Source organism: Rhizobium tibeticum (genome assembly GCF_900110205.1).
GTDB classification, from domain to species: domain Bacteria; phylum Pseudomonadota; class Alphaproteobacteria; order Rhizobiales; family Rhizobiaceae; genus Rhizobium; species Rhizobium tibeticum.
In genome coordinates this window covers 1-53,958 of the sequence record NZ_FOCV01000037.1, presented here as the reverse complement: position 1 = coordinate 53,958, position 53,958 = coordinate 1, and the positions used below count along the sequence as shown (strand labels likewise).

Annotated in this window: 46 protein-coding genes and 5 pseudogenes; 33 read left to right on the top strand and 18 right to left on the bottom strand. The window is 58.7% G+C overall.

Translation table 11 applies throughout. From position 1 onward, the window contains the following. From BSG20_RS28660 to BSG20_RS28650, 4 genes and pseudogenes are all read left to right on the top strand, one after another. A pseudogene (locus tag BSG20_RS28660) lies at positions 1-632 on the top strand (IS110 family RNA-guided transposase); the annotation flags it as partial. Beyond that, entirely contained in the window at positions 627-845 is a 219-nt protein-coding gene (locus BSG20_RS38975) for a zinc-binding dehydrogenase (RefSeq protein ID WP_420884131.1), read from the top strand. The pseudogene BSG20_RS28660 and the gene BSG20_RS38975, both read left to right, overlap by 6 nt. Positions 846-936: 91 nt before the next feature. After that, a pseudogene (locus tag BSG20_RS37070) lies at positions 937-1,089 on the top strand (transposase); the annotation flags it as partial. A 309-nt stretch (positions 1,090-1,398) separates the two neighbouring features. After that, positions 1,399-2,313 carry a hypothetical protein gene (locus BSG20_RS28650; protein WP_072380826.1) on the top strand — a complete coding sequence of 305 codons (915 nt, stop codon included), beginning with the start codon at positions 1,399-1,401 and terminating at the stop codon, positions 2,311-2,313. Positions 2,314-3,258: 945 nt separating this feature from the next. Here BSG20_RS28650 and BSG20_RS36690 read toward each other — a convergent pair. Next, positions 3,259-3,423, bottom strand: coding sequence for a hypothetical protein (locus BSG20_RS36690; RefSeq protein WP_167371614.1), 165 nt, complete (start codon positions 3,421-3,423; stop codon positions 3,259-3,261). Between the two features lie 247 nt (positions 3,424-3,670). Beyond that, positions 3,671-4,375 (bottom strand): transcriptional regulator NanR, encoded by a 705-nt coding sequence (locus BSG20_RS28645; RefSeq protein ID WP_072380825.1) that lies wholly within the window; start codon positions 4,373-4,375, stop codon positions 3,671-3,673. A gap of 177 nt (positions 4,376-4,552) precedes the next feature. On the opposite strand from BSG20_RS28645, the gene oiaX reads away from it, so the two are divergent. The 18 genes and pseudogenes from oiaX to BSG20_RS28555 all read left to right on the top strand — a co-directional run bounded on the left by oiaX (position 4,553) and on the right by BSG20_RS28555 (position 24,101). Further along, a complete protein-coding gene (gene oiaX, locus BSG20_RS28640; protein WP_072380840.1) occupies positions 4,553-5,809 on the top strand; it encodes a 3-oxo-isoapionate-4-phosphate decarboxylase OiaX in 1,257 nt (418 codons plus the stop codon). Positions 5,810-5,814: 5 nt separating this feature from the next. Continuing rightward, complete coding sequence (locus BSG20_RS28635) at positions 5,815-7,152, top strand: four-carbon acid sugar kinase family protein (RefSeq protein WP_072380823.1); 1,338 nt, start codon at positions 5,815-5,817, stop codon at positions 7,150-7,152. A gap of 1 nt (position 7,153) precedes the next feature. After that, on the top strand, positions 7,154-7,918 hold the full coding sequence (locus BSG20_RS28630; protein ID WP_072380821.1) for a triose-phosphate isomerase: 765 nt from the start codon (positions 7,154-7,156) through the stop codon (positions 7,916-7,918). A 35-nt stretch (positions 7,919-7,953) separates the two neighbouring features. Beyond that, the gene (derI, locus tag BSG20_RS28625; RefSeq protein ID WP_072380819.1) at positions 7,954-8,400 is read left to right on the top strand and encodes a D-erythrulose-4-phosphate isomerase; all 447 of its coding nucleotides are present in this window, start codon (positions 7,954-7,956) and stop codon (positions 8,398-8,400) included. Between the two features lie 76 nt (positions 8,401-8,476). After that, complete coding sequence (locus BSG20_RS28620) at positions 8,477-9,304, top strand: phosphogluconate dehydrogenase C-terminal domain-containing protein (RefSeq protein ID WP_072380817.1); 828 nt, start codon at positions 8,477-8,479, stop codon at positions 9,302-9,304. Between the two features lie 78 nt (positions 9,305-9,382). Further along, positions 9,383-10,324, top strand: coding sequence for a D-ribose ABC transporter substrate-binding protein (locus BSG20_RS28615; protein ID WP_072380815.1), 942 nt, complete (start codon positions 9,383-9,385; stop codon positions 10,322-10,324). 72 nt (positions 10,325-10,396) lie between these two features. Beyond that, positions 10,397-11,041 (top strand): DUF2291 family protein, encoded by a 645-nt coding sequence (locus BSG20_RS28610; RefSeq protein WP_072380813.1) that lies wholly within the window; start codon positions 10,397-10,399, stop codon positions 11,039-11,041. Beyond that, positions 11,038-12,588 (top strand): sugar ABC transporter ATP-binding protein, encoded by a 1,551-nt coding sequence (locus tag BSG20_RS28605; RefSeq protein ID WP_072380811.1) that lies wholly within the window; start codon positions 11,038-11,040, stop codon positions 12,586-12,588. Before BSG20_RS28610 ends, BSG20_RS28605 begins: the two co-directional genes overlap by 4 nt. Beyond that, a complete protein-coding gene (locus tag BSG20_RS28600) occupies positions 12,585-13,649 on the top strand; it encodes an ABC transporter permease (RefSeq protein WP_072380809.1) in 1,065 nt (354 codons plus the stop codon). The genes BSG20_RS28605 and BSG20_RS28600 overlap by 4 nt, the downstream gene beginning before the upstream one ends. Before the next feature lies 1 nt (position 13,650). After that, positions 13,651-14,685, top strand: coding sequence for a Gfo/Idh/MocA family protein (locus BSG20_RS28595; RefSeq protein WP_072380807.1), 1,035 nt, complete (start codon positions 13,651-13,653; stop codon positions 14,683-14,685). Then, positions 14,682-16,553 carry a D-apionate lactonase gene (gene apnL / locus BSG20_RS28590; RefSeq protein ID WP_072380805.1) on the top strand — a complete coding sequence of 624 codons (1,872 nt, stop codon included), beginning with the start codon at positions 14,682-14,684 and terminating at the stop codon, positions 16,551-16,553. Before BSG20_RS28595 ends, apnL begins: the two co-directional genes overlap by 4 nt. A gap of 53 nt (positions 16,554-16,606) precedes the next feature. Beyond that, positions 16,607-17,611: a dihydroxyacetone kinase subunit DhaK gene (locus BSG20_RS28585; protein WP_072380803.1), complete on the top strand. Its 1,005-nt coding sequence runs from the start codon at positions 16,607-16,609 to the stop codon at positions 17,609-17,611. 3 nt (positions 17,612-17,614) lie between these two features. Then, on the top strand, positions 17,615-18,262 hold the full coding sequence (dhaL, locus tag BSG20_RS28580) for a dihydroxyacetone kinase subunit DhaL (protein WP_072380801.1): 648 nt from the start codon (positions 17,615-17,617) through the stop codon (positions 18,260-18,262). 71 nt (positions 18,263-18,333) lie between these two features. After that, positions 18,334-19,587 (top strand): ABC transporter substrate-binding protein, encoded by a 1,254-nt coding sequence (locus BSG20_RS28575; RefSeq protein ID WP_072380799.1) that lies wholly within the window; start codon positions 18,334-18,336, stop codon positions 19,585-19,587. Between the two features lie 90 nt (positions 19,588-19,677). Continuing rightward, complete coding sequence (locus BSG20_RS28570; protein WP_072380798.1) at positions 19,678-20,577, top strand: carbohydrate ABC transporter permease; 900 nt, start codon at positions 19,678-19,680, stop codon at positions 20,575-20,577. Continuing rightward, the gene (locus tag BSG20_RS28565; protein ID WP_177309904.1) at positions 20,574-21,458 is read left to right on the top strand and encodes a carbohydrate ABC transporter permease; all 885 of its coding nucleotides are present in this window, start codon (positions 20,574-20,576) and stop codon (positions 21,456-21,458) included. The genes BSG20_RS28570 and BSG20_RS28565 overlap by 4 nt, the downstream gene beginning before the upstream one ends. A gap of 32 nt (positions 21,459-21,490) precedes the next feature. Then, complete coding sequence (locus tag BSG20_RS28560; protein WP_072380794.1) at positions 21,491-23,011, top strand: DUF5060 domain-containing protein; 1,521 nt, start codon at positions 21,491-21,493, stop codon at positions 23,009-23,011. 20 nt (positions 23,012-23,031) lie between these two features. Continuing rightward, positions 23,032-24,101, top strand: a pseudogene (locus tag BSG20_RS28555) (ABC transporter ATP-binding protein). A gap of 854 nt (positions 24,102-24,955) precedes the next feature. Here BSG20_RS28555 and BSG20_RS28550 read toward each other — a convergent pair. Next, complete coding sequence (locus tag BSG20_RS28550) at positions 24,956-26,065, bottom strand: AI-2E family transporter (protein ID WP_072380792.1); 1,110 nt, start codon at positions 26,063-26,065, stop codon at positions 24,956-24,958. Between the two features lie 282 nt (positions 26,066-26,347). On the opposite strand from BSG20_RS28550, the pseudogene BSG20_RS38970 reads away from it, so the two are divergent. Further along, positions 26,348-26,506, top strand: a pseudogene (locus tag BSG20_RS38970) (IS21 family transposase); the annotation flags it as partial. Positions 26,507-27,096: 590 nt separating this feature from the next. Here BSG20_RS38970 and iolE read toward each other — a convergent pair. From iolE to BSG20_RS28500, 9 genes and pseudogenes are all read right to left on the bottom strand, one after another. Then, positions 27,097-28,008, bottom strand: coding sequence for a myo-inosose-2 dehydratase (gene iolE, locus BSG20_RS28540; protein WP_072380788.1), 912 nt, complete (start codon positions 28,006-28,008; stop codon positions 27,097-27,099). A 5-nt stretch (positions 28,009-28,013) separates the two neighbouring features. Then, positions 28,014-28,349: pseudogene (locus BSG20_RS28535) on the bottom strand (5-deoxy-glucuronate isomerase); the annotation flags it as partial. 10 nt (positions 28,350-28,359) lie between these two features. Beyond that, positions 28,360-30,201: a 3D-(3,5/4)-trihydroxycyclohexane-1,2-dione acylhydrolase (decyclizing) gene (gene iolD / locus BSG20_RS28530; protein ID WP_072380786.1), complete on the bottom strand. Its 1,842-nt coding sequence runs from the start codon at positions 30,199-30,201 to the stop codon at positions 28,360-28,362. Between the two features lies 1 nt (position 30,202). Further along, complete coding sequence (locus tag BSG20_RS28525; RefSeq protein WP_072380784.1) at positions 30,203-32,110, bottom strand: bifunctional 5-dehydro-2-deoxygluconokinase/5-dehydro-2-deoxyphosphogluconate aldolase; 1,908 nt, start codon at positions 32,108-32,110, stop codon at positions 30,203-30,205. A 71-nt stretch (positions 32,111-32,181) separates the two neighbouring features. After that, positions 32,182-33,201 carry a Gfo/Idh/MocA family oxidoreductase gene (locus BSG20_RS28520; protein WP_072380782.1) on the bottom strand — a complete coding sequence of 340 codons (1,020 nt, stop codon included), beginning with the start codon at positions 33,199-33,201 and terminating at the stop codon, positions 32,182-32,184. 22 nt (positions 33,202-33,223) lie between these two features. Next, positions 33,224-34,018: a TIM barrel protein gene (locus tag BSG20_RS28515; protein ID WP_072380780.1), complete on the bottom strand. Its 795-nt coding sequence runs from the start codon at positions 34,016-34,018 to the stop codon at positions 33,224-33,226. A gap of 83 nt (positions 34,019-34,101) precedes the next feature. Further along, a complete protein-coding gene (locus tag BSG20_RS28510) occupies positions 34,102-34,890 on the bottom strand; it encodes an ATP-binding cassette domain-containing protein (protein ID WP_072380778.1) in 789 nt (262 codons plus the stop codon). Continuing rightward, positions 34,890-36,011, bottom strand: coding sequence for an ABC transporter permease (locus BSG20_RS28505; RefSeq protein WP_072380777.1), 1,122 nt, complete (start codon positions 36,009-36,011; stop codon positions 34,890-34,892). Before BSG20_RS28505 ends, BSG20_RS28510 begins: the two co-directional genes overlap by 1 nt. Before the next feature lie 123 nt (positions 36,012-36,134). Beyond that, the gene (locus BSG20_RS28500) at positions 36,135-37,088 is read right to left on the bottom strand and encodes a sugar ABC transporter substrate-binding protein (RefSeq protein WP_072380775.1); all 954 of its coding nucleotides are present in this window, start codon (positions 37,086-37,088) and stop codon (positions 36,135-36,137) included. 207 nt (positions 37,089-37,295) lie between these two features. Between BSG20_RS28500 and BSG20_RS28495 the strand changes: the two genes are divergently transcribed. Then, complete coding sequence (locus tag BSG20_RS28495; RefSeq protein ID WP_072380773.1) at positions 37,296-38,291, top strand: LacI family DNA-binding transcriptional regulator; 996 nt, start codon at positions 37,296-37,298, stop codon at positions 38,289-38,291. A gap of 349 nt (positions 38,292-38,640) precedes the next feature. On the opposite strand, the gene BSG20_RS28490 is transcribed toward BSG20_RS28495, so the two are convergent. Then, entirely contained in the window at positions 38,641-38,985 is a 345-nt protein-coding gene (locus BSG20_RS28490) for a HEPN domain-containing protein (protein WP_143147542.1), read from the bottom strand. 1,434 nt (positions 38,986-40,419) lie between these two features. Then, positions 40,420-40,623, bottom strand: coding sequence for a CsbD family protein (locus BSG20_RS28475; protein ID WP_072380765.1), 204 nt, complete (start codon positions 40,621-40,623; stop codon positions 40,420-40,422). Between the two features lie 441 nt (positions 40,624-41,064). Between BSG20_RS28475 and BSG20_RS28470 the strand changes: the two genes are divergently transcribed. Further along, the gene (locus BSG20_RS28470) at positions 41,065-41,439 is read left to right on the top strand and encodes a hypothetical protein (RefSeq protein WP_072380838.1); all 375 of its coding nucleotides are present in this window, start codon (positions 41,065-41,067) and stop codon (positions 41,437-41,439) included. Positions 41,440-41,572: 133 nt separating this feature from the next. Here BSG20_RS28470 and BSG20_RS28465 read toward each other — a convergent pair whose 3' ends face one another. Continuing rightward, the gene (locus BSG20_RS28465; protein WP_072380836.1) at positions 41,573-42,664 is read right to left on the bottom strand and encodes an extracellular catalytic domain type 1 short-chain-length polyhydroxyalkanoate depolymerase; all 1,092 of its coding nucleotides are present in this window, start codon (positions 42,662-42,664) and stop codon (positions 41,573-41,575) included. A 490-nt stretch (positions 42,665-43,154) separates the two neighbouring features. Between BSG20_RS28465 and BSG20_RS28460 the strand changes: the two genes are divergently transcribed. From BSG20_RS28460 to BSG20_RS38965, 3 genes are all read left to right on the top strand, one after another. Then, on the top strand, positions 43,155-43,472 hold the full coding sequence (locus BSG20_RS28460; protein ID WP_072380763.1) for a PepSY domain-containing protein: 318 nt from the start codon (positions 43,155-43,157) through the stop codon (positions 43,470-43,472). Between the two features lie 16 nt (positions 43,473-43,488). After that, positions 43,489-44,088: a general stress protein gene (locus BSG20_RS28455; protein WP_072380761.1), complete on the top strand. Its 600-nt coding sequence runs from the start codon at positions 43,489-43,491 to the stop codon at positions 44,086-44,088. A gap of 449 nt (positions 44,089-44,537) precedes the next feature. Beyond that, positions 44,538-44,792 carry a DUF982 domain-containing protein gene (locus BSG20_RS38965; RefSeq protein WP_083540017.1) on the top strand — a complete coding sequence of 85 codons (255 nt, stop codon included), beginning with the start codon at positions 44,538-44,540 and terminating at the stop codon, positions 44,790-44,792. A 602-nt stretch (positions 44,793-45,394) separates the two neighbouring features. Here the strand turns inward: BSG20_RS38965 and kdgD are convergent. The 3 genes from kdgD to BSG20_RS28435 form a co-directional block, all read right to left on the bottom strand. After that, entirely contained in the window at positions 45,395-46,324 is a 930-nt protein-coding gene (gene kdgD / locus BSG20_RS28445) for a 5-dehydro-4-deoxyglucarate dehydratase (RefSeq protein ID WP_072380759.1), read from the bottom strand. Between the two features lie 46 nt (positions 46,325-46,370). Next, complete coding sequence (locus tag BSG20_RS28440; RefSeq protein WP_072380757.1) at positions 46,371-47,351, bottom strand: mannonate dehydratase; 981 nt, start codon at positions 47,349-47,351, stop codon at positions 46,371-46,373. A 66-nt stretch (positions 47,352-47,417) separates the two neighbouring features. After that, the gene (locus tag BSG20_RS28435) at positions 47,418-48,128 is read right to left on the bottom strand and encodes a FadR/GntR family transcriptional regulator (protein ID WP_072380755.1); all 711 of its coding nucleotides are present in this window, start codon (positions 48,126-48,128) and stop codon (positions 47,418-47,420) included. A 132-nt stretch (positions 48,129-48,260) separates the two neighbouring features. Between BSG20_RS28435 and BSG20_RS28430 the strand changes: the two genes are divergently transcribed. Genes BSG20_RS28430 through BSG20_RS28410 form a run of 5 tightly spaced genes read left to right on the top strand, consistent with a single transcriptional unit; the run spans position 48,261 to position 53,365 of the window. Beyond that, positions 48,261-49,856 carry an ABC transporter substrate-binding protein gene (locus BSG20_RS28430; protein WP_072380753.1) on the top strand — a complete coding sequence of 532 codons (1,596 nt, stop codon included), beginning with the start codon at positions 48,261-48,263 and terminating at the stop codon, positions 49,854-49,856. Positions 49,857-49,871: 15 nt separating this feature from the next. After that, positions 49,872-50,900 carry an ABC transporter permease gene (locus BSG20_RS28425; RefSeq protein WP_072380751.1) on the top strand — a complete coding sequence of 343 codons (1,029 nt, stop codon included), beginning with the start codon at positions 49,872-49,874 and terminating at the stop codon, positions 50,898-50,900. Further along, positions 50,897-51,799 (top strand): ABC transporter permease, encoded by a 903-nt coding sequence (locus BSG20_RS28420; RefSeq protein WP_072380749.1) that lies wholly within the window; start codon positions 50,897-50,899, stop codon positions 51,797-51,799. The genes BSG20_RS28425 and BSG20_RS28420 overlap by 4 nt, the downstream gene beginning before the upstream one ends. Further along, positions 51,786-52,628, top strand: a complete 843-nt coding sequence (locus BSG20_RS28415) for an ABC transporter ATP-binding protein (RefSeq protein ID WP_072380832.1) — start codon at positions 51,786-51,788, stop codon at positions 52,626-52,628. Before BSG20_RS28420 ends, BSG20_RS28415 begins: the two co-directional genes overlap by 14 nt. Next, entirely contained in the window at positions 52,628-53,365 is a 738-nt protein-coding gene (locus BSG20_RS28410) for an ABC transporter ATP-binding protein (protein ID WP_072380830.1), read from the top strand. The genes BSG20_RS28415 and BSG20_RS28410 overlap by 1 nt, the downstream gene beginning before the upstream one ends. Positions 53,366-53,958: the final 593 nt, after the last annotated feature.

The window sequence follows — 53,958 nt, the reverse complement described above, 5'->3', positions numbered from 1 at the left end:
CTCTGCGCGCTGAGGGACTGCCTGCCATTTGCGTCGATGCTCGTCACGCCAAAGCGGCGCTCGACATGGCCGCCAACAAAACCGATGCCAATGACGCCGATGGGCTCGCGCATCTGGCGGAGGTCGGTTTCTTTCGCGAAGTCCGGGTAAAGGGCTTCGACAGCATGCTCTCTCGGACATTGGTCGCGACTCGAACGAAACTTATGCGCACGACACTGGACGTGGCAAATCAGATTCGAGGAGTGATGAAGACGTTTGGTCTTATTGTTCCATGCAGCATGGGTGGCAAATTTGAGATGCATGTTCGCTCCCTCCTGGCCGACAATGTCGGCCTTTCGCAGATAATTCTGCCGCTACTTGAAGCCTGGCGTAACCTGCGCCTCCAGGCGACAAGGTTGGGGCGACAGCTCCTCGCCGAAGCGCGTAGAAGCCAGCAATGTCAGTTGTTGATGTCGATCCCCGGCATTGGAGCGATCACAGCCACCGCCTATATAACCGCCGTCGAGGATCCAGCGAACTTCAAGCGATCGCGCTCGGTGGGCGCCTGGCTGGGGTTGACGACGCGGCGCTATCAGTCCGGCGAGGTAGACTATGATGGCCATATCTCCCGACGTGGAGACACCCATGTGCGTATCAGGAGAAAATCGAAACGCCGGGGGATCAACTACTCCTTCGTGTTCATGACGGCCAACGGTGGGCAGCTCGCTCGGATCACCGCCCTGATCGAGGCCAGTGTCATCCGACCGGTCGTGGACCGGATCTTCCCGTTCGAGCGGACCGACGAGGCGCTCAGCTATGTCGAGACGGGTCGTGCGAAGGGGAAGGTCGTCGTCGCTGTGAAGTGAATAAAAGCTGGCGGCATTTGCCACTCGCAGCCATATCGAGGGAAATTCAATTGCAGTGCAAGGAGGCACTGCAATTGCGTGATTTAATGCTGTGATCCCAAGCGCACACGCGCCGACTAAAAGACTTCCATTGTCCCGCGGCATTCCGCGAGTGGATGACCGTAAGATCATAAGTGGCACTGTCTTCGTCATTCGCAACGGATTGCGCTGGCGTGACGCGCCAATGGAATACGGTCCTCACAAGAACTCATGCACTGGCGTCGCATTCACACCCCGATGTGACCAATGCGCGCGCACCTTCTGCTCAAGCGCAAGCATCGCGGCAACCGTCATCTTCTGGCTCTGATGAGTAATCCTGAGCCAAGTCGCCGGTTTCCCTCTCTCCATTGTCCTTTCGGAACCATTACTTCCAAAATGCGTTCCATTTTCCACCGCAGATACGATTGTTCTAACTGGAGGTCTCGAAAATGGGTCGTGGCATTCTTCTCTGGCTCTTAGGCGTTCCGATTCCGATCATCATCCTTCTCGCTCTGTTCGTACGATAGGAGCCGACATGTCCCTGTCCGAAGTCCAGGTCAGCGAGTTAACTCCTGTCGAATCTTCAAGGTCCGCCATCTCGTGGGGGCCGATCATAGGAGGCGCCATCGCCGCCACCGGCGTGACTCTCATTCTCCTTCTGCTCGGTTCCGCCGTGGGCCTGACAATGGTCTCTCCTTGGTCGGCGCAGAGTAGCTCCGCCGCGACGGTCGGTGTGACTGCGGCTATCTGGCTTGTCCTCGTGCAATGGCTGTCCTCTGCGCTCGGCGGATATCTGACTGGTCGCCTTCGAACCAAATGGGCTGCGGTCCATACCGACGAAGTATTCTTCCGCGATACCGCTCATGGCTTCCTGAGTTGGGCATTGGCGACTATTTTCGTCGCTGGATTTTTAGCATCGTCACTAACCTCGCTGGCTGGGGCCGGTGCCAGCGCAGCCGGAACGGTTGCCACGGCAGCGAGCGCTGCGGGCACTGCGGCCGCCTCGTCGTCAACGATTGGTCCCGATCTTTCCACGTCCTACTTCGCTGATGCGCTTCTCCGTCCGGAGCAAATGAGCGAGCGCGCGCCAGACGATGCTGGCGCGGCAACGGCCGAGGTGTCGCGCATCCTTCTGCAAGGCGCTGTGAACGGTCAGGTGCCAGATGGAGACAAAGCTTACATTGCACGCATAGTGTCAGCCCGGACGGGTCTCTCGGATACGGATGCCCGCACACGGGTCGACACCGTTTTGAAGCAGGTCGACGACGCCAAAGTGGCTGCCCAACAGGTCGCAGACAAGGCTCGCAAAGCTGCCGCGACGACGGCCCTGATCGGATCGCTCTCTTTGCTGATCGGCGCCTTCATCGCCTCAACGGCAGCCGCGCTCGGTGGCAGGCAGCGTGACGAGGAAGAGGATCTTCTGGTCACCGGCCGTGGGCCACTTTTCTAACCGATCTGGGGCGCTCGGCAGGGGGCCCATTTCAGCATCATGGCGGTCACTTGAACGCCGACGCCCTGGTTTGCCCGATCGACGAAATCAAACGATGCCACCAAGGCCGACACCGTTGGACATTCCTCGCGAGTGAGGCGCAGATTTGAAGACGCAACCCGCGCAATCGGAGCTTGAGCGCGCCGGGGCCGAAACAGAGGGTGCAGTACCACAGCACAAGGGACCTCATAGTCAGCGGGACCCATGAGGCCCCCTTTGCTGCTCGAACCCTGGCTATCCCCTTCCAACCAAGGCTGATTGCCACCACAAGGGTGGATGGCAATTGGGTGAACTATAGCTTTCCCCGATAGCGCCCGCATCGGACTTTGGTCCCGCGACATGTGGTTATCGGACATCTGCCATCAGCGGACGTCACGGCGGCATGAGGCGCGTAAATTCGCCCCGTCCGCTCATGCATTTGCATGATCTTGACAACGAATGGGCATCTGAGGTCCAGGCTGCAACGTGCCCGACCTTTGCCGCGGCATACAACGCCGCCGCTGGTGCTCATTCGCTAGAGTTCGGTCCGACGAAGACGGTAGTCCGCCCACCCGGAAGCATTTGTACGCGAAGCCCTCCAGACAAAGACAGTGGTTTCCCTGCTCGTCCGCCCTTGCAATTGACGTCCGGTTTGCGCCAGCCGCCCGGACCCCTCCTAACTCGCAAGGCGCTTCATGAAGGGGTCACTGACACGCTATGGTGAGATCTCCGTTTCTCTCCTGGAACTGTGTCACCACATCTTCGTTCTTCGAATGGCCGTGCAAGCTTTCTTGCCATTCAGGCTTGCGCGAGTAGGCAGGGTTTAGAACGGCTCATCGGGCGAATACGATGAATGACGGTGAGATGGATCGGTTCAAGCATGGCCTGGCGTCATTTTTGATGAGGCGACCTGACCTTCGTCCATATTTATGCAAGGCCAACCGAATGCATGACCTGTTTGTGTCCTACAGTCAGGCTCTCCAACAACGGGATCGGCTTCGGCAGCGAACGTTCGCGAGCCTCGATTCGATCGTCGAAAGTGAGGAGTTTTGTCGGGGCCTTGAAGACGAGATAGCTTGCCTTCTTCCGCATTATTCTGGCCCGCGTATGATCCACTGACGGTCAGGAACGCATGGCGGCATCAACGGCTAGGCGTGCAAGATCAATTTGCGTCATCATCGCCTCCGGTGCCTTGGGTCGAAGGACGGAGACCTGCCTTCGGTACGCTTTCTGCCGTCTCTGACGAAACCCGCACCCAGTGTACACTTCGCGTTCCCGATGGACCGTTCGGTCAAATTCTTACCAAATCAGTAGCTTGCATCCGATGGGCACCGTGAGGTTACTTCGCGTATAGCGCTCGCGACCGCTCGAGATGTTTGAGAAGTGCCATCTCCGACCCATCCACATCATTCGCAGCCAAGCGGTCCACAATCTCCTCGTGTTCGGCCAACGTGAACTTTTCCTTACCGGTCCATATGAGCATCTCGGTATGGTATTCCTTCAGCCATGCGAGCATCGCTTCACTGACGGCGACGTAGATCGGATTGCCAGAAATCTGCGCGATGCGAGTGTGAAATTCCATATCCGCATCGATGAATTCTTCGGCTCGCCCAAGTGACATGCGCTGGCGCTCGATGATCTTCCTCAGATCATCGATATCATTTGCGGATGCGCGCTGGGCGGCCTCGCGCGCCATGCCGCGTTCGAAGAAGATGCGCGCACTTTTGAGATGCTCCAGCGAGTCGGCCGATTGTGACAACATGATCTTCGCGGTCAGATCGACCTGGCGAAAGATTGACTTCGCCGTCAACCTGAGAACCTTCGCCCGCTCACCGTGCGAAATACTGACAAGCCCTTTGTTCGCGAGAGACTGCATAGCCTCTCTGATGGCGGGCCGCCCAACGCCGAAGCGTTCCATGAGCACGCGCTCAGATGGCATTTCATCGCCTGGCTGAAGCTCGCCTGACGTGATCATTCGCTCGAGTCGATCAAACACTTCGTCGGACAGTTTCCGACGGACGATTTGTTCGAGGGGTTGGGTCATGACATCTCGCTGGCTCAAAATGTCTCCTCCTAGCATTTTCCATGTTGAGAACAAAGCTCGCGATGAAAATTCGCGCATCCAAACATTTTGCTTTTCATCAGTTGGAATACTCATTATACCAGATCACGAGTTGACGCCATGACAATCTTCCGTGGCGAGAGGAGCAACCTGCAATTCATGATGATTACCCTGACCTACCGCATCGAGACGCCTGGGAGCGTCGAGGCGATGGCGGACAAAATCGCAAGCGACCAATCGACCGGAACCTTCGTGCCCGTTCCTGGTGAGACTGAGGAATTGAAATCACGCGTCGCTGCTCGCGTGCTGGCGATCTGCCCGCTCGAAGGTACGAACTATCCGACTTGGCCGGAGGTCGCTTCCGGCACACCACTCCATCGCGCCGATGTTGACATCGCCTTTCCGCTGGACGCGATCGGTACCGATCTCTCCGCATTGATGACCATCGCGATCGGCGGCGTCTATTCCATCAAGGGCATGACCGGCATCCGCATCGTCGACATGAAGCTGCCTGACGCCTTCAAGGGCGCGCATCCGGGACCACAGTTCGGCATTCCCGGCAGCCGCCGTTTGACCGGCGTTGCGGGGCGCCCGATCATCGGGACGATCGTCAAGCCGGCCCTTGGGCTGCGGCCACACGAAACAGCAGAACTCGTCGGCGAGCTGATTCAGTCCGGCGTGGACTTCATCAAGGACGACGAGAAGCTGATGAGCCCGGCTTATTCGCCGCTCAAGGAGCGTGTTGCAGCGATCATGCCGCGCATCCTCGATCACGAGCAGAAGACCGGCAAGAAGGTGATGTATGCCTTCGGCATCTCGCATGCAGACCCCGACGAAATGATGCGCAACCACGACATTGTTACCAATGCTGGCGGCAACTGCGCTGTCGTCAACATCAACTCCATTGGGTTCGGCGGCATGAGCTTTGTTCGCAAGCGCTCCAATCTGGTGTTGCACGCGCACCGAAACGGTTGGGACGTGCTGACGCGCGATCCCGGCGCCGGCATGGACTTCAAGGTCTATCAGCAATTCTGGCGGCTGCTCGGGGTCGACCAGTTTCAGATCAACGGCATCAGGATCAAGTATTGGGAGCCGGACGAAAGCTTTGTCTCGTCCTTCAAGGCGCTCAGCGCGCCGCTATTTGATGCCTCCGATTGCCCGCTTCCAGTTGCCGGTTCCGGCCAGTGGGGAGGACAGGCCCCGGAGACCTATCGACGGACCGGCCGCACCACCGATCTTCTCTATCTGTGTGGCGGGGGCATTGTCAGCCACCCTGGTGGCCCGGCGGCCGGCGTTCGGGCCGTGCAGCAGGCCTGGCAGGCCGCAGTCGCAGACATCCCGTTGGAGATTTACGCGAAGGATCATCCGGAGCTCGCCGCCTCCATTGGAAAATTCGGCGACGGCAAAGGCGCGTGACGGTTATGGATCGACTTCTCGTCAGCTATTACGGGGATGACTTTACCGGATCCACCGATGTCATGGAGGCCTTGGCATCGAACGGCGTTGCGACGGTGCTCTTCCTCGACGTTCCCACGCCCGAAATGCTGGCGCGCTTCAAGGATTGTCGCGCAATCGGCATTGCGGGGACAAGCCGCAGCGAGACGCCCGCCTGGATGCAACAGCACCTGTCGCCTGCTTTCGAATGGCTGAAGTCGCTTGGTGCCGCCATCTGTCACTACAAGGTCTGCTCGACCTTCGATTCCGGCCCTGAGGTTGGCAGTATCGGCAAGGCGATCGAAATAGGCCGCGCGACCTTCGGGCAATCGATCGTGCCCGTCATCGTCGGGGCGCCGCAATTGAAGCGCTACACGGCATTCGGCACTCTCTTTGCCGCCTACCAGGGCCGTATCTTTCGCATCGATCGTCATCCTGTGATGAGCCGCCATCCGGTGACACCGATGGACGAGGCCGATCTTTCAATCCACCTGGCGAGACAGACTAGCGTTCCCATTATGGTCGCGGATCTCGTCGCGATCACCTCGACCGACGCCGATGCCAGGATCGACGCACTGGCATTGAATGCATCCGGAATTCTGCTCATCGATGTCAATTCTGAGGCGACGCAGGAGGCTGCAGGCCGACAATTACTCCGCCTCACCAGCAGATCCGGGAGCTTCGTTGCTGGTTCATCGGGGGTCGAATATGCCCTCCTTCGTGCATGGCGCCATAACCGCCTCATCAGCGAAAGCAGCGTCGAGTTTCCGGACGTGGGCCGCGTCGAGCGCCTTGCCGTCGTGTCAGGCAGCGTATCGCCGACGACCGAGCGGCAAATCCGAAGTGCAGTCGATGACGGCTTCGAGAGCGTCGCTCTCGATCCGCTAGCACTGGTTTCGGAGGATGGCGAACGCTGCGTGGATGGAGCGGTACAAGCTGGCATCCACAAGCTTAAGAAAGGCAAGAGCGTCATCATCCACACCGCCCTCGGGTCATCTGCCGACATCGGGGCCGACATCGACAAGCTCCCGGGGGCGCGTCACACGCTCGGACGTTCACTCGGTACGGTCTTGCGCCGGCTGATCGAGAGCGAAGGGCTTTCTCGAGCGGTCATTGCCGGTGGCGACACGTCCAGTCACGCACTGAGGCAGTTGAAGATCGACGCATTGACGACCCTTCTTCCGCTTCCCCAGACGCCGGGGTCTCCGCTTTGCCTCGCGCACGGTGACTATCAGCCAACCAACGGCCTGCAGATCGCTCTTAAGGGCGGTCAGGTCGGAACAGACGGTTATTTCGCGCAGATACGCGACGGAAGGAAGGGCTGAGATGGTTTTCTGGGTCGGCACCAGCTTCAAGATGAACAAGACCGTTGAGGAAGCGCTCGCCTTCGCGCGCCGCCTCGCTGAGACAGACTACGAACGAGACGTTCGCGTACAGCGGTTCGTCATTCCATCGTTTACCGCTGTCGGCGAGGTCAAACGCGCGCTTGCTGATACTTCAGTGAAGGTCGGCGCTCAAAACATGCACTGGGAAGATGCTGGTGCCTGGACGGCAGAGATTTCTCCCCTGATGCTGAAGGACTGCAAGCTCGACATCGTCGAGTTGGGTCATTCCGAACGACGCGAGCATTTCGGAGAGACCGACGAAACCGTCGGCCTCAAGGTTTCGGCCGCTATCCGTCACGGTCTCACTCCCCTGATCTGCATCGGCGAGACGTTGCAGGAACGCCAGCAAGGCCAAGCCGATGCTGTCTTGCGGCGGCAGGTCGAGAAAGCTCTGGCGGGTGTGGGCGGCGCAGCCGACCGCGCTCCGATCCTGCTTGCTTACGAACCGGTCTGGGCGATCGGCGTCAATGGAATTCCGGCAACAGCCGACTATGCCTCGCAGCGACACGGAAAGATTGCCGAATTGGCCCGATCCATTCTCGGCCGTTCGGTGCCGGTCCTCTACGGCGGTAGCGTCAATCCGCAAAACTGCGAGGAACTGATCAGCCAGGCGCATATCGACGGGCTGTTCATCGGCCGCTCGGCTTGGTCCGTCGACGGTTACCTCGACATTCTTCGCCGCGTCAGCGCGGCGATCGAACGCTAGATTTCCATGCCTGAAGGCGCGTGAAGGAACCTGTTATGAAGATCGCAATTGGCGCAGATAGCGCCGGGAAACCACTCTTGGATGTCATTGCTGCTCATCTTGAAAGCAAGGCCGACCTAGAAGTCCATGATCTTAGCCAATCCGGCTTCTACGCCGACCTTTCCCAGCGTCTCGCGCAGACGATTGTCAACGGCGAACATCATCGCGGCATCCTGATTTGCGGCACCGGCATCGGCGTCTGTATTTCTGCAAACAAGGTGCCAGGCATTCGCGCTGCTCTCACGCACGATACCTATTCCGCAGAGCGTGCGGCAAAATCGAATAACGCACAAATCATTACGATGGGCGCCCGTGTCATCGGACCAGAACTGGCGAAGTCGATCGTCGATGTCTGGCTTGCTTCCGAATTCGACCCACAGGGTCCGTCGGCTGGAAACGTGCAGGCAATTGACCGGCTCGACGCTGAAAAGCCCGCATCATAACAATTTAATGGTGATATGGTGATTGACTCATCATACCAGTATATGATCCTATCCAAAACTCAAAAGGTGAGGAAACATGACTAAGATTGCCCTCTTCGGCGCTGGCGGGAAAATGGGATACCGGCTTGCGAAAAACCTCAAGGGTTCGCGTTTCGACGTGCGCCACGTTGAGGTTAGCGACGCAGGTAAGGCCCGTTTGAAGAATGATCTTGGAGTCGATTGCCTACCGGTCGATGCTGCCCTCGATGGCGTGGAAGTGGTTATCCTTGCCGTGCCGGACACCGCGATCGGGAAAGTCGCCGCAAGCGTCGTCGACAAGCTGAAGCCCGGCACCATGGTTGTCGCGCTGGATGCTGCGGCCCCCTTTGCCGGTCACCTGCCGAAGCGCGACGATCTCACCTATTTCGTCACCCATCCCTGTCATCCGCCAATCTTCAACGACGAGACGGACATGCAGGCGAAGAAGGACCACTTCGGCGGCCTGTTCGCCAAACAGCACATTGTCTCGGCGCTGATGCAGGGACCAGAAAGCGCCTACGCGCTGGGTGAGGAAATCGCCAAGGTCATCTGGGCCCCGGTCATGCGCTCGCACCGGGTCACGGTCGACCAGCTTGCCATGCTCGAACCTGGGCTGTCGGAAACGGTGTGCGCATCGCTGCTCGTCGTCATGCGACAGGCCATGGATGAATGCGTTGCACGCGGCGTGCCTGAAGAAGCTGCCCGCGACTTCCTGCTCGGCCATATGAACGTGCTCGGCGCGGTCATCTTTAAGGAAGTCGACGGCGTGTTCTCAGATGCCTGCAACAAGGCGATCGAGTTCGGCATTCCAGCCCTGATGCGCGACGACTGGAAAAAGGTATTCGAACCACAGGAGATCGCCGAAAGCATCCGGCGCATCACCTGAACCGGCTTGGGGAAGGCCAGGCCTTCCCCTCAACCGCCCCAAGGGAGACGGGGCTTTGTTCACACTCGGGAGGAAAAAATGAGACTAACGCGTAGACTGACACTTGCAGCCTTTGCCGGCGCACTGGCGCTCGGAACGGCCATTCCGGCCTATTCGGCCGATCTCATCGCCATCATCACGCCGGCGCATGACAATCCCTTCTTTAAGGCCGAAGCCGTCGGCGCCGAAGCAAAGGCGAAGGAACTTGGCTACGAAGCCCTCGTCATGACGCATGACGATGACGCCAACAAGCAGTCCGAAATGATCGACACCGCGATCGGACGCGGCGCCAAGGCGATCATTCTCGACAATGCTGGAGCAGACGCGTCTGTCGCGGCCGTCAAGAAGGCAAAGGATGCGGGCATCCCCTCCTTCCTGATCGATCGCGAAATCAACGCAACGGGCGTGGCTGTCGCCCAGATCGTGTCTAACAACTACCAGGGCGCCCAGCTCGGCGCGCAGGAATTCGTCAAGCTGATGGGCGAGAAAGGCAACTACGTCGAGCTGGTAGGCAAGGAGTCTGACACCAATGCCGGCATCCGCTCGCAAGGCTATCACGACGTCATTGACGACTATCCGGACTTGAAGTCCGTCGCCAAGCAGTCGGCGAACTGGAGCCAGACGGAAGCCTACTCGAAGATGGAAACAATCCTGCAGGCAAATCCGAACATCAAGGGTGTCATCTCCGGCAACGACACCATGGCCATGGGCGCGATCGCAGCACTGCAGGCCGCCGGGCGCAAGGACGTGATCGTCGTCGGCTTCGACGGCTCCAACGACGTGCGCGACTCCATCAAGTCTGGCGGCATCAAGGCGACAGTTCTGCAGCCCGCCTATGCACAGGCGCAGTTGGCTGTCGAGCAGGCAGACGCCTACATCAAGAACAAGACCACGCCCAAGGAAGAGAAGCAGTTAATGGATTGCGTTCTCATCAACGCAGACAATGTTGAAAAGCTCGAGACCTTCGCTCTGACGAACTAATCAGCCGCGAATTGCAGAGGGGCAGCGCTGCGCCCTCTGCAATTCTTTTCGTATGACGTCGAGGTTCACTGCATGTTGAGAATGAAGGGCGCCCTACTCGCTGCTGTCGTGGCGGCGATCTTGCCCGGTTGCAAGATCATCAAGACGCCAACCGCAGAAGAAAAGGCGGCGGCAGCGGCCAAGACCGCCTTCGACCCGAACGCAAAGGTCGAGGCGATCTGGCAGTCCGAGGTCTTACCCTATTTCGAGCACCGCTCCGGCGAGCTCAAAGATGTCGTGCAACTGGCCACCTCCAGCCCCGATCAGGCGGGCGCGAAATGGGGCAATCCGCGCAAGCAGAGCAGCTCGCCGTGGACGTATGCGGTAAAAATCACCGGCAAGGTCATTGCTGCCGATACGGCCTCGCGCGCGGCAACGCTCGATGTCGACGCCGATGGCGATGGTAAGGCCGATGCGAAGGTACAGATCGGGCCGGCGCTGCGCGGTACGGCGCTGCGCGACACGCTGGACTTTGTCAATTTCAATGAATTCAAGAACCAGATCGAGTGGGCGCAGTTCGGTAAGGCGTTCAACGAAAAGGCCAATACCGCCTTCCTGTCCGCCGTCCCGCGCGAAGGCCTGGTCGGCAAGACAGTAACCGCGATTGGCGCCTTTCCGCTCCCCAACGGCGGCCAGCTTCCACTCGTCACTCCCTCCGAACTGACGGTGGGGTCATGACCGCAAACGAGACATCGACCAACGGCATCATTCTGCGACTCGACGATGTGTCGAAGGTCTATTCGGGTATCGTCGCGGTGAAACGCGCCCACCTCGAACTGCGCCAGGGCGCGGTAAACGTCCTGGTTGGCGAAAACGGCGCAGGCAAGTCGACCCTGATGAAGATCATCGCCGGCGTCGAGCGCCCAACGCACGGCCGCATCATCCTTGACGGCGAGCCGGTATCCTTCAACAGCCCGGCTGATGCGCAGGCGCACGGCATCGGCATGATCTTTCAGGAGCTCAATCTCTTCGCCAACATGTCGGTCGCAGAAAACATCTTCGTCACGCGCGAGATGACGCGCGGCCTCTTCGGTATCGATCACAAGGCGCAGGTCCAAAAAGCCAATGCATTTTTGAAGCGTCTGGATGCCGGAATTGACGGGGAGACGATGGTTGAGGATTTGCCTATCGGCCAGCAGCAGCTCGTCGAGATCGCCAAGGCGATGTCGTTGAATGCGCGTATCCTGATCATGGACGAGCCAACCTCTGCGCTGTCGGCCGCCGAAGTCGAAATCCTGTTTAAGGTGATTGCCGAACTCAAAGCCCAGGGCGTCGCGATCGTCTACATCTCGCACCGACTGGAAGAGCTGATGCGGATCGGTGACTACATCACGGTGCTACGCGACGGCCAGATCACCGGTCAGGCAATGGTCCGCGATATCGACACGCGCTGGATCGTGCGTTCCATGATCGGCTCGGACGCCAAGGATTTTGCAAAGTCCGTGGACCACGCCGTCGGCGGCGAGGTCTTTCGCGCCGAAAACATCAGCCTGCCGCGAGCCACGGGTGGGCTTGCGGTCAACAACGTCTCCTTATCGGTCAAGGCCGGCGAAATACTCGGCATTTATGGCCTCATGGGCGCGGGGCGCAGCGAGTTCTTCGAATGCGTGATCGGACGTCACATGCACTCGACCGGCAAGATCTTCATCGACGGCAGGGAAGTTCGCGCCCGCGACACCACGAGGCGTATCCGACGCGGGCTTGGCCTTATTCCGGAAGACCGGCAGCGGGAGGGTCTGGTCCAGGTCCTTTCCATCGCCTCCAACCTGACCCTTGCGAGCCTTGGTCGCTTCACTCGCCTCTTCCATATCAACAGCGGCGCCGAGAAGAACGCCATTCGCGACGCGATCCGCGATCTTTCAATCAAGGCGCCCAACCCGGATTTCGAAGTGACCTCGATGTCAGGCGGCAATCAGCAGAAGGTGGTCATCGGCAAGGCACTGATGACCAATCCAAAGGTGCTTTTGATGGACGAGCCAAGCCGTGGCATCGATGTGGGCGCCAAGGCCGATGTCTTTCGCACCATGCGGCGGCTGGCGGCAAACGGGCTCGCCATTTTGTTTTCGACGTCTGACCTCGAAGAGGTCATGGCGCTTTCAGATCGAATCGCGGTCTTGAGCAACGGCCAACTGGTCGCCGTCTTTGACCGGAGCGAGGCCACGGAAGAAGCCATTATCGCGGCTTCGGCCAAGGGACACGGACATCAAGGGAAACTCGCGTCATGATGGCGGCTACCTCATCCAATACTTCGCCGACGAGCGCGAACGGGTCTGTACTCCTGACCCTGATGAAGCTCAGGACTTTCATCGCGCTGTTCGCCGTTATCATCTTCTTTGCAATCTTCGCACCGAACTTCACCTCGACGGCAAACATGATCCTGATGTCGAAGCACGTCGCGCTCAACGCCTTTCTGGCGATGGGGATGACCTTCGTCATCATCACCGGCGGCATCGACCTGTCAGTCGGATCGATCGTCGGGCTTTGCGGCATGGTCGCCGGCGGTCTGATCCTTTACGGCATCGAACTACCAATCGGCTACACCATCTATTTCAACCTCTTCGAGATCGTACTCATCACGCTTTCGATCGGCCTCTTCATCGGCCTCATCAATGGTCTGCTGATTACCAAGCTCAACGTCGCACCCTTTATTGCGACGCTCGGCACCCTCTACATCGCACGCGGCCTGGCGCTGCTCTCGTCGGACGGCCAGACCTTTCCGAACCTTGTTGGCCGGCCCGAATATGCCACGACCGGCTTCGACTTCTTCGGCGCGGGGCGCATTCTCGGCCTGCCGGTATCGATCTGGATTCTGATCGTACTTGCGCTCCTGGCCGCCTATGTCGCGCGCTCGACGCCAATTGGCCGTCATATCTTTGCCGTCGGCGGCAACGAGCGCGCCGCACGAATGTCGGGTATCCGCGTCGACCTCGTGAAGATCTTCGTCTACATGTTCTCCGGCCTTTGCGCGGCGATCGTCGGTGTCATCATCTCGTCGGAGCTGATGGCCTCGCACCCGGCGACCGGTGAGAGCTTCGAGCTCAACGCGATCGCCGCGGCCGTTCTTGGCGGCACGTCGATGTCGGGCGGACGCGGGACGATCGGCGGCACGATCATCGGAGCATTCGTGATCGGCATTCTCTCGGATGGACTGGTGATGATGGGGGTCTCGTCCTTCTGGCAGATGGTCATCAAGGGATTGGTGATCATCATCGCCGTGGTTGTCGACCAGGCGCAGCGCCGCCTGCAACAACGCGTGACTCTCATGCAGATGGCAAAGGCAGGTTGAAATGACTGAACTGAAAGGCGCATTGATCGGTTGCGGCTTCTTTGCGATCAACCAGATGCACGCCTGGAACGATGTTGAAGGCGCCAGGATCACCGCGATCTGCGATCGCGATCCCGAGCGGCTGAAGGTCGTCGGTGATCAGTTCGGTATCGATCGTCGCTATAGCGATGCCGAGGCGTTGTTCGCCGACGGTGGTTTCGATTTCGTCGACATTGCCACGACAGCAGAGAGCCACCGCGCCCTGGTGGAAATGGCTGCCAGGAGCAACATACCGGTCATCTGCCAGAAGCCGTTCGCCAAGACGCTATCGGACGCAAAGGCGATGGTGATGGCCTGCCGCCATGCCGGTGTAGCGCTGATGGTCCACGAGAACTTCCGCTGGCAGACACCGATACAGGCGGTCAGGAAGGCATTGGATGCGGGCGCCATCGGTATACCCTTCTGGGGGCGTTTTTCGTTCCGTTCGGGTTACGATGTGTTCTCCGGACAGCCGTATCTGGCACAGGGCGAGCGGTTCATCATCGAAGACCTCGGCATCCATACGATCGATATCGCCCGCTATATCCTTGGCGATGTTCGATCGGTCACGGCTCGCACCAAACGGGTCAACCCCAAGATCAAGGGCGAGGACGTGGCGACCATACTCCTCGACCACGAAAACGGCGCCACGTCGGTCGTGGACGTCAGCTACGCGACGAAGCTCTCCAGGGAACCGTTCCCGGAGACATTGATCGAGCTTGATGGTTCCGAGGGCACCATCCGTCTGACGCAAGGCTACGGCCTCCAGGTAACCAACGCGCAGGGAACGACGACCACGGACGTATCGCCGAAGCTGCTGCCATGGGCCTCGCGGCCATGGCACAACATCCAAGAGAGCGTCCACGCCATCCAGCAGCATTGGGTCGATCAGTTGAAGCGCGGCGCTGAGCACTCGACATCCGGGGCCGACAATCTGAAGACGTTCGCCCTTGTAGAGGCCGCCTATGACAGTGCAGCCAAGGGGCAGACAATCGACGTCGGAGCGATGCTGCGATGACGATCGATCTGTTCCAGCTCTACGGCACCCATCTCGTCGAAACGCCACCGGTTCGACTCCGTGCCGGAAAACTGGTGGCCGATCTTGCCAATGGCAACCTGCGCACCATCCGTTACGACGGAACCGAGGTGCTACGAGCGATTTCTTACCTTGTTCGCGACCGGGATTGGGGCACCTATAGCCTTGAGATCGCCGATCTTGCGATCGAGCAGAATGAGGATCGTTTCGAGGTCACCTATCGGGCCTCTTGCTCTGGACCGAATGACACGACGCTCATCATTGACGTTCGCATCGTTGGAAGCCCGGACCGGCTTGACTTCGAGGCCGAAGCCGTGGCTGAGGCGGGCTTCGAGACCAACCGCTGCGGCTTCTGCATTCTGCATCCGATCGTCGGAGTGGCCGGTTCACCGGCTACGGTCGAGCACACCGAGGGCGCCGTCGTGGCGACACGGTTTCCGGATTTGATCGAGCCCTGGCAGCCGTTCAAGGACATGCGCGCGATCACCCACGACGTGATGCCGGACGTCAAGGCCGAATGCCGGATGGAGGGCGACGTCTTTGAAATGGAGGATCAGAGGAACTGGTCGGACGCATCCTACAAGACCTACGTCAGACCGCTCGCCCTTCCGTGGCCGTACCAGATTCCCGCCAACCAGCCCGTTCGGCAAAAAACGTCACTGATCATCACCGACAGCCGCAGCACGGTGCGACAGCCCCCTTCTGCTGGGCGCGCGGGTGAAGCTATCAAGCTCGAGCTCGGGGCACGAACCGGCACCATGCCGGCGATTGGCCTGATCGTTGCACCCGAAGAAGCTGATGCGACCCTGTCGGCAAAGTCCGTCCTGTCGGAGATCGCTGCCCAGGAACTTCTCTTCCATCTCGATCCTGGTGCCGGGCACGACGTCGAAGTGCTCAAGCGGTTCGCTGCAATCGCCGCCGCCCATCGCGGTCGTTCGACGCTGGAGATAGCACTTGCCTGCAAGCAGTCTGCGTCAAGCGAGGTGGGTGAGATTGCCCGCCAGATGCAGTTGGCAAAATTCAAGCCGGATGCGATCATGATCTCGCCTACCGTCGACCGGCAGTCGACGCCGCCCGGCAGCAAATGGCCCGATTGCCCGCCTCTCGAAGAGATCTACGCCGCAGCCCACTTGGCCTTTGCGGGCATTCGCATCGGTGGCGGCATGCTGAGCTATTTCACCGAGCTCAACAGAAAGCGCGTTCCCGATCGACAGCTTGACTTCATCAGCCACTGCACCAATCCGATCGTCCACGCAGCAGACGATCTCAGCGTCATGCAGACATTGGAAGCGTTGCCGTTCATAACCCGATCCGTTCGCGCGATCTACGACGGAAAGCCCTACCGGATCGGCCCGTCGACTATTCCGATGCGGCAGAACCCTTATGGCAGCCGCACGATGGACAATCCTTCGGGCGCACGCATACCGATGGTCAACCGCGACCCGCGCCATAACGGACGCTTCGCAGAGGCCTTCGCGCTGGCTTACGCGATACGGGTGCTGGATGCCGATCTCGAATGTCTGACACTCTCGGCATTGACCGGCCCGTTTGGTTTGATCGCCGGTCCGGCTGAACCGATTGAGGAAGGCGGGCGGCGCCCACTGTTTAACACCGTACGGGCACTGTCTGCTTTGGCCGGTGCATCCTGGCAGGAATGCGTCTCTTCCTCCCCCGCCGAGGTGCTCGCTTTCGTCGCAAGGGATGCCACCGGAGCAAGGCTTTGCATCGTCAATTTGACGAGCGAGGAACGAGCGGTCGACTGCGGTGCATGCATGCCAGCGCCAAAGGATGCGGGCACGAACCTGTTGCTCGCTCCACTGGCCAGCCTCGTCTTGCCACTGGCGGATTGACCTGCTCGCTACCAATTGCATCTATGCGAACGAAGCTCGTTGGGGAGGATTGCGTGAAGACCAAGAAGCTTATCAATTCCGGCGCAGACGCCGTCGATGAGATGCTGCAGGGGGTGCTTTCGGCTCATCCGAACCATCTTTACGCGGTAGAGGATATGCCACGCGCGATCATTGCCAAAAACGGGCCGCGCAGGGGCAAGGTTGGGCTGGTGATTGGTGGCGGGTCTGGCCACGAACCAACGTTTCTGGGGTTTGTTGGCAAGGGGCTCGCAGACGCTGCCGCGATAGGCAATGTATTCGCCTCCCCGCCCCCCGATCCCATTATCGCGTGCGCCAAGGCTGTCGATGGCGGTGCCGGCGTTCTGTTCATGTATGGCAATTATGCCGGCGACGTCATGAACTTCGACATGGCCGCTGAAATGCTCGCCCTGGACGAAATTGAAGCGCGAACTGTCCTGACGACGGACGACGTCGCCTCCGCGCCTCCCGATCAGAGGCACAGGCGACGCGGCGTGGCGGGCAACGTTTTCATCTTCAAGGCCGCTGGAGCGGCCTGTGATCTGCTGTATTCTTTCGACGACGTGGAGCGCGCCGCCCGCCATGCCAATTTTCGAACCTACACGATGGGTGTTGCGCTCTCGCCGTGTTCGCTGCCCCAGACCCTCAAACCGAACTTCCTGATTGGCGAAGACGAGATGGAGATCGGAATGGGAATCCATGGAGAACCCGGGATGGCTCGCGAGCCGCTGAAAACGGCAAACGAGGTGACCGACGAACTGATGGACAGTATTCTTCGCGAGATGAAGGCAAGTCGCGGCGATCGTGTCGCAGTGCTCGTCAACTCGCTCGGTTCGACGCCGATGATGGAACTCTACATCATGATGCGACGCGTGAAGTCCCGGCTTGATGATGCCGGACTCGTCATCCATACGTCGCTCGTGGGAAATTACTGCACGTCGCTTGAAATGGCCGGTGCGTCGGTGACCGTCATGCATCTCGACGACGAACTACAGCGGTTGATCGACCACCCCTGCGATTGCGCCATGTTTACGAGGTGATCAATGACGATCACAACGAAAGACCTGCAGCACCTGTTTGCCCTGATTGCCGAGGATATAGCGAAGAATCGCGACCACCTGTGTGAGTTGGACGGTGTCATCGGCGACGGCGATCACGGACTTGCCATGGACGCAGGCTGCCAAGCGGCGGCAAAGGCCGTCGGCGAACTCGACGCCGCCCAGACTGCGCCAACGCCCGCATTCAACGTCGCAGCAAAGGCGTTTTTGAATGCAGTTGGCGCTTCATCTGGCCCATTATACGCCACAGCCTTCATGCGCGCGGGAGCCGCAGCCAGGGACAAGCAGGCATTGACCGATGACGATTTCCTACGCGCTTTCGCGGCAATGGCGCAGGGAATCCAAGAGCGCGGCAAGGCAGAGCTCGGGGAAAAAACAATGGTTGACGCCTGGAGACCGGCGGCTGACGCCGCGCTGGATTCCTGGCGGTCGGGATCATCCATGGCTGAGTGTTTCGACGCTGCCCTACAGGCTGCCCGCGATGGCTGTGAAGCAACAAGCGGCATGACAGCGGGCAAGGGACGAGCTTCGCGGTTGGGGCATCGCGCGATTGGTCACATCGATCCGGGCGCCGCGTCGGCCGTCATCATGATCGCCGCAATGGCAAAATTCGCACAACACCATGATGGTTAGCTCATCATACCAGTTGACATGTCAATGACTATCTGCGAAAAACGGGCCGGCTTTACAAGAGGAGGACGGTAATGCTGACCCTATCTACGAAGTTGAAGTCTGCGAGCATTGTTGCACTAGCCATCGCGTCCCTGTTTGCAACGCCGGTTCTTGCCGAAGATATCACGCTCTGGACGCTCAACTTCGACAACAATGCTGCCAATACCGCCCTGAAGAAGGTGGCAACGGACTTCGAAGCTGCAAACCCTGGGACGCATGTCGAGATTGTCCAGCGCGCCGTCGATGAGCACAAGACCGCTTTGCGCGTCGCTGCAGGCTCCGACAAAGGACCCGACATTTACTTCAGCTGGGCGGGCCTTGGCCTTGGCGGCGAGTACGTGAAAGCCGGTCTGTCGCTGCCGCTCGACAAGTACTACACCGAGTACAAATGGAACGACGAACTGCTGCCGTCTGCAGCGGCTTTCGCGGACCTGTATCCCGGCGGCAAGCATGGTGCTCCCTTCACGTTCAAGGGCGAAGCCGTCTACTACAACAAGAAGCTTTTTGAGCAGGCTGGCATCAAGGAAGAACCCAAGACCTACGACGAATTGCTTGCAGCGGCGGAGAAGCTAAAGGCCGCAGGAATTCCTGCCTTCACGTTCGGCGGAACGGTCAACTGGCACGTCATGCGTCTCATGGACGTTATCCTTGAAACAAAATGCGGCGCTGAAAAGCATGACGCCCTGAAAGCGATGACGCTGGACTGGACGAAGGAACCCTGCGCAACGGAAGCGTTCGGGGAGTTTGCGAAGTGGACGAAGGACTACACGCTGCAGCCCTTCATGGGCATCGACAACAAACAGTCCTACAGCCTCTTCACCGCAGGTCGTGCAGCGATGATGCTCGAAGGCGATTGGCTGGTCAGCCAGCTTAACGGCTCCGGTGCCAATCTCGACGACTACGGCATTTTCCCGTTCCCGACCAATACCGATCGTCTCTACGGCTTTGCTGAGTACAACTACATCAGCACCAAGAGCAAGAATCCGGATATAGCGGCGAAGTTTCTTGACTATTTCCTGTCCACCAAGGTGCAGCAGGATCTGCTCGGTCAACTCAGTTCGACCTCCGTCAACAAGAACGTCGCGTATACCAACCAGAAGCCGCTCGAGGCAGAATGGCTGGACATCTTCAAAAAGTACGGCAAGGTCTACATGAACGGCGATCAGGCTTTCCCGCTTGATGTCACGACGGAATACTTCCGCGTCATCAACGATGTCGCCTCCGGCAACGCTGAACCTGCTGACGCGGCCAAGCAGCTGCAGCGCTTCATCGCAAGCCGAACCTAATTCCTCCCAGGCGCCAGTCGATCGACCCTCGTGTCGATCGGCTGGCCCGTTTCATAAGCTGGCAGCGGCTCTCACTGCCAGGAGGAAAGCATGTCACTTCGACAATCGACACACGATCCGCGCGTACAAGCGCTCATCCTGCTTGTGCCGGCATTGGCAATCTATGCCGTGTTCGCCCTTTATCCGATGCTCAATGTCGTCATCCTGAGCTTCCAAAAATGGAACGGACTGGATCCGCATCGGCAATTCGTCGGGCTTGCAAACTATGCGGCGATTTTCACGAGAGATCCGGTTTTCTGGGTCGCCTTCCAAAACACTGTGATCTGGACGGTGATGAGCCTGATCTTCCCGCCAATGGTCGGACTACTGCTGGCCCTCAGTCTCAATCAGAAGATTTTTGGCCGCAATAGTCTCAGGGCCATCTTCTATCTGCCGGTCATCATCGCGCCGATCGCCGTCGCCACCATGTGGAAATGGATGTATGATCCGTTCTTCGGCCTTTTCAGTCAGTTGCTCACGTCGTGGGGCATGCAGGGCTGGATCAAGGACTGGTTGGGCAACAAGGATATCGCCCTTTACTCCGTCTTCCTGGCGTACCTCTGGCAGACGGTCGGCTTCTCGATGGTCCTGTTCCTGGCAGGCCTGCAGAATGTCTCCCAGACGCTTGTGGAGGCCGCGCGCATCGATGGCGCTGGTCGTTTTGCGGTGTTCAAGCATGTGACGTTGCCAGCATTGCGCCCGACGGTCACGATCGTTCTTGTTCTTTCCATTATCTCATCGTTGAAGGCCTTCGACATCGTCTACGGTCTGACGGGTGGCGGCCCGGCGCAATCCACCCAGATGCTGGCACTCTGGGCGTTCACACAGGCCATGCAGATCTTCGATTTTGGACGAGGCGCGGCAATTTCCGTCGTCCTGCTCCTGATCACCATGACCGTGATCATCCCCTATCTCAGATGGACCCAAAAGCACGAGGAGGTTGAATCGTGACGGCAGTCCCAACTCACTCGACCCTCTTGCGGCTCCAGGTCGAACCATCGTCAATGAAGCGGGATCCGATTTTGATCGGTCTCTGGATAACGCTGATCATGGTAGCGCTCATCTGGGTGGCGCCATTTGTCTTCATCGTGTTCACATCCTTGAAGACGCCAGCGGCGGTGACGAGCACGGGTGCGTTCGTGCCACCGACCGACTTCGCGTTCGAAAACTACAGTGCCGCATGGAGCCGCGGCAACTTCGCAAGCTCCTTCTTCAACAGCGCCATCATTACAGTCATCAAAGTGCCGCTTGGGCTCCTGCTTTCCGCGATGGCCGCATATGCCCTTGCCAAGATCAAGCTGAAGGTCAGCAAGGCCTTATTGCTTCTTGTCGTGTTCGGCACGATGATCCCCTTTCAGGTGATGCTTGCCCCCCTGTTTACCCTGGTAAACTCGTTCGGCCTCATCGACACCTACCCAGGGGTCATTCTCCCCTACATCGCCTTCGGCGTTCCGTATCAGGTTTTCATCCTGCACGGCTTCTTCAAGGGAATCCCCAAAGAGCTTTCTGAAGCGGCACTCATTGACGGTGCGAACCACTTCACCATCTTCAGACGGATATTTCTGCCGGTGTGCCTACCCGTCCTTGCCGCACTGCTCATTCTCGACTTCGTCTCCACCTGGAACGAATTCGCCATGGCGCTGGTGCTGCTCCAGGATCAGCACATGTGGACATTGCCGCTCGGTCTGATGTCGTTTCAGGGGCAGTTCTCAAGCAACTACGGCCAGCTCAATGCGGCCATCGTGATGACCGTCCTGCCGGCGACCATCGTCTATCTCATATTCCAACGCTACTTCGTGTCTGGCCTCACCTCCGGTGCTGTCAAAGGCTAGCGACAAAGAGTATTCCACGAGGAGAGAATTCTATGTCTGATGCAACAGTCGAAAAATGGGGCGTGTTCGAGGCCTCCTTTGATGGACCCTCCGACGGGAATCCCTATCTCGACGTGGCATTCGATGCCGTGTTCACCCACAAGAGCCGGGAGGTGCGGATCCCCGGTTTTTATGACGGCAACGGGACGTACCGTATGCGCTTCATGCCCGACGTGGAGGGCGAATGGTCGTTTGTAACGCGTTCCAGGACTGCTGCACTCGACGGAAAGACTGGCTCCTTGGTCGCAACGGCGCCATCGACAGGCAATCACGGCCCGGTCCGCGTGCGCAACAAATTCCACTTCGCCTATGCGGACGGGACCCCATTCCTGTCATTCGGTACGACCTGCTATGCTTGGACGCATCAGCCGCTCGAGATGCAAAAGCAAACTCTCGAGACGCTTGGGAAGACTCGTTTCAACAAGATCCGGATGGGCGTATTTCCCAAAGACTACCCCTACAACGTCAACGAGCCGCTACACGCCTGCTTCGAACGAGGAGCAGATGGCAAGGAAGACTTTGACCGACCGAATCCCGCCATGTTCCAGCATTTTGACAAACAGGTCGCAGCGCTCTGCGGACTAGGGATTGAAGCGGATATCATCATCTTCCACCCTTACGACCGGTGGGGTTATGCGGATATGTCGGCCGAACAGGATTTCCGCTATGTCGAATATCTGGCCGCGCGTCTGTCCGCCTACCGCAACGTCTGGTGGTCGCTTGCCAATGAATATGATTTCCTCATCGATACGAAGCCGATGGAGCAGTGGGATCGCTATTTCCACATCCTGGAAGAAAACGACCCTTACCAGCACCTGCGCTCCATCCACAATGGCGACGTGACTGCGAATTTCGATCATCGCAAGCCATGGGTCACGCACACCTGCATTCAAAACCCTGACGTCAAGCGGACCCAGGAGTGGCGCAACGCCTACGGCAAGCCTGTTGTCAACGACGAGCCGGAATATGAGGGCGACATCCTGCAGTCATGGGGAAATCTCAGTGCCCAGGAGCTGGTGCACCGCTTCTGGATCACGATGGCACGCGGCGGCTATGCCGGTCATGGCGAAACCTATTCCCATCCAGACGACCTGATCTGGTGGGCCAAGGGTGGAGAATTGCATGGCGAAGCATGGAAGCGCATCGGCTTCCTCAGGGACCTTCTGGAAGCCGATGTGAAGCACGGCCTCGAGCCACTCGGTCCCGTCGGCGAGTGGCCTTGGTCCCGCGTGTCTGGCGTGCGCGACGGCGACGGCCATTTTCGCCTGATCTATTTCGGCGAGCATCAACCGGTCATCTGGTCTTCGGGTCTTCCGGTCGACAGCGACGACTATGATGTCGATCTCATCGACACATGGGCGATGACGATCACACCGCTTCAGAAAGTGGAGGCCCCTGTTCCGCATCCCACACGCCATGGCGCGATTGTCCGGGGTGGCAAGCCGGACGCGGCCTTCGGCGTCAAGGTTCCGCGCAAGCCATATCAGGCCCTGCGCGTACGCAGGAAGCGCTAAAGGATATCACGAGGTCCAAAATGTCTGGCTTGAGCATCAAAAACGTCAAGAAGTCCTTCGGCGCCATGGACATAATTCATGGTGTCGACGTCGAGATCGCCGACGGCGAATTTACCATTCTCTCGGCCCCTCCGGCTGCGGCAAGTCGACATTGCTGCGCATGATCGCGGGGCTCGAGGAGATCACGGCTGGCCAAATTAGCATCGACGGTCGAGTGGTGAACAATCTGCAACCGAAGGATCGCGATATCGCGATGGTCTTCCAGAACTATGCATTGTATCCGCAAATGACGGTCGCCCAGAATATGGGATTTGCTCTTGAACTCGCGGGGGCCAAACGGCCCGAAATCGAGCAAAAGGTAGGTGAGGCCGCAGCAATTCTGGGACTGCAGCCCCTCCTCGATCGAAAGCCGGCGCAGTTGTCAGGCGGACAGCGACAGCGCGTCGCAATGGGTCGCGCTATCGTTCGAGATCCGAAAGTGTTTCTCTTTGACGAACCTCTCTCAAATCTGGACGCAAAACTGCGCGTGAAGATGAGAGCGGAGATCAAAGCTCTGCATCAACGCCTGAAGACTACAATCGTCTACGTGACCCACGACCAGATCGAAGCCATGACGATGGCTGACAAAATCGTCGTGCTCCACGGTGGTCGCGTCGAACAGATCGGCAGTCCGCTCGAACTCTACGACAGACCGCGCAACATCTTTGTTGCAGGTTTTTTGGGCTCTCCCGCAATGAACTTTCTTGAGGGAACACTGCAAGACGCCGGTGATCCGGCATTGTCGCTGCAGGGCGGTTCACGCCTGAAGCTGTCGCGGGCTCCTGCCAACTCTGCGAAGAGTCCAATGACGTTGGGTATTCGTCCGGAAGACATCGCCTTGGGCGGCGAGAACGGCGTGGATGCGGTGGTCAAGGTGGTCGAACCTACGGGGTCGGAAACCCATGTCGCTGTGGAGCTTGAAGGCAAAGAGCTGACATGGGTCGTGCGCGAACGTGTCGAACTGGTGCCGGAGCAACGGGTGAAGCTTTCTTTCGAAACGGCCAACGTTCATTTCTTCGACCAACGGACACAACAACGGCTGGACGCCTAACCTTGATTGGAGCGATCGTCGGTGGCACGCGCGCGAGATGTCACGCACGAGCTGATCGAGGAATTCGCGCCTCCGGATTGCCCTGTCGGCCCCTGATGAACGCACCCGAAATCCTCTTCGACAGAACTATTGGTTATGCCATGCGTTTACCGGATATCGTGTCAGGAAACGCTTTCTCTAACGCGACCTTTCAATCGACGGCCTGCGCCGCCGAGAGTACGAGGCGTGTTTTCTATACACACTACCGACGTGCTGTGGTGCTGGGAACACTATCCGCATAAAAGGAGAGGCGAAGTGAACCGCTAACCGGACGCAGAGCCTTCATCTATCGTTCTCGACTGACGCTGTGCTTTACGTCCAAGCTATCTTGAGGCGAGCACCATGGCTGATCCTGATCGCTATTCTGGGAAGCCGCCAAAGCGCGGTCTGGGTGTGTGGATACTCGTTGTGATGGCAGTGGCTCTAGCGCTGTTTGCGGGCTGGTTTTCAGGTTATTTGGGTTGAGGAAATCCGCTGTCGACTCTCCGGTCAGTATAGCGGTCGGATTGCTCAAGGCCGTGCTCAGCAGGGATCGGTATCCTTTGGGATGTCGGGGGTAATCTCGTCGTCGGCGTTATCGCAAAGAGATGTGGGCCCTATGAGGGCAAGCCCCTCTACCCTTGTATTGAGGATAAGAACACCGGTGAAACAACGGCGATGGTGTTTGGGGGGAGCACACGGACAAATAGCTCAACCGGCGACGGTTTGAATGAGCGGAGCGGATCGCCTTGAACCAAGACCGATCTCTGGAACGACATCCGCTCTGTCGCCGACAAACGCGGCCTTCGCCAAAGGCCGCACCACTGCGAGGGATATCATCTACTAGATCCCAAATGCTGGTCAGTAGCAGGTATAGGGGATGCAGATTGTATGCGGTCGCTAATTTGCGATGCAGCCCACTCGAGAAAAAGGTTATAGGCAACCGCCAACAAGGTCGGCCCGAGAAAAAGCCCGATCAGGCCGAAAGCCAAGACGCCGCCAAGAAGACCAAACAGGCCCAGCAGCACAGGTAGGTTGCTGTTTTGGTTAAGGAGGTACGGCCGAAGGAAATTGTCAATGCTGCTGACAAGAAGCAAGCCCCAGATCGCAATGAAGATGCCCCATCCTACAGATCCTTGCAGCATCAACCAAAGGGCAACCGGTCCCCACAAGAACGGTGGTCCGGCGGGCACGAACGAAAGTGCAAAGGTCAGGCAACCCAACAACAGCGATTGAGGTACACCGGCGATCCAGAAACCGATGCCGGCTAGCAGGCCTTGCGCAAGGGCCGTTCCGATCATTCCGTAGACCACACCCTTCACTGTCATGCCGATGATCGTGAGCAGCGTCTTGGCGCGAGGACCTGCAACGCGCTCACTGATCTGACGCATGAAACTGATCATGCGTCGACCGTGCAGGAACAAAAAGAAGGTGATGAATATGCTGAGCCCCAGTTCGAGGAGGCCGGCTCCGAAAGCTGCCCCGCCAGCGAGGGCAATATCGGTGACAGGACCGGTCAGCCTTTTGAGCTCGACGATAAATGCAGGAGCGTCATGAGTGAGGCTTTCCCAGTAGACAGAGACGCTCTCGCCAACAATCGGCAGGCCTCTCACCCAATTTGGTGGCGCTGAAGGACCCTGCTCGAGGACGCGCGTTATCCCCCCGGCTAGTGTTGTTATGTCGTCGGCGAGCGCCGTTACGAGGATAGCAAGCGGCGCGACGACAACAAAGACCACCAATATCGTCATGGCTAAGGCAGCCGGCGCTCGGTAGCCCCCGACAGCACGTTCGCATTGGCGGTAGATTGGCCAGGTCGAGAAGCAAATCACTGCGGCCCATAGGATTGCCGACACGAATGGCCAAAGCACAAGTGTGCAACCAACAATCAGTAACACAAGGGCGCCGATGCCTAGAGCTGGTTCAATCAGTCGGCTAGGTGGCACCATGGTCAATCCGCCTGTTCCTTTATGAAGCCGTTCCATCGGCAAACACGAGGCGTGATCTTGAGCGCGGTTAGCATAACGATGGCCACGGTGCGGCCAGCACGCCGGACGCAGATCATCTTGCTCCCTCGTTCAAGGTTGTCAATGTGGAGGTCACAAGTTCGAAGCCGCCCGCTGATTGGGCTGTTTGTCGGGGTGTCGGATGAGACGTTCGACCTTTCGGTTGCCTGAGAGGAGGGAGCGCGATACCAGCGCAGAGATTAAAGATGCGGGCGTTTCCGCGAGATTCTGAGATACGGATTAAGGAAGGCCTTGGCCACAAGTCGATTGCGGTGCGCGTTGGTGCGGCCCCCCTCGACCGTGCGCGAGACGTTGCACCCTTCGTGCCGGACTTCCTGGCCGTTGGGCGACGATGTCGGCGATGCGGTGTCGGAAGCGGCGATATTGTCGGTGCTCCATCCTTCAAGTCAAATCGTTGCAGGCCGTAATGCACTTGTCAGACATGAAGACACGCCTTGCCCCTGCGCAAGGTTTTGCCACTACCGACGCTGTTAGCGGGCCTTGAACAATTCGACCCTCCAAGCGTTATCAAAGCAGATGAACTTTTGGAGTAAAGTCCATGAAAAAACTGCTATTAGCGGTTGTCGCATGCGCGAGCCTAGTCCCCTTCTCGCCCGTGGCTGCTCAAGGTATATACTTTGAGTTCGGCGATAGACCGCGCTACTACGACGACGATTCACCAAGGCTCTACCGTGCGCCTCCTCGGTATTACCGCGATCGGTACTATCCGTCCCGGTATGAACGGCAGAGGTGCTGGAGGCAGCCATACCAGGTCCGCAGTCACAACCATGAGATAACGAGGTACAGGACCGTCTGCGCCGACTAGAATGCAGGCGCAACGCGCTCCTGCTGCTCCGGCAGCCGAAGCCCGGTGACGACGATGAATTGCTTCAACTCACTGATACTGGTGGGCTTCGCAGCAGCCATGATGATGCGCTCCTCATTGTCATCGCGCCACTTCGGCCATTTCCAAGCTAGGCGCGGAATTTAGCCTGGATGAATTCGAACGCCTTCGCCGTGTATTCCTTCGGCGCCGCAACGGCAGGATCCTGTTCCGCCTCGACAACCAGCCAACCGGCGTAGCCACTGTCCTTCACGAACCGCACAATCGGGTCGAAATCTACAACGCCGTCGCCGGGAACCGTGAACATGCCGCTCCGCACGCCGTCATTGAAACTCAGATCCTTTGACTGGACCTCGGCGCGGATTGCCTTGCGAACGTCCTTCAGATGGATATGAACGATGCGGTCGCCGAACCGCTCGATGAGCTTCGCGTAGTCGAATCCGGCTGCTGCGGCGTGTCCGGTGTCAAGAAGAAGCCCAGTTTCCGGCCCAGCCGCTCCAATGATGTCGGAGATCTCTTCGAAGGTCTCCACGACCATCATGAGGTGGTGGTGATAGGCAAGCCTAAGGCCGTATGTGTCGAAGAGCCGCTTTCCGAACTCAGTCAGGCGGGAGGAATATCCGATCCTCTGCGTAGACGGCATGAGAAGGCGGCGGGACATCGGCTCGTTGAGCGGCGAGCCGGGCGTCATCATCGCGACCTCGCCATACACGAGGACACTGCATCCCATGGCCTTCAGAAGTTCTGCGTGCGTAGCGACGGAAGCCATCTCCTCATCGACCGACTTCTCTGCCAGTTGACCAGAATGCCATCCCGAAGCGAGGGCAAGGCCGTTACTGTCAAGCAGCGGCTTCAGGACCGATGCTTCGCGCGGAAACTTCCTTCCCAGCTCGACGCCCGCATAACCGTTGGCCGATGCATCCCTCAAGCAGGTATAAAGGGAGATATCGGCACCGAGATCTTCGAGGACGTCATTCGCCCACGACAGCGGGCTCACGGCTAGTCGTGCCTTCGACGAAGGCAGGGTTGATTGCTGGCTCATTGAATTTTACCCGGCGCGGAGCAGACGGCAATCGTGCAGTCCGTCTCTGCATTAGCGCTCCAGTCGCGCCCATTCGGAACGTACAGGCAGTGCGGCGGCGTCTTCTCGAACACGTTCATCCGCTCGCCGAGAACACCCCAATCCTGCCCGGCGGCTGTGATAGAAGCCTTGCCCTCGACCATGACGAGGATGACTTCGTTCGTTCCCGTTTGAGCGGAGGCGTGCTCGCCTGCACGCAGCCTGTAGAGAGAGAAGCTGACATACCTCCAGCCCGCAGACTCCGGAGTGATTTCGTGTACCTTGCCATGACGGCCGAAAGGCTTGCGTAGAAGATCGCTCATTAGGGGCTCCTCAATTCACCAGGCTCTGCAGGCTGATACTCCGCAGATACTGCGAGCGAGCCGCTTCTGATTTCTCAGTGCGGCCAACTTCTGGCACAGCCACGTCCCACCAGAAGCCGCCGCCGGCTTCACCGGGGCCGGGCTTCGGATCCGTGTCGATGACGATTACCGTCGGACGGTCCCTGCCTCGTGCTTTCGCGATCTGCACTTCGAGATCTGCGATGTTCTTCGCCTTGACCGCATGGGCGCCCATGGAGGCGGCATGCGCTACGAAGTCGATCTCCGGCTGCGCCTCGATGTTGCAGTCCTTGTAGAGATTGTTGAATTCCTCGCCGCCGCAATGGATCTGCAGTCGATTGATGCAGCCGTAGCCCCTGTTGTCGGTCAGGACGACGGTGAACGGGATCCGTCGCATGACAGCCGTCGCCAGTTCGGAATTCGCCATCATGTAGCTGCCGTCGCCTACGAAGCAGACGATCTCTCGCTCCGGCATCGCCAGCTTGATTCCGAGTGCACCTGCAAGCTCGTACCCCATGCAGGAATAGCCGTACTCCATGTGATAGCCGCCCTGCGCTGGCTGCCAGAGGAGCTTCAGGGCACCGGGCATCGTTCCCGCGGCGCACATGGCAATCGTCTGATCGGTGGAGATCCGTTGCACCGCTCCAATCACCTGGGCATCGGTCGGCAGATAACCGTCGGGCTTGTTCTCCGGCGCGGCGCAGTGCGCATCCACCTTCGACAGCCAGGAGGTTCTCGATTGCGGATCGAAGGAAGAAGCCTTGTGGGATCCGAGGCGACTAGACAGCTCCTCCAACGCCACCCGGGCATCGGCGATCAGACCGACAGCACCGTGCTTCTCGGCGTCGTATGGCTGCGTGTTGATTGACACAAGTCTCCGGCCGGGTTTGCCGAACAGTGCCCAGGAGCCTGTGGTGAAGTCCTGGAACCGGGTGCCCACACCGATGACCAGATCTGCATTGGTGCAGAGTTCGTTCGCCGCTGCGGACCCATCCACGCCCGCCGCGCCGAAGTTCATCGGATGTGACTGAGCGAGAGCGGATTTACCAGCCTGCGTCTCGACGACCGGGATGCCGTGGCGTGTCGCGAAATCGGCAAGCGTATTCTCGGCCTCGGAATATATCACCCCGCCGCCACAAACGATGACCGGGCTGGTAGCACTGCGGATGAGCTGCACTACGTCCTTGAGGTCACGCCGATCCGGCTCGGGGCGACGAATCCGCCATACCTTCGGCTCAAAAAACTCAGCGGGGTAGTCGTGAGCCTCGGCCTGCACATCCTGGCAGAAAGCGAGCGTTACGGGACCGCAGTTTGCGCGATCCGTCATGACGCGCATTGCGCGCGGCAATGCCGTCAATAATTGCTCCGGGCGATGGATCCTGTCGAAGTACTTGCTGACGGGTCGCAGGCAGTCGTTCGCTGACAGGCTGCCATCCTCGAAATCCTCGACCTGCTGGAGAACCGGGTCGGGACGACGGTTTGCGAAGACATCGCCGGGGATGAACAAAACTGGAAGCCGATTGACGTGAGCCAGTGCGGCTGCCGTGACCAGGTTCGTCGCGCCGGGTCCGATCGACGATGTGACAGCATGGGCGCGTCGGCGCTTGCTCGCCTTAGCGTATGCTATCGCGGTATGGGCCATGGTCTGCTCGTTCTGGCCGCGCCACGTGGGAAGGGCATCGCCGATGCCTTCGAGAGCTTCACCAAGTCCCGCCACGTTGCCGTGACCGAAGATCGCCCATACACCCTCGATGAAGCGGTTGCCCTCCTCGGTCATCTGGACGGAGAGAAAGCGCACCGTGGCTTGTGCCGCGGTCAATCGAATGCTCGTCATGTCAGTTTCCTTTCGCGACGCTGCGCGCCTCGTCCCAGATGCCGCAGAGGCGTTCGAAACGAGACGCCATGTCGACGACCGCGGCTTCGTCGGACAGATCGCCCTTCATCCAGGCGCGTGCCACGTCACCGAAGATCGTCCGGCCAACGGCGAAGCCCTTCACCAGCTCGAAAGACGCGGCAACCTGGAACGACGCGGAGAGTTCCGCTTCGGGAGCATCGAGGCCTAGAACGACGATCCCGCGCGTGTTGTCGTCATTGCGCTCGATTGCCCGGATTGCGTTTTCCCAGCCTGCTCTTGTCTTCATCGGCTCGAGTTTCCACCAGTCGGGATAGACGCCGATGTCGTAGAACTGCTGGATAAGTGTGGCAGTGGTGTCCTCGTCGACAGCGGAAACCTTCGACGGGATGATCTCCAATAGAAATTCCAGGCTGTTGCGACGGGAGGCCTCGTAGAGCCTCTTGACCGTCTCCCCCTGATTGGCGCGCTGCTCTGCGCTGTCGGAGGGATGGCAGAAGCAAAGGACCTTGACGACATTGTCGCGAGCCCATTCCTCCAGGCCACCGCAATCCAGGCCCAGTTCTGGTTCAAGCGTCAGCGGACGCGATCCCGGCCATTCGCAGGGTCGTCCGACCCACAGCCCGGTGCCAGCGGCCGCATGAAGTGCGCGCCGACCGATCCGATTGTCGCACAGGATGCCATATCCGGCTCTGCCGTTCTGGACACGCTGTGCGGCCTGCAGGCAGAGAAGCTTGAAATCACCGCCGCGCTCCAGCGTGTAGCCCGGCATCTCTTCGAGCTGCATGCGGTGGTCGAAGGCGAAGACATGCATGCTCGGCCAGTCGCCGCTGCGGTTCGTCGACCAGTGAATCTGTTCCAGTTCCTGATCGTTACGGAGGTCCGGACGCTTCACGCCGCGTTTCAGAAAGAACCGCAGTTCCTTCAGGCTCGGATATGCAGGAGTGCAACCATGGCGACTGACGGCGAACGCGCCGCAGGCATTTGCGTATTCCAATGCCCGGGGCCAGCTTTCGCCGTCCAGCCATCCTTTCAACAGTCCAGCAAAAAAGCCGTCGCCGGCGCCAAGGACATTGAAAACTTCGATTGGGAAACCTGGTCCCTTCTGAGCGTCATCAAGCGTGTTTGGAACCCAGTCCTCGATCGCAACAGCGCCCAGAGCGCCACGCTTGCAGATGAGGGTGGCGTCCGAGACCTGCCTCACGGCCCGTAGTGCATCGACAGTGTTGGTTGACCCGCCAGCGATGTGAAACTCTTCCTCGGTGCCGACAATGAGGTCAAAAAGATGCAGGGTCGACCGAAGCTTCTCGGTGACCGCCCGGCTTTCCACGAACCTGCTCTCGCCATCGCCGTGCCCAGCGACACCCCACAGATTTGGTCGGTAGTCGATGTCGAGCGCAGTTTTCACGTCGTGCTTGCGAGCAAGCTGCAACGCCTTCATGACAGCGGCTTCGGTGCGAGGATTTGAGAGGTGCGTTCCGGTCACCACGAGCGACCTTGCAGTGCCGACGAACTCCCCATCGATATCCTCTTCGGAAAGGGCCATGTCGGCACAGTTCTCGCGGTAGAAGATCAGCGGGAACTGGTCTTCGTCACGTATTCCGAGAATAACGAGGGCGGTTAGCCGCTCGGGATCTGTCTTCACGCCATCGGTGTAGACGCCTTCACGCTCAAGTTGCTCGCGGATGAAGCGGCCCATGTGCTCGTCGCCGACACGCGTGATGACGGCGCTCTTAAGTCCCAGCCGGGCGGCGCCGCAAGCGATGTTTGTCGGACTGCCACCGATATACTTCCTGAACGACCCCATGTCCTCGAGTCGGCCGCCAACCTGGGCGCCATAGAGATCAACCGAGCTGCGGCCGATCGTGATTACATCCAGGGCTTTCTTCATGACCGTTCCAGTCTTTTGATGCGAGGGATCGCGACGGGGAGAACTGGCCGTCCGCCCCGTCGTGATAAGGATCAGCCCAGTCGCACAGGCTGCTTCTTCGAGACCGACTCGATCGCGGCCAGCGCGATTGCCAATGCGTTGCGAGCGTCGATGCCGGTTGGTTGATCGCCGATCTTCCTTTCCCGCACTGCGTTCACGAAGGAGGCGAGCTGCGCCGTATAGCCCTGCACGAAATGGTCGGTGTCGCAGCGCCAGGTGTCATTCGACACCCCGTCCTTGTCGAACAGCGTCATGCTGGAGCGACGGACATCACCCATCGTGACCATCCCGCCGGAGCCGAAGACTTCGCCGCGGATGTCGTAACCGTACATCGCGCAGAAGTTCGCCTCGGCGACGGCGATGGAACCATTGTCGAAACGAATGTTGACGACGGCCGTGTCGAGGAAGCCCTTTTCGCGAGCATCCGGGCGGACGAGAGCGTCAGCCATTGCGAATACTTCGACAGGGTTCGCGCCGGGGTTCAGCCACAGGAGGGTGTCGAAGTCGTGGATCAGCGTTTCGTAGAAGATGGTCCAGAGAGGAATCTTGTCAGGATCGGCGCCGAACGGACCCGGATCGCGCGTCAGAGAACGGATGAGCTGCGGAGCGCCGATCTTGCCTGCGTCGATAGCCGCACGGCCTTCTGAGAACGCCTGATCCCAACGACGGTTGAATCCGACCTGCAGAGGAACGCCCGCTGCCTTGGCAGCAGCAATGCCACGGTCTGCATCTTCGAGGGTCAGCGCCATCGGCTTTTCGCAGAAGATTGCCTTTCCGGCTTCCGCTGCTTGCACGAGAACATTGGTATGGAACCGAGCGGGCGTCGCGATGATAACGGCGTCCAGACCCGGCTGCGCGAGCATTGCGGCGACGTCGGTATAGGAAGCATCGACGCCGAGCTTGTCAGCAAGCTTCGCCGCCGCGCCCGGTGCGGGATCCGCGATTGCTACGAGTTCAGCATCCACGAGCCTCTTGGCTACGCTCTCGCCGTGGAAGGAGCCGATGCGTCCAGCACCGATGAGACCGACGTTTACAGTTTTGACCTTGGCCATGACTTATATCCTGTGTGGGAATTTAGAGAGTGAATGCTTCACGGAAGGCTGCGAGCGCGGCATCGGAATCTCCGGACGCCCAGGCTTCCATTCCGATCGGGCCGGAATAGCCCATGTTCTTCAAAGCCTTCGCGACGCCGTTCCAATTGACTTCGCCAGTGCCAGGCTCGCAGCGGCCGGGTACGTCGGCGACCTGGATCTCGCCGATCCATGGGAGTGACTTCCGGCACAGTTCGATCAGGTTCCCTTCGCCAATCTGCGCGTGATAGAGATCGAGATTCAGGCGCAGGCGGGAATGGTTGATGCTGGAAACAAGCGCGAGCGTGTCCTCCGCGCGCCCAAACGGAACGCCCGGATGGTCGACGGGCAGGTTCAGGTTCTCGAGCGTGAAGACCACGTTCTCTTCCTCGGCCATGTCGACGATGCGACGTAGCGTGTCCTGCGCCTTGAGCCACATCGCTCCTGTCACGACTTCGATCGGCTGAACCGGAAGGCCACGATCACCAAGACCTGTTCCATGGAGGTTGAGGCGCTGAACACCTAGACGCTTGCCCACCTGTGCGGTCTCACGCGCGGTCTTCAGCAATTCATCCGCACCTTCGTCATCGGTAAGACGGCCCGTAAGGTAGCCGTTCATGATGGTGAACGTCGCGCCCGTTGCTTCGAGCTTGGCAAGATCATGTTCCGGCCAGTTCCAAAGGCCTACTCCGAAACCGAGTTCCTTGAGACGCGACGCGCGCCATTCGATCGGCTTGTCCCGCCACAGCATCTCGGCGCAGGCGGCCAACGGAAACGTGGATTGTTTAGCATTGCTCATTGGGGTGCTTCCCTAGATTTTGGGTATGAGTGTCCGGGGCCCGGCACCTTCGCGCCGGACCAAATTCGTGCATGTGGAAGTGATCAGATCGTCCCGCCGAGTTCCGCAGAGATCGACTGAAGTTCCTTGCCACCAGCCATCAAGTTCTGAAGGCCATCAAGGTTGATCTCGTCCTTGGCGAACGTCCCGAGGGTCTTACCGCGGTTCAACGCTGTGAATCTGTTGCCCACGGCATAGGCATGGCGCACGTTGTGCGTGATGAAGATCACGCCCAGTCCCTTGTTTCGCACCTGGTCGATGTACTTCAGAACCATTGAGGTCTGTGCCACGCCGAGAGCGGATGTCGGCTCGTCGAGGATGAGAACCTTGGCACCGAAGTAGACCGCACGGGCGATTGCCACGCACTGGCGTTCGCCGCCTGAGAGAGTGCCGACAGCCTGGCCCGGCTCGCGAACGTCAATTCCAATCTTCTTCATTTCTTCGCTGGTGATACGATCAGCGAATTCCATGTCCATGTACTTGAACGGACCAAAGCCCTTGAGCGGCTCGCGGCCCATGAAGAAGTTGCGCGTCACGGACATCAGCGGGATCATCGCAAGATCCTGGTAGACGGTGGCGATCCCTGCATCAAGCGCACCACGGGGTCCGTTGAACGCGTGAGGCTTACCTTCGACCAGGAAGTCGCCCGACGTGGGCTTGAATACGCCGGACAGCGTGTTGATCAATGTCGACTTGCCCGCACCGTTGTCGCCAAGCAGGCAGAGCACCTCCCCTGCGTGGACACTCAGCGAAACGCCGTTGAGAGCGATGATCGATCCGAAATGCTTTACGAGATTCTTGACCTCGACGAGTGGCGTCTGAGTGTTGCTCATCAGCGTTCTCCCGTCACGCGCTTGCGAATGATGTTGTTGAAGATGACCGCGGTGAGCAGCATGCCGCCGAGGAAAACCAGATACCAATCCTGGTCGATGGAGGTGTAGGTCAGGCCGATCAGGACCATGCCGAAGACGATGGACCCGAAGAACGCGCCGATTGCCGAGCCATATCCTCCGGTCAGGAGACATCCGCCGATGACCGCTGCGATGATTGCTTCGAACTCCTTCTGGAAGCCGCGGCGTGCATCTGTGGAGCCAGCGTCGAGGACGGTCAGAATGGCTACGAGAGTGGCGGACATGGCGGTGCCAATGAACAGCGTAGTCTTCACGCGAGCAACGGGGACACCGGACTTGCGCGCGGCCTTCGGGTCGCCGCCAGAGGCGAAGATCCAGTTGCCGAACCGTGTGCGGAGGAGAATCCACGTTGCGAACAGCGCAATGAAGACGAACCAGAGGATTTCCACCGGAATGCCGGGGACCTTGGGCGCACCACTTGGGAAAGTCTCAATGATGCCGTTGCTTCCGAGCCAGGAAAACAGACCCGTGAAGGCGTCGCCGGAAAAGATCGGCGCAATCGGGCTGTCAGCGACAGCTTCCTTCATGCCGCGAAGCTGGGTTGCGCCGCCGCTCGCCCACTTCAGGCCCACGAGCGTCAGACCGCGGAGAATGAAGAGGAATGCAAGCGTGACGATGAACGACGGCAGGCCCGTCCGCATGGTGAGCTGAGCGTTGACGACACCAATGACCGCAGCGAATGCGAGCGCGATGAGGATAGCGACGCTCAGCGGCAGATGAAGGACAACCAAGGCGGTACCGAAGACGAGGCCAGCGAACGCGACCATGGATCCAATGGAGAGGTCAAACTCGCCGCCAATCATCAGCAGCGCCGCACCAATCGCAAGGATTCCAAGCTGGGCTGCGGGAGCCATGAAGTTGACCACGCCTGCGAGCGTGAACATGGCGGGGTTGGCAGTGAAGAAGAAGAAGATCGTTACGAGAACCAGTCCTGCCACGGCGCCGAGTTCCGGGCGACGTGCGAGCGCGGTCATGGTCGAGACCTTCTTCAGGCGCTCGTCGGATCGGGAAGCGGTCCCGTTCTGTTCGTTGGCCAGGGTCATGGTCGTACCTCAAAGATGAAGAGTTAGTCGTGCGCCACCTGTATCCGGTCAGACCGTATCGGGATCGGATGTCGGGCGATGATGGCGGCCCCGCAGGAGGGGCGGGAGCCGCCTCGGGTCCGCTTAGCGGATACCCTGGGAGGATTTCTCGATAACCGAGGCTGCTGCGTCCTTCTCGACAAAGCTCGGGCCGGAGGCGACGTTGCCAGCGGGGATCGTGCCATAGCGGGCATTGAGCGCAAGGAAAGTCACAGGCAGGTAGCCCTGCAGATAGGGCTGCTGGTCGACGGCGAAGAGCGCCTTGCCCTCAGACACAGCTTTCAGGAAGCCAGCCGACAAGTCGTAGGAAGCAACCTTAACCTTGTCGCCATTGCCCATCTTCTCAACGACGGCGACAGCACGCTCGCCGACGAGCGGAGCGGACAGACCGAGGACGACGTCGATGGACGGATCGGAGGTCAGGGCAGCCTGGATCTTGGATTCGATTTCGGCCGGATCGGCAGTGGTCGGCAGAACCGTGACCTTGCCGCCTTCGAAGCCCTTCTCGGTACCTGCGCAACGCTGGTCGAGTGCGGCGTTACCAACTTCCTGGTTGACGCACAGGACATGCTTCAGACCGAGCGACTTGAGCTTCGCACCAACCTTCACGCCCGCCGGAAGTTCATCCTGGCCGACATGGAGCTTGATGCCGAGCTTTTCCGCAGCAGCAATGCCCGAGTTCATGGAGATGACCGGGATGCCAGCGGCGACGGCTTTCTGAATGGCCGGGCCAAGCGCATCCGGATCAGGGTCGGAGATCACAATGCCCGCGGGATTCTGGTTGGCTGCTGCTTCGATGAGCTGGCCCATCGCGACCATGTCGAAGGTTTCCGGTGCGCGGTAGTCGACCTTGACGTTGCTGTCCTTGCCAGCCTGCATCATGCCGTTCTTCACGATCGACCAGAAGGGGTCGGATGCCTGGCCATGCGTCACGGCGATGATGCTCATCTGTTCTTCGGCTTTTACGCCAACTGACCACGAGGCGGCGATGCCAACTGCAACCGCGCACGATGCAAGCGTCTTGATAAATGCTTTCATTTTTCTCTCCTCCGATTCCGCCACTCCAAGGCGGTGAAAGCGCTACCGGGTGCATTGTTATTGCCACCGGGTGCAAACTCTCTTGCTACCGGGTGCAAAATAGTTTGCTACCGGGTGCAAGCAGGTGCATATTATGTAAGAATGAGTTAAAAGCAAGCATTCATTTCATCGAAATCGCAAAATGGAATATATGTTCCGGGAGGCGGCATGCGCAAAAGAGCAACGGCGAAGCAAGTGGCGGAGGCCGCAGGAGTATCGAAGTGGACAGTGATCCGCGCATTCACGCCCGGGGCCTCGATCACCGAAGAGAGCAAGCGCAAGGTGCTCGAAACCGCCGCAGCTCTCAATTACACTCCAAACCTACTCGCCAGGAGCCTTGCCACAAACACCACCGGACAGGTGGCGGTCTTCGTTGATGACTTCGCCAATCCCCAGAAGTTGCCATTCCTTGAGTCACTGACTGAAAAGCTGCAGGCCGCTGGGCTCGTTGTGATGCTCATCAACATCAACAACCACTTCGACCACGTGAACGCGCTGCTTCATGCGGACCAACGGCAGGTGGACGCCATCATCCTTTTCGGCACGGCCTTTCGCGATGAGACTCTTACTGACCTTCAACTCGGCAACGGAATGCCACCGATGTTCGTGCTTGCACGAGATAGTCAGATCGAGGGTGTTCCTGCTGTTGTCTGCGACGCGGAACTCGCACTAAGGGAAATCGTCGATCACCTTCATGCGAAGGGCTACAAGCGTCCGGGCTTCATGAGCGGTGCGGCAGCACTCTCAACCGCATTGAGGCGTCGCCAGCACTTCGCCGAGTTCTGGGCGGAGAAGGGAGTAACGGATATCGCGCTTCTTTCCGCCGAGAAATATAGCGCCCCGGCCGGGGCTGCATCGATCAGGCGTTACCTCTCCGAGACCGCGGCTCAAGATCGTGTCGATGTACTCATGTGTGAGAACGATATTCTGGCTATCGGCGCCATGGACGAGATTCGCGGAAAGTTCGGCCTCAGAGTGCCCGAGGACATCGCAATCGTTGGCTTTGACAACTACGAATTGGGTGGTTCGTTTGCATACGGTCTCACGACCTACGAGCAACCGCGCAACGAGATGGTCGATGTGGTCCTCAAGATGATCAAGGGAAAGATCGAGCCCGAAACGATAACGCTTCCTGGAAGGCTCATCGTGAGGCGATCCGCGTAAAGCGAGGACTATTGTTGCGCGGGAACGTAGATCAATGTCGCGAGGAGCGTTGAGAGGAGCGGTATTGCACGCCTGTCCCAACGCTCAATGCGCTTTCACGGCCGTCCGATACAAAATCGACCCGGTTGTCGTGATTTCCTGACATCTGGTACCGCGCAGCGGCCCAGTGATCAAGGGCTTTACCAATCAGAAGCGTGGCTCAGGCCGCATGTATGCATGTGGCGACGTCCTTCGGGACGCCGTGCTTGATCATATTTGCCGCTTTTTCAGCACTCATCATGCTTGGCATTGGTGTCGCCGCCCAGGAGCACCCGCATAATACGCTCTGTTGACAGCATCGCCTACACGATCATTTGGCGGCGACAGCTTTAAGGCGCTGCATGTTGACCGAGAAACTGACGATGTAGGCGCCGAACGCATGTGTCATGGTGCTGCCATTCTCGATCCAACCATTCAGATCCCAGCCCACATCGAGCAAATCGGATGCAGCGAATACGAACTCCAAGGTATCAGTGAGGAAAGCGAATTCCGTGAAATGCTCCTGGTAGTCGAAGGCAGCCTTGCTTCCATGGACATAGTGATTGCGGGCAAGAACAGCGTGATTGCAAGGCAGGTAAAGGTCAGGAAATCTATCGCCCGCCGCCGCCATGAGCTCGATGATAGACTTTGTCGCGAAGGCTGGCTGTGCCGACACGCCCGAGGGCGGAAAGAACTGATTGTTTGGCGAAGCTGTCTGGCAGCGCCGCAAACGTTTCGCGACATTTCTTCACCGCGTCCTTCAGAAGCTCATCAGGTTCCTTCTTTTTGGGCGCTCGGCTCTCTGGTAGCAGATCGAACATGTTGGCAGCGCCGACGATGCGATTGATCCCGTATGTCCCGAAAAAAGCCTGGCAAAACGTGCGCGAGGGTCAGCCATGATGTGTGCGCTGTCCATCCAACCCGCGGTTACCCTGGTGAACTCCTCAGGCCGTCGATCCGGAGCCAAAAGTACGTCCATGCGGGAAGTCTCGGAGTCCTCCTCGACCCGCTCATTGCAGAGGCTCCAATACAGTCGAGCCTTCTGGTGCAAATCGCGTTCGCCATTCTTCACGCTGTGTGTGAACTCCAGCTCGATCCACTGGTAGCGCTGTCGACTTTCGATGCTGAGCTCGAAAAGGCCGTGCAAGGTGTACAGTTCGTGGACGGCAGCGCTGAGTGTCTTGGGCATCGATGCCGGCTACGGAGCGCCCGCAGTTCGGGCGATCCTGAGAATTCAAGCTGACAGCCGGGTCCGGCGATGGTCTCTGCAAAACCCAGCGAAACCGGGTCGGCGCGCTCGCTTTCGCTACCTATACCGAGGATCGCAAGCATCTTAGGCTATCGCAGCAGCCACCAAAACAGCGTTCCGAATCCGCCGATAAATATAACTATGAAACCGATGATCCGGAGAAGGCCTTCGTTGACGTTGCCTTTGCCGACGATCATTGTGAACCAATCTTCCGGCATTTGTCTCTCGCTTGATCCGAGGGTATTTGAGACCGACGATAGCTCGCATTAGCGCGACGCACAACATGCTGCTGGACCGTAACAACTGCCCCCCAAATCTTCAGTTCTCTTCACGTCATGGTAGGTGCGCGTACCGCTAAAGGCGTACGTGCGAGCCGTGCTCGGTTGTGCTCTTATGGCGGCGGCCGAGAGACGGCCAGTTTCCCTGTGAAAGTGCTGAGGGTCCGCTATCACCCCTGCGGACCTCTCACTTTTCAAAGCCTTCCTCACCAAATTTGCTAACGCCACCTATGCGAACGGATGCATCCTTTTTCCGGGTGCAAAACGGTATCCTAAAGGCGCCTCAGAACCCTCTGTGAGCAGGGCTAACACATAAGGCCGTCGAACCCCTGTCTGGCTTTGTGTGCCTCTGTCTGCAGCCAGGTCGCCGCTCCGGCGGCGGCCTCGGAATCCTCCATGATTATCACTGTGCGGATCGCGGCCTTTGTATCGAGGTGGCACTCTCGATCGCGCCGTCGAGCAAAATCATGATGTTCGAAGATCGTGAGACAGAGCCGCGCGAGATCACGATTCTTTTTCGTTTCGCGTGCCTATCACGGCCAAAAAAGAGCCCGGAAGAAGAATCCGGGCTGATCGAGGGTTACTACCAGGGCTGATTGCCATACCAATCGTCGATGTCACGGCGAGCGCGATCGCGCTCGATACCGTAGCGTTCCTGGATCTTGCCTTCCAACTGGTCGCGTTTGCCGGCGATCTGATCGAGATCATCGTCAGTGAGCTTGCCCCACTGTTCCTTGATCTTGCCTTTCATCTGCTTCCAGTTTCCTTCGACACGATTCCAATCCATTTCGCTTCTCCTTGATACTGTGGCTGTGAAGGTAACGATGCAGCAACAACAGTGTTACGTGGGGCTCGAGCGCCTTGAGCTCACGGAACATGAAGAAGTGCAGACACGGCTCTGGCGCGAGCACTGGCATTCGTGCAGCACCCCGAAGCTTCGAGGAATCGATGACGCCTGCCCTGCATATCCCGCGAGATCCATCGCCCACGGATCATCAACGCTCGTGTCGCACTGAAAACCTCGGCTATATCCCTTTGTTCCCTGACGATGTTTTGTTTTCGGTGGACGAAATTCTCGTGGGCGCGGTCTCGTATTTATTGCTCGCGAAGAATTGACACGCTCCTCGAGCGCGTTGCGAAAGAGCGTAACGTGCAAGCTGTCTTTGCGTGCTGGTGGAACTTCCTCGTCCTGCAGAGCTTAACCTCGCAGCCACTTGGAGTAAAAAAGATGACAGAATTTCAGGATATCAGAATCGTTGAATTAAATGATGCAGCGTCTGGTCTGTCCAACGAAGGACCGTTGACGAGTATGGTCTTACGTCTCTCGGCAGATGCACCAGATCCCTGGTCCACCACGTTCAACGAGGCGTGGCAGTCGCACGGCGGGATGATGAAGCGAAAGGCTATGGCGACTCGAGATTCCATCACTTCCCTGTGCATGCCCTACGAGCTGCAGGGGCAGATCCTCGAACTGAACAAGGTCATTGACGAGACAAACACGTCTTATCGCTCCATGCTGTCTCAAGCGGCGTCGCAGAGCTACGGTGTGGTGGATGCGAGACGCGAACTGAACGACCTGAAAAACTCGCTGACCTACGAGTGATCCTCGTCCTTTCCCGTGGACGGCTCTGCCCGTAAGGTCATCCCCCGAACGGCATCGTGGCGGGACAGTTTCTCCTTTGGGTTACTTCTCGGGCTCTTCCTTTGCGCTTCAATGTTCGCCGTAGAACCGGCAATCACCGCATGAGACCAGCCGAACGTAGAGCATCTTCGATAACCTTCTGAACTCCACTCACTGGCTGAGTCTCGTTCGGAATTGGCGGCATTGGCCGAAAGTCGCCCGCGCGGGCCTCGATTGGTTCGGCCTGCCTTTCAAAGGAAGCGATCAGACCCCACGCGCCGGCGATTATCTCAGTGGACGAGACCCGGCGGTCGAGCATGAACGGCGCCGGATGCCCATAGCCGCTGGCCGCGTCGATCGGCGTGCCGTGTGCCATGCCCTGTATGGTGTAGGATTTAATCGCCGGTCGTCCCTCACCATCCGTCCAGGTCTGGAGCGAGTAGCCCTTTCCATCCTCGAGTATTGAATGCCGGCTGTCTAGCTTGTGGACAGCCATCCATTGCTGCGCGATCGCTCGCGCATTTGAGTGGACGACCGTTGTATCGGAGGTTCCATGCCAGATGGAGATGGACGGCCATCGTCCCTGATGAGACGATGCGGAACGCAGGAGCGATTGCAAATGCGCGGCCTTGGGAATTCCATGTCCTCGCATGCGGTCGAACGCTTGTGGCACGGAAGCGGCCGTCCCGTACGGAAGTCCGGCGATGATGGCGCCACCGGCGAAAACTTCCGGATAGGTGGCCAGCATGACGTTCGCCATCGCGCCGCCCGCCGACAGCCCGGTGACGAAGATCCTCTGCTCGTCGACTCGGTATCGCTCGACGACGTAATGGATCATTTGACGGATGGAGTGTGCCTCGCCATGGCCACGGGTGATGTCGCCGGGGTGAAACCAGTTAAAACACAGATTAGCGTTATTGGCGTGACGCTGTTGCGGGAAGAGGGCCACAAAGCCGTGTTCGTCGGCAAGTCGCGTCCAGCCTGAGCCGGCGTCGTAGCCCACGGCTGTCTGCGTGCAACCATGCAGGACCACGACCAGAGCCGGCTTCGACTTTAAAGAGAGCGGGACATGTACCTTCCCGTCGAGCGCGCCGGGGTTGGATCCGAAGTCGGCGACAGAGGCGAAAACGCCACCGTCCGGCTCCGGAGTCGCCACGCCTGCGCGCAGCTTGGACAGTCTTCTAATGGTGTCGGAAATAGACCTCAAGGCAGCCTCCTGGTGTCGGCAGCCGGGATGGCTGAGCAGGTGAAACGTGCCTAGGGGGGATTGGTTGCTGCACTGCACAAATATTTCTGCACCGCGCTCTATGGGGAAGGAGGCGCCCGCGTCCAAAAACAATGTCGTGAGCATCATGGACGCCCTGCCTTCAGCACCCTCGCCTTCGTCCATTTACCTACTACCCCCAACGGTTGAGCGCAACACAACTTTAGGAGTTCAAAATCGGACCTCGGCCTGACTCCGGAAGGTTTCTGTGAGTTAACCGGTCAATCGCCTGGTTGCGCGCGCGCTTCCATATCCGCGATCATTGCCGCACCACCGAGGAAAAACAGCCAGGCGCCTCGTTGTGCTCTCACGATGCAATATATCTAAAAAAAATCAATTCCATACTTCCTCGTTGCGGCGGGAACAAAGATCTTCTCTGTCGGTTTGCAGCCCATGGATCCGAAACGCGATCCCAAAGTGGAGGAAGTGCATAATGAGGAAGATCATCTTCTTGGCGGCAATTCTGGGGACGTCTGCCGTTGGCGCCTTTGCCCAGACAACGCCGGCTCCATCGGCCGACGGAAATACACCCGCGGTTGCAACCCCAGACACAAAAAATCCGACTGCGCCCGTGGAAGGTGCCAACAGCTTTACGGAAGCCCAGGCAAAAGATCGGATCTCGGAAGCGGGATACACTGAGGTCAAAGATCTCAAGCTTGATGACAAGGGAATCTGGATTGCGTCCGGGATGAAGGACGGAAAAGCCGTCTCCATCGCCCTCGACTATCAAGGCAACATTGTTGCCAAGTAACCCAAGGAGAAACATGATGAGAACCGCAACAGGACTTTTCGACGACTATTCGGACGCACGTTCCGCCGTTAACAAATTGGAAGTCGCGGGCATTCCCTCAGACGACATCAGTATCGTCTCCAACAAGGGTGGCCACATTGATAGCGACTCTGACGCTGGTGAGGGTGCCGCGACCGGCGCTGGTATCGGCGCTGCCGTCGGAGGCGCTGGGGGCTTACTCACCGGACTTGGTCTGGTGGCCATCCCTGGTGTCGGACCGGTGGTTGCTGCAGGCTGGCTTGCTGCCACGGCGGCTGGAGCTGTTGCGGGTGCCGTCGCCGGTGGTGCTGCTGGTGGCCTTATCGGGGCACTCACCGACTCCGGGGTCTCGGAAGATGATGCTCATCTCTATGCCGAAGGCGTCCGCCGCGGAGGTACCCTTGTCACCGCCAAGGTTGAGGACGCCCGCGCCTCGGAGGCAGAGGCCATTCTCCAGGGTTCCAACTGGGTGGATACTGTCGAACGTCGCCGGGCTTACAACGAGCAAGGTTGGACGCGCTTTGACGCGACGCTCGACCCGTACGCGCCTGAACAAATCGAGCAAGAGCGGAATAGATATCGTCCACCGGTGATCTGATGAGGTCGTGCCGCAGCGCAAACCTCCTCGCTTGTTGCGAGGAGGATGCGCTCGTTCCGTGCGAACCTGATCCTAGCTATAGCTGGAGATTCGTCGTAGGAGTCGCGAGAAGCCTTCGGAAACTCTGGATGCGCTCGCTGCACAACCCAGTGCTGAATGAGGCTTCTGAGCGTTTACGAGAATTCGTGGCACCTTCCACGGTGTGGATTAAACGGCTTTGAGGCGGAAAGTGAAATGCGCCGGTGCTGGAACGGCTGTTGTGATTGATCTACTCAGCCGCGACCGTTCTCGTCCTTCGGAGGAATTGCAGAAGGCTGTCCCTGAAATCCCGGCAAACAAGGATGGGAACCTTCTCGCTGATACGATGTTTAAGCGTCACGCCAGCCGGGAAGCCATGCTGTCGTAATTAGACGCCGGTTTTACTTGGTGGAGGCGCTGTTTCATAAGCTGTGGAAGGCGCGCGTCGTGTGGGAATCAACCGTGACGATCCGACTGGGCGGCGTTCCCATACCATCAAATCGTCGCGACAGGCGTTCGAACTCCTAACCAAGCGCTGGCCCACCTCTGACGGAAGTGCCTACATCTCCGCCTTAGAAGCTTGCCAAGGCGTTGAGGTCGGAACCGTAGTGGAAAACGACGCTCTAGGTGTATTTTTGCTCGCGCTCAGAGAGGCCAACATCCGGTTCACCCTGTCTACCGGATAAGCGCCGCGCTTTCCGGAACCAAACCCGATGCACGGCGTTTGCCTTCTATCTCTCCTGGAATTGCCCCCGCAAAAAATGCGGGGGTTTTTTTGAGCGGAACCATTGCGGAACGACCGCGTGTGGATGTCGCCTCGACTTCCATCTGAAAATGACCGAGGCTCTGCGCGCCACCGCAGCGCCACATTTTTTCATGCAGAGACTATGCATGACGCCGTCCGCGTGAATATTCGCTACAAACGGAAGCATGACGGATAGCAGCGCGATCTCAGAAGTCATAAGTCGCACTAGATAACGACACCGTCGGAAATTTTCGCGAAGCGGAACAAATACGCACGCGGCGGGTTATTCGAATGTCTTGGGAACTACTCCATTTTCCAAGGCAAGACACACGACCCCACTTCGCCCCGTCATTCCAACGGGGCGACTTTTATTGTGGCGATCGTGTGCGATAGAACTGACACGCCATCCGATCTTGTCGCTCGCCGCTTAAGGTAGAGCGGCGCTGTAAGTGTTCGACTGCGGCTGCTCGGGCGCTGCGCCGATACAAGGCTCTGCTCGTGTTGACATTGCACGTTCTGAGGGCACCTTGAAGCAAAGCGCTCTTAAGCAGGTTCAAGCGAGAGATTTGCGGTATCGGCAGCCGCTACGATGGTCCCCAGTACGGCAATTTCCTCGTCCGTCAGATTTGTAAGTGGAGCCCGGACCGAGCCCGGATCGCGGCCTATCACCTTTAGTCCCGCCTTGATGATCGAGACGGCATAGCCTCTTCTTCGATTGCGCAAGGCAACGAATGGGAAGAAGAAATCCTTGAGGATCCGGTCGACGGTCTTCTGGTCGCCGCTTCGCAACGCTTGATAAAAACGTTGTGCCAGGTCCGGGACAAAGTTGAAGACGGCTGACGAATAGGTCGTGACACCAGCCGCGAAATAGGCCTGAGCATAGACTTCGTGGGTCGGCATGCCGCCAACATAGACCAGGCGGTCACCGATCTTGGTGGTGATCTCGATGACACGGTCGACATCCCCGACCCCATCCTTGAAGCCGATCAGGTTGGGGCATTCTTCGCAGAGCTGCGCAAGGCTATCTGCCGACAAGATGGCGTTATCACGGTTATAGACGATCACCCCGATTCCGACTGCGTTACAGACTGCCTTTACATGCGCAACCAAACCGGCCTGTTCCGAAAACATCAGATATGGTGGCAGAAGGAGCAAGCCATCGGCGCCGGCCCTTTCGGCTGATCGTGCAATCTCGACCGCAAGAGAGGTCCCGTACCCTGTTCCCGAAATGATCGGCGTCTTACCGGCTGCGTTCTTCGCGGCGCGTACGACCAGCGGCACTTCCGCAGGATTGAGCGAGAAGAACTCGCCAGTACCGCCAGCTGCAAAAAGAGCGCTTGCCTCAAAGCCGGCCAGCCAGTCGACATGTTTGCGGTATGCCGCCTCGTCGAAATTGTTGTCGCTATCGAAATGCGTGACGGGAAAGGAAAGCAAGCCGTCGCCGACGGCTTTCTTGATGGCGTTGGGTTCCATGTCAATGTCCTTAAGTTATTGCTCTATCGAAGGATTTGGGGCGCGATCACAGATGCCCGGCTTCCATGGCCTCAAGCAGGGCGGCGATATAACCATAGCAAAAGCTGAAGGCGACACCGGTGGCGTCGCGGCCGCTAATGGTCGGCACATGATCCGGCATGACCATGTATTTGTAGCCGACCTCCTTATACACTTTCAGCGATCGGACCATGTCCATGTCACCCTCGTCGGGGAAGGTTTCCATGAAGGAAAGCGCCCCGCCGCGAATGTTGCGGAAGTGCAAGTTGAAGATCTTGCCGCGTGTGCCGAACCAGCGAATGATGTCGTCGATCTCCTCGCGCGGGTTATCGAGCATCTCGCCGATCGACCCTTGGCAGAAGTTCAAACCGTGATAGGGGCTTTCCCGCATCTGGACGAACTTCTTGAGCCCATCGACCGTCCCAAGCACGCGCGTGACGCCGCGATAGCCGGGCGGCGTGTAGGGATCGTGGGGATGGCAGGCAAGGCGGATGCGGTTGCTTTCGGCAACGGGGACGACCCGTTCGAGAAAATAATCGATACGCTCCCAGTTTTCGTCCTCACGCAGCACTCCCGCAAGGCCAGGTGCCGCCTCCTGGTCTGCCTTCTCCCAACGGAATGCCTCGTTGAGCGATCCGCCGCGGCCTTTTTCGAGCTCGGTGCGCGGAATGCCGATCAAATTGAGATTGTATTTGGTCGCAGGTATGCCTGCCTTGGCGCAGTTCTCGATCATCTGGCAGACAGCATCGATCTGCCGATCGCGCTCCGGCCCGGCCAAGAGGATATCGGGATAGGATGCTTTTTCGATCGGTTTCGACGGCAGGGGGAGCTGGATCATGTCGAGCACAAGCCCGAAGCTTTCCACATGATCGCGATGACGCTCGAGATCATCCAGCGTCCAGCTTGACGGGGCGCCTGGCGGATCGGCCGAAATGTGCTTCACCCCAAGCTGAGCAAAAACACGAAAATCATCATCGTCGCGCACTGCGACCTGCGTTCCCAAATACACGCCCATCCTCCCGAACGATTAAACCATGTCATATGACATAATATGAATTTTGGAGGCTGTCGAGCACTATTGCTGCTCTGCGAGCATTCGGTAGCGTCGCTGGCTCGCCATCATGTGGGCGCGCATGGCCTGGCGGGCCCGATCCGGATCCTGATCTGCAATGGCCGAAAGAATCTCCCCGTGCTCGGCGTGGACCTTTTCAAGGTAGGCGCGGTCATTGGCTTCAGGCAAGGTTGGAAACTGTCCGCGCGGTATCGCACGAGGACCGAAGTGGCGGAGAACGTCGACGTAAAACCGGTTGTTCGTAGCAGCAGCGATGGCCATGTGAAACTCGTAGTCGGCCTCGACGGTCGGCTGTCCGGCCTCGATCAGATTCGCCATTTTCCTGTTGGCCGCGCGAATGGCAGCCTCTTGCTCGGCTGTCCTGCGATAGGCTGCGATGGCCGCGGCCTCGCCTTCGGCAGCCATTCGAAACTCCAGCAATTCAAGGGTCTCGGGGATGCTTTTTACTTCGATTGGCGTGAGCGACAGACCCGTCTTGGTCTTCGGATCGGCGACGAAGACACCCTTGCCTTGAACCGGTTGGACAAAGCCTGCCGCGCGCAGGTCGGCAATTGCCTCCCGGACGACAGTCCTGCTGACGCCAAAGGCAGCCTCAAGCTGCGGCTCGGTTGGCAGTTGATCCCCCTCTCGCAGCTTGCCCGTCTCGATCTGCAGGCGCAGTTGATCGATGACCTGCTGTGCCAGCCGCTGTCTGCCGCGATTGATCGTTACCATCGTGCCGCCCCCAACTTATCCATCCTGTCTCGTCCGCATGACGCTTGCAAAGCGCTCTGATCTTCGATAAATCATAATACGACATACGGACGACATATTATGTCTCGTATAGTAACTCAGGGAGGAGTTGCAATGAAGCATTTTTCCAGAAGTCTGTTTGTAAGCGTCGCCTTAAGCGCACTGACCATGGCCGCCCAGGAGCTCAAGGCGGCCACGCCCGCTGACCAGCTTGTGATCGGGACATCGCTGGCCCAGGTTCTGTCGCTCGACCCGCAGCAGGCGACGGAAGGCAAGGCCGTCGAGATCATGTCAAACCTCTACGACCGGCTGGTGGCGACGACGCCAGACGGAAAGGTCGTGCCGCAGCTTGCAGAAAGCTGGCAGGTCGATGACAAGGGGGTCACCTTCAAGCTGCGTGAAGCAGCCTTTGCCTCAGGCAATCCGGTCACGTCGAAAGACGTCGTCTATTCTCTCGGACGGCTTCTAAAGCTCGACCAGGCTGCGGCAGCAAACCTGAAGCGTGTCGGCTACACCAAAGACAATGTCGACCAGCTGGTCAAAGCGATCGACGACAAGACCGTGCGCATCGACCTTTCCGATGCGGTGACGTCGGAACTTCTGCTTTACCGGCTCGCCATGGCGATTGCGAGTGTTGTCGACAGCGTCGAGGTGCAGAAGCACGCCGTCAACGACGACTATGGAAACGCCTGGCTTAGAACCCATTCTGCGGGCTCAGGTCCGTTCACGCTCAATCGCTGGTCGCCGAACGAACTCGTCATTCTTGACGCCAACAAGGGCTATGTCGCGGGTGCGCCGAAGATGCGCCGTGTCATCGTCCGGCATGTGCCTGAGAGCCAGGTCGAACGCCTGATGCTTGAGCGCGGCGACATCGATCTCGCCAGCGCCCTGACGGCGTCTGATCTGGCAACTTTCAACGGCAAAAAGGGTTTTGAGGTTCAGCGCGTCCCTACGGGCGGTTTTTATGTTCTGGCGATGAACGCGGGCAACAAGTATCTCGCCAATGCAAAGGTGCGCGAAGCGATCGCATACGGCATCGATTATCAGGGCATCGAAAAGACGATCATGGGGCCGTACGGCCGCGTCAGGACGGTCCCGGTACCAGAGAATTATGAGTATGCGGTACCAAGCCCGGACTGGCACCTCGATGTGGCCAAAGCAAAGCAGCTGTTGGCCGACGCAGGTTTCAAGGATGGCTTTTCGCTGACGCTGAAGACCATAGCTCAGACACCCCGTGTCGATCTGGCAACGGCGATTCAGGCCTCACTCGGCCAGATCGGCATCAAGGTCGATGTCCAGCAGGGAAATGGCTCCGATATCATTTCGGCGCACCGGGCGAGAAACTTTGATCTCCTGATCCCGCAGACTGGCGCCTATATGCCGAACGTCCTCGGTTCGATGGAGCAGTTTGCATCCAATCCGGACAATTCGCTTGAAGCCAACAATGCCGGCAACTTCGTGTGGCGCTCGGCCTGGGACATTCCGGAATTGACCGCAGTGACGGCAAAGGCGTCGATGGAGCCTGACCCCAAAAAACGCGGCGAGCTTTACGTTGAGATGCAGAAGATGTTCATCGACCAAAAGCCCGCCGTGCTGCCGATGTTCGAGCGTTTCGAGCCGATCGTGCTGAACAGCAAGGTTCAGGGCTATGTCGGCCATCCCAATCTGATCACGCGCCTTGAAGGCGTGACCAAGGCCGAGACCGAATAGACAAGGCCGCCGATCATGAAAGAACTGTCCGTAACCGAACTGGGACGGCGGCTTTGGCATCTTGCTCTCAGCCTGTTCATCCTGCTGTGCGTCACTTTCGTGATCGGCCGCGTCCTGCCCGCCGACCCTGTCGGGGCAATCGTCGGCGAGCTTGCAGATCCGGCTGCCTACGCCGCCATGCGCCAGAAGCTTGGCCTTGACCTGCCGATCTACCAGCAGTTTCTGATCTATCTGAAAGGGCTGGCTCAAGGCGATTTCGGGACGGCGGTCCTGACCGGCAATCCGGTATCGGCGGATCTTGCCCAGGTATTTCCGGCGACCTTCGAACTTGCCACCCTGGCAATTCTCATCTCGACATTCGTTGGTGTACCCCTTGGCCTGACTGCAGCGCTCTTTCGCGACAGTTTCATCGACAAGATTGCTCGCGTGATCGCGCTTGTCGGTCATTCGATCCCGGTCTTCTGGTTCGGAATTGTCGGCCTGGTCATCTTCTATGCTGGCTTGAATTGGGTTGGTGGCCCGGGACGCATAGATGTCTTTTACGAGGGCCTCGTCACGCCGCAGACGGGCCTCTTGCTGGTCGACAGCCTTTTGCAGGGCGAGACCGAGATCTTCTGGAACGCACTCGGCCACATCATTCTTCCAGCTGTCATCCTTGCCTATGCGGCCATGGCCTACATCACCCGGATGACACGCAGCTTCACGCTGGAACAGCTAAGCCAGGACTATGTGATCGCCGCGCGCGCAAAAGGCGTCGGCCCGGCAAGGACCGTCATCGGCCACGTTCTTCCCAACATTGCCGTACAGCTCATCACCATTCTTGCGATCTCCTACGGCGGGCTTCTGGAAGGCGCGGTCGTGACCGAGATCGTCTTTTCATGGCCCGGCATCGGTCAATACATGACGAACGCACTGATGATCGGCGACATGAATGCCGTCGTTGCAGGTACGATCATCATCGGTTTCATCTTCATGTTTCTGAATTTTCTCGCGGATATCGCCTATGCGATCTTCGATCCGCGCACGAGAGAGGCAGCGCGATGAGCGAGGCAATTGACACCAGTCTTCCTGTACGTCCACCGAGCCTTCCAGCACGCATCACAGCATCGTCGGCGCGTATCGTCTCGAAGCTTGTGCAAGAGCCGCTCGGTCTTGCAGGCTTCGTCATTCTTGGGCTGCTCTGCGTCGTCGCGATTATTGCCCCTTGGCTTGCGCCCTACGATCCGAATATCCAAGTTCTTTCCGACGCGTTGAAGCCGCCGAATGCTGCACATTGGGCCGGCACCGACGAGTTCGGGCGCGACATTCTTAGCCGGCTGATTTACGGAACCCGGATCACCGTCCAGACGGTACTCTCGATTTCTCTGATCGTAGGCCCCATCGGTCTCCTGATCGGCGTGGTTGCCGGCTTCTTCGGTGGCCGCACGGATGCGCTTCTGATGCGAGCGACTGACATCGTTCTTTCCTTTCCTTCGCTGATCCTGGCGCTGGCATTTGCCGCTGCCCTTGGCGCCGGTCTGACCACTGCGATCATCGCCATTTCCCTGACTGCCTGGCCGCCGATTGCCCGGCTTGCACGCGCCGAGGCTCTGGTGGTCAGGAACGCCGACTACGTCGCTGCTGCACGTCTTTACGGAGCCTCGCCGCTGCGCATCCTGTTCGTCTACATCGCGCCCATGTGCATCCCCTCGGTGATCGTTCGCCTGACGTTAAACATGGCCGGGATCATCTTGACGGCAGCCTCGCTCGGCTTTCTTGGACTGGGTGCGCAACCTCCGGCGCCGGAGTGGGGTGCAATGATCTCGAACGGACGCAAGTTCATGCTGGACTACTGGTGGGTTGCCGTCATGCCCGGCTTGGCTATCCTGATTTCCAGTCTTGCCTTCAATATCGCGGGCGATGCGCTTCGCGACATTCTGGATCCTCGCCATGCAAGATCATGAGATGAAACCCGTACTTTCCATCAAGGAATTGAACGTGAGTTTCGGCAGGAGCGCGGTTCCCGCCGTATCCGGTGTAAGCTTCGACGTCGGGCGTGAGCGCGTCGGCATCGTCGGCGAGTCCGGCTCGGGCAAATCGACGACCGGACGCGCGATCATGCGCCTTCTGCCGCCGAGTGCGAACGTCACGGCGGCCCATCTCGAGCTTGACGGGCGGCCCCTTCTGTCGCTGCCTGAGCGGCACATGGGCAAGATACGGGGCAAGGACATCGCGTTGATCATGCAGGATCCTCGCTACTCCCTCAATCCGGTGCTGACGGTCGGCAAGCAGATCGCCGAGGCGGCCCACCTGCATCTTGATCTGCGCGGCAGGGCTGCATTTGCGGCTGCAAGAGCAGCACTCCAGCGCGTGCGGATCAACGACCCGGAACGCGTAATGACGCTTTATCCGCATCAGATTTCCGGCGGCATGGGGCAGCGCGTGATGATTGCCATGATGCTTCTTGCGAAGCCGAAACTGGTCGTTGCCGACGAGCCAACGTCGGCCCTCGATGTCAGCGTCAGGAAGGATGTGCTGACGCTGCTCGATGAGCTTGTCCGGGAGAATAATTCCGGTCTGCTGTTAATCAGCCACGACATCCGCATGGTCGCAGCTTTTTGCGAACGGATTATCGTCATGTATTCCGGGCGCGTGGTCGAAACGCTGACCCGGCTTGAAGAGGCCCGCCATCCCTATACGCGAGGACTTATGGCGGCGATGCCGGATCCGAAAAACCCGGTGCGGCGCCTTGCGGTTCTCGACCGGACAATGCTCGATCGGGAGAATGCATGATGATTGAAGTACGCGATCTTGATGTCGTGTTTGCTGCGGGCAAGCAGGAAAATCACGTCGTCAAGGAGGTGAGCCTCAAGGTGGCGCGTGGTGAGACCTTAGGCATCGTCGGCGAGTCTGGTTGCGGCAAGTCCACCTTGCTGCGCTGCCTTGCCGGCATGGAAAGGGGTTGGTCAGGAGAGATTGCCCTGGCCGGCAGGGTCGTCGGCAAGACGCGCAGCCGCGAAGACCTCAAATGTGCGCAGATGGTTTTCCAGGATCCCTACGGGTCGCTTCACCCCCGCCACCGGATCGGAACGGCGCTCACCGAACCGTTGAAGGCCATGAACCATGTCGATATCTGGCAGAAGGTGGACACGGCCCTGCGCCAGGTCGGCCTGCCGGTAGGCTTTGCAAACCGCTTCCCCCACGAACTCTCCGGGGGCCAGCGCCAGCGCGTTGCAATCGCCAGGGCCCTGATCCTGTCCCCGCCCATCCTCCTGCTCGATGAACCAACCTCGGCGCTGGATGTTTCGATACAAGCGGAAATTCTGAACCTCCTGGCCGATCAGCGTGACGAGCGAGGCCTGACCTATGTGCTTGTCAGTCACGATCTCGCCGTCATCGCGCATATGTGCGATCGCGTTTTGATCATGAAGGACGGCCGCTTCGTCGACGAGCTCACCAAGGCGGATCTGCAGACAGGGGTGACCCACCATGCCTATGCCCGCGAATTGTTTGGGGCAAGCTTCATCTGAGCATGGTTGAACGATCAACCGCCAGCTGGCAAGTCGCTCTTCGACGGCGATTTTACCTCCAGCGTCACTGGAAATATCGGAGCGCGGCCCAGTGCAACGGCTGAATTGCAGATGTTGTTGCGCTTCAATCTGGCGTGCCGCATTTCGCTCCCGTGCGACCGGATCACTGCCGCTCGATCGCACCATGGTCACGAAGAAACAGCCGTAGCAGCGCTCTTTGTCGACGGTTTGAAATCTTGCGGCAGATAGCAGCTGCCGCCAAGCAACCGCCGCAGGCCCTTTCTCTGTATGAAAAAAGCTGGACCAAAGCGCCACCCTCATGCACTTAAGAAACAGAGGTTTCTTTGAACGCGACGGGATCCGTTTCCTTTCAGGTCACGATCAGAACTGGGTAGGGTTTATCTGCGGCCGAGCGTCGAACGGCTAATTACGTGGCTTGAGCGATGAACTCTGTAAGAGAGACTTAGCTGTTGCCAGCACGTTGCTTTAGACAACGCCCCCTAGCACTACTTTGGCAGAATTGATTTTGGGGTCATTTGGAACCTGATACGGCAGTGTGGACATCGTTGTGGTGGATGGTGGTTTGAGAGCGC

Bases quoted from the DNA above. Each gene is read 5' to 3' on its own strand.
- BSG20_RS28650 (WP_072380826.1), top strand. From the start codon at position 1,399: ATGTCCCTGTCCGAAGTCCAGGTCAGCGAGTTAACTCCTGTCGAATCT.
- BSG20_RS36690 (WP_167371614.1), bottom strand. From the start codon at position 3,423: ATGCGGAAGAAGGCAAGCTATCTCGTCTTCAAGGCCCCGACAAAACTC.
- BSG20_RS28645 (WP_072380825.1), bottom strand. From the start codon at position 4,375: ATGACCCAACCCCTCGAACAAATCGTCCGTCGGAAACTGTCCGACGAA.
- oiaX (WP_072380840.1), top strand. From the start codon at position 4,553: ATGATGATTACCCTGACCTACCGCATCGAGACGCCTGGGAGCGTCGAG.
- BSG20_RS28635 (WP_072380823.1), top strand. From the start codon at position 5,815: ATGGATCGACTTCTCGTCAGCTATTACGGGGATGACTTTACCGGATCC.
- BSG20_RS28630 (WP_072380821.1), top strand. From the start codon at position 7,154: ATGGTTTTCTGGGTCGGCACCAGCTTCAAGATGAACAAGACCGTTGAG.
- derI (WP_072380819.1), top strand. From the start codon at position 7,954: ATGAAGATCGCAATTGGCGCAGATAGCGCCGGGAAACCACTCTTGGAT.
- BSG20_RS28620 (WP_072380817.1), top strand. From the start codon at position 8,477: ATGACTAAGATTGCCCTCTTCGGCGCTGGCGGGAAAATGGGATACCGG.
- BSG20_RS28615 (WP_072380815.1), top strand. From the start codon at position 9,383: ATGAGACTAACGCGTAGACTGACACTTGCAGCCTTTGCCGGCGCACTG.
- BSG20_RS28610 (WP_072380813.1), top strand. From the start codon at position 10,397: ATGTTGAGAATGAAGGGCGCCCTACTCGCTGCTGTCGTGGCGGCGATC.
- BSG20_RS28605 (WP_072380811.1), top strand. From the start codon at position 11,038: ATGACCGCAAACGAGACATCGACCAACGGCATCATTCTGCGACTCGAC.
- BSG20_RS28600 (WP_072380809.1), top strand. From the start codon at position 12,585: ATGATGGCGGCTACCTCATCCAATACTTCGCCGACGAGCGCGAACGGG.
- BSG20_RS28595 (WP_072380807.1), top strand. From the start codon at position 13,651: ATGACTGAACTGAAAGGCGCATTGATCGGTTGCGGCTTCTTTGCGATC.
- apnL (WP_072380805.1), top strand. From the start codon at position 14,682: ATGACGATCGATCTGTTCCAGCTCTACGGCACCCATCTCGTCGAAACG.
- dhaL (WP_072380801.1), top strand. From the start codon at position 17,615: ATGACGATCACAACGAAAGACCTGCAGCACCTGTTTGCCCTGATTGCC.
- BSG20_RS28575 (WP_072380799.1), top strand. From the start codon at position 18,334: ATGCTGACCCTATCTACGAAGTTGAAGTCTGCGAGCATTGTTGCACTA.
- BSG20_RS28570 (WP_072380798.1), top strand. From the start codon at position 19,678: ATGTCACTTCGACAATCGACACACGATCCGCGCGTACAAGCGCTCATC.
- BSG20_RS28560 (WP_072380794.1), top strand. From the start codon at position 21,491: ATGTCTGATGCAACAGTCGAAAAATGGGGCGTGTTCGAGGCCTCCTTT.
- BSG20_RS28550 (WP_072380792.1), bottom strand. From the start codon at position 26,065: ATGGTGCCACCTAGCCGACTGATTGAACCAGCTCTAGGCATCGGCGCC.
- iolE (WP_072380788.1), bottom strand. From the start codon at position 28,008: ATGAGCCAGCAATCAACCCTGCCTTCGTCGAAGGCACGACTAGCCGTG.
- iolD (WP_072380786.1), bottom strand. From the start codon at position 30,201: ATGACGAGCATTCGATTGACCGCGGCACAAGCCACGGTGCGCTTTCTC.
- BSG20_RS28525 (WP_072380784.1), bottom strand. From the start codon at position 32,110: ATGAAGAAAGCCCTGGATGTAATCACGATCGGCCGCAGCTCGGTTGAT.
- BSG20_RS28520 (WP_072380782.1), bottom strand. From the start codon at position 33,201: ATGGCCAAGGTCAAAACTGTAAACGTCGGTCTCATCGGTGCTGGACGC.
- BSG20_RS28515 (WP_072380780.1), bottom strand. From the start codon at position 34,018: ATGAGCAATGCTAAACAATCCACGTTTCCGTTGGCCGCCTGCGCCGAG.
- BSG20_RS28510 (WP_072380778.1), bottom strand. From the start codon at position 34,890: ATGAGCAACACTCAGACGCCACTCGTCGAGGTCAAGAATCTCGTAAAG.
- BSG20_RS28505 (WP_072380777.1), bottom strand. From the start codon at position 36,011: ATGACCCTGGCCAACGAACAGAACGGGACCGCTTCCCGATCCGACGAG.
- BSG20_RS28500 (WP_072380775.1), bottom strand. From the start codon at position 37,088: ATGAAAGCATTTATCAAGACGCTTGCATCGTGCGCGGTTGCAGTTGGC.
- BSG20_RS28495 (WP_072380773.1), top strand. From the start codon at position 37,296: ATGCGCAAAAGAGCAACGGCGAAGCAAGTGGCGGAGGCCGCAGGAGTA.
- BSG20_RS28475 (WP_072380765.1), bottom strand. From the start codon at position 40,623: ATGGATTGGAATCGTGTCGAAGGAAACTGGAAGCAGATGAAAGGCAAG.
- BSG20_RS28470 (WP_072380838.1), top strand. From the start codon at position 41,065: ATGACAGAATTTCAGGATATCAGAATCGTTGAATTAAATGATGCAGCG.
- BSG20_RS28460 (WP_072380763.1), top strand. From the start codon at position 43,155: ATGAGGAAGATCATCTTCTTGGCGGCAATTCTGGGGACGTCTGCCGTT.
- BSG20_RS28455 (WP_072380761.1), top strand. From the start codon at position 43,489: ATGAGAACCGCAACAGGACTTTTCGACGACTATTCGGACGCACGTTCC.
- kdgD (WP_072380759.1), bottom strand. From the start codon at position 46,324: ATGGAACCCAACGCCATCAAGAAAGCCGTCGGCGACGGCTTGCTTTCC.
- BSG20_RS28435 (WP_072380755.1), bottom strand. From the start codon at position 48,128: ATGGTAACGATCAATCGCGGCAGACAGCGGCTGGCACAGCAGGTCATC.
- BSG20_RS28430 (WP_072380753.1), top strand. From the start codon at position 48,261: ATGAAGCATTTTTCCAGAAGTCTGTTTGTAAGCGTCGCCTTAAGCGCA.
- BSG20_RS28425 (WP_072380751.1), top strand. From the start codon at position 49,872: ATGAAAGAACTGTCCGTAACCGAACTGGGACGGCGGCTTTGGCATCTT.
- BSG20_RS28420 (WP_072380749.1), top strand. From the start codon at position 50,897: ATGAGCGAGGCAATTGACACCAGTCTTCCTGTACGTCCACCGAGCCTT.
- BSG20_RS28415 (WP_072380832.1), top strand. From the start codon at position 51,786: ATGCAAGATCATGAGATGAAACCCGTACTTTCCATCAAGGAATTGAAC.
- BSG20_RS28410 (WP_072380830.1), top strand. From the start codon at position 52,628: ATGATTGAAGTACGCGATCTTGATGTCGTGTTTGCTGCGGGCAAGCAG.